This is a genomic window from Candidatus Neomarinimicrobiota bacterium (assembly GCA_021157965.1).
Classification (GTDB): Bacteria; Fidelibacterota; Fidelibacteria; order Fidelibacterales; family Fidelibacteraceae; genus Fidelibacter.
On record JAGGVO010000012.1, the window covers coordinates 115,343 to 173,013 of the forward strand.

The window sequence follows — 57,671 nt, forward strand, 5'->3', positions numbered from 1 at the left end:
CGAAATAGTGAACCACCCAAAAGTCATCTGTCCCCATTCAATAAAAAGGGATAAAAGTACCCCCAGTATAGACCCCGTTAATGAGATAATCAGTCCGTCCATCAGAAAAAGTTTCTTTATACGCCGGGATGCCATCCCCATAGATTTCAATACCGCAATCTCCTTTTCCTTCACCAGGACGATCATTACCAGAGTGGAAATGATATTCACAGCCGCCACCAGGGCAATTAATCCAAAGATCAGGATAATGGGGAGTTTTTGTGTTTCAAGCCATCTGAAAAGAGTATAGTGCCGGTCCTTCCAGCTGACACTGTAATAGGGATAGGGCAGTTTATCCACAATGGCATTACTGACCCATTCCGTAACCTTTGTATCATCCAGCAGTATCTGATAGCCGGAAATCCGACCGGGCACTGTCAGAAAAGACTGCCCTAAATCCAGTCCGCCGTAGGCCAGAGATTTATCATACTCAGAGATCCCCGTGGAAAAAATCCCGGTAACAAGCGCCGCTTGTATTCGTGCCGGATTTGTGGGGGAGGGCAATCCTTTGATGAGAAGCAGGTCCACAGTATCGCCGAGTGACACACCCAGGATATCCGAAACGCCTTTTCCAAGATAAATTCCGTCTCCGGAGAAATCGACACTCCCGGCCCATGGTTTTTTGGACGGCATGAGGATGCGGCGAAAATCTTCCTCTTCCATGCATTCGAATAAAATGCCCTCGGACCGGTCCTGATACCGGATGATAATTTCTTCATCCAGATAAGGTGCAACAATCTGTATATGTGGAATGGTTAAGAGATTTTGTGTGAGGGATGTATCACTCCGGAAAAAAGAATCACGGAGATTAGATATCCGCAGATGGGCATCAAATCCCGTAATTTTTTCAATCATGTTTTCTTCAAAACCATTGAGGATACCGGCCGTGATCGTAAGGGCCGCCGTACCGATTACCATCCCCGTAACCGCCAGGGTACGGATAAAGGGGATAAAGCGATTGCCCCGTGAACGAATAAGGCTTCGATACGCCAAAAAAAATTCAAATTTCAAATGGTTTATCCGTTTTGGTTTTTAGGGATTTTCCGGTCGCATGGCCGGAAAGAGAATGACATCCTTAATGGAGGTCTGGCCGGTCATGAGCATCACGAGCCTGTCCAGACCGATGCCCACTCCTCCGGTCGGAGGCATCCCTGTTTCGACAGCCTGCAGAAAATCTTCATCCACCACTTGTGCTTCCAGATCACCCAATTCCCTGAGTTTTGCTTGACTTTCCAGCCGTTCCCGCTGATCCTCCGGATCATTCAGCTCTGAAAAGGCGTTGGCATATTCGTATCCGCCGATATAGAGTTCAAAACGCTCCACAAACCGTGTATTCCCGTCACGCCTGGTTTTGGCCAAAGGTGAAATGGCTTTGGGATAATCAATCACAAAAGTGGGATTTATCAGCCGCGGTTCCACAAATTCACTGAATAATTCATCGATCAACTGCCCGTAATTCCAGGCCGGATCAAAGTCCACATCCCGTTCCTTACAGAGTACTTTCAGTTCGGGAACATCATAGTCACGAATATCCTGCCCGAGGGATTCTTCAAAGAGATCAAACATGGCTTTCCGGGCAAAGGGACGGCTGAAATCCAGAGTTTCATCACCATACTTTAGAGTCAATCTGCCGGATTTCTCTGCAATGGTCCGGATGTAATCCTCCACCAGATCCATCATATATTCATAGTCCACATACGCTTCATAAAATTCTATCGCCGTAAATTCCGGGTTATGGGTCCGGTCCATCCCCTCATTCCGGAAATTTTTAGCAATTTCATAGACCTTTTCAAAGCCACCGATAATTAAGCGTTTCAAATAGAGTTCGTCAGCAATTCTCAGGTAAAAATCCGTATCCAGTGCATTGTGGTGTGTTATAAAGGGGCGGGCGCTTGCTCCCCCGTAGATGGGCTGAAGAACCGGCGTTTCTACTTCCAGATAGCCCCGTGCGTCAAAAAACTCCCGGGTCCAACGCATGATATTTGCCCTCTGGATAAAAACCTCCCGGACCGCCGGATTGACAATCAGATCCAGATAGCGTTTCCGGTACCGGAGTTCCTTGTCACTGAAGGCATCGTGAAGCACACCGTCTTTTTCCTTCACAATGGGCAGGGGACGGATATTTTTACTTAAAAGCGTCAGGTTGTCCCCTTTAACCGTTACCTCTCCGGTCCGGGTTTTCATTACCACACCTTTCACACCGATAAAATCACCGATATCCAGCATTTTAAATACGGTATAGGATTCATCGCCGATGTCCCGTTGGGAGAGATAGAGTTGAATTTTCCCTTTGGCATCCATAATATGGGCAAAGCTGGCTTTTCCCATGATCCGGACAGACATAATCCGGCCGGCAACCGAGACTTGTTGATTCTCAAGGGATTCAAACTGTTCAACAATATCAGCTGATTTATGGCTTACGTCAAAGGCATAGGGATAGGGATTTACACCCATCTCCCGCAATTGACGGATTTTTTCTTTTCTCAGAGTTAAAATATCCTGGAGAGTGGAATGTTTTTTCTGATGCTCATTACTACTCATTTAAATTGCTCCTGTCTAATCATCCCGTTGACTGTGAGAATAGGCCAGCCAGGCATTGACAAACCCGTCCAGATCCCCGTCCATCACTGCCTGAATGTTCCCGGTTTCGTATTTGGTCCGGTTGTCTTTAACCAGGGTATAAGGCTGAAAAACATACGATCGAATCTGGCTGCCCCAGCCGATTTCCATTTTATCTTTTTCCAGATCGGCTTTTTTACTTTTCTCTTCCTCCTTTTTCAGTTGATACAGGCGGGATTTGAGGATTTTCATGGCCATTTCTTTGTTTTTATGCTGGGACCGTTCATTCTGGCAGGTTGAAACAATACCCGTGGGGATATGGGTAATCCGGATGGCCGAATCGGTTTTGTTCACATGCTGTCCGCCCGCACCGCTGGCGCGATAGGTGTCGATACGTAAATCTTTGGGATTGATGTCAACATCTATTTCGTCGTCCACTTCGGGGTAGACAAACACAGAAGCAAAACTTGTATGCCGCCGGGCATTGGAATCGAAGGGAGAAATACGGACCAATCTGTGCACTCCGGTTTCAGCAGAAAGATATCCATAGGCATAGGGACCCTTGACTTCTATTACCGCCTCTTTGATTCCGGCTTCGTCACCGGGCTGATAATTAAGAACCGTATATTCAAATCCCCGTTTTTCAAACCAGCGCGTATACATGCGAAACAGCATATCCGCCCAATCCTGAGACTCGGTCCCTCCCGCCCCGGGATGAATTACAAAAATGGCATTCTTTTTATCGTGTTCGCCCGACAGGAGTTTTTCGGTTTCCAGCGAGGTAATTTCATCCTCCAGTTTATCCAGGATTGCAGGGAGCTCCTCTAAAAGGTCCGGATCCTCGTCTGCCATCATGAAATGGAGATCCGCATCTTCCCGGAGTTCAAGGATGGTATTCCACCGTTTGATTTCGTATTCCAGGTCGGAAATTTCTTTGGTTATTTTTTGGGCTCTCAGGTTATCCTGCCAAAAATCCGGATCCATCGTTTTATCCCTGAGCTCTTTGATCCGCTCATTTTTTCTTTCCAGGTCGATATATCCGGCAACTTCCCCGATTTTATCCTTCAGTGTTTCAAAACGCTCTGAAAGCTGCTCCCGGGTTTGCATAATCTTTTTTTTATCCTCCTATATAAGAATGCTCAGGCAAGCTGAGCATCACACAGACAACAATACCTTGTAATATTTCCGACTCAGCGTGGAAATTTAAGGAAAAGTGATCATTCTGTAAAGCGTTTCGATACGATAGCTTCCGTATCCAGGGCTATGACCAGTTCTTCGTTTGTGGGTATCACAGTCACTTTCACGGGTGCATCGGGAGAATTGATTTCACCCTGCTTTCCCCGGATCATGGATTCATTCAGGGATTCATCCAGGCGAATACCCATGAATTCAAGTCCTTCCAGGGCTCCTTTCCGGGTAAGGGGACCGTTTTCACCGATACCTCCGGTAAAAATGATGCCGTCCACACCTCCCATGGCTCCGGCATAAGCAGCAATATACTTTTTTAGTCGGTAATTGTAAACATTCATCGCCAGGATTGCCCGTTCATCGCCTTTTTTCATAGCTTCTTCAATGTCGCGCATATCGCTTGACAAGCCGGAAATCCCCAGCATGCCGCCGTGCTTATTCAGCAGATTATTGAGATCACTGACATCCAGATCCTCTTTCGCGGCAATTTGCAGGATGACCCCCGGATCCACGTCACCGGAGCGGGTCCCCATTACAAGCCCTTCAAGGGGAGTAAAGCCCATGGATGTATCAATGGATTTACCGTATTGAACAGCCGCTACCGAGGCGCCGTTTCCCAGGTGACAGGAAATAAGCTTCAGGGATGAGATATCTTTATTGTACATCCGGGCAAATTCCTGGGATACGTAACGATGTGATGTCCCGTGAAAACCGTAACGGCGGATACCGTACCGCTTATAAAGTTCATAAGGGATCCCGTAAATATAGGCATAATCGGGCATCGTTGAATGAAAAGCCGTATCGAATACACCCACCATGGGCGTGTTCCCCAGGTGAGCCCTGGCTGCCAGGACACCCTTGATATTGGGGGGATTGTGAAGGGGGGCAAGATCGATGCACTCATTCAGAACATCCATCACCTCATCGGTGATAAGTATGCTGGCCTTGAAATGCTCACCACCGTGGACCAGCCGGTGTCCGACAGCATCAATTTCATCCAGGGATTTAATCACTCCGTGTTTTTCGCTGGTCAGAGCCGCCAGAATATATTCCAGCGCCTGAGAGTGTTCGAAAATCTCCCCGAAGAGATTAATTTTATGACCATCTTCGCGGCTTTGTTTTAATGAGCTGTTGCTCAGTCCGATCCGATCCACCAGTCCTTTGGCGAGAGATATACCAGCCTTTGTATCAATGAGCTGGTATTTAATGGAAGAACTTCCGGAGTTAATAACAAGTACTTTCATAAGAACTCTGCCTTTCAGAGTTTATTTTCTTTTATAAGTTTACCTGATTCGTCATAGACATAAAATCCTTTACCGGTTTTAAGTCCGTAATGACCTGCCCGTACCAGTTTTTTCAGGATGGGACAAGGCCGGAATTTCAAATCCCCCAATTCATGAAACAGAACATCCATACAGAAAAGAACGGAATCGAGTCCCATGCTATCGGCCAGTTCCAGGGGACCTTTACGGAGTTTATACCCCAGTTTTATGGCGGTATCTACACCCGTTATAGTGGCAACCCCTTCCATCACCACATGCATGGCTTCATTGATCATGGGCATGATAACCCGGGTGGTCACAAAACCGGGATATTCATAGACTTCCACAGCCGTTTTACCCAGCTGTTCCACAAAATCGTGAATTTTCTTGTATGTTGTATCCGAAGTGTGGAGCCCGCGTACTACTTCAGTAAGAGGAATTTTAGGTACAGGATTGACAAAATGGAGTCCCACCACCTTATCGGGACGTTTCGTAGCGTTGGCAAGTTCGGTAATCGACAACGTGGATGTACTGGTCACGAAAATGACTTTGGGGGATACATTGGAATCCAGTTTCTGAAAGATTTCCTGTTTCAGCTTGAGGTTTTCCGGAACGGCCTCAATGACGAGATCAACGGAAGACACCGCATCAAAATCACCGGTGAACTGTGTTCGGGACGTAATCGCTTTCTTTTCGCCTTCCGTCATACGCCAGCGGTTGATTTCGTCCCGCATTTCGGCAAACATCAATTCCCGGGCTTTATGAGCTTCCTCCTCATTTTTTTCCACGGCAAGCACACTAATGCCCTTGGAGGCAATGGCCCAGGTGAGTCCCCGACCGATAACGCCCTGACCGATAATTGCCACGGAATTAATCGAGTTTTTGTCTGATGAAGACATCTGATCCAGCTTATCCTGACTAATCAGTTCATCCAATTTCCCATTATTTGTCACAATTCCTCCTTGTCCGGCAGATTATTTTAACGACGAAGCAATCGATGAAAACAAAGAGTGGTTCTGCCTTTATCACTGTCCACAAGTATCATTAACATATCATTCAGCCGTCGTGATTTCACGCCAGTGAATATAAAAATGAGAAACGGGAAAACCAACGACATTGAAATAGGATCCATCGATCCGGGAAACAAGGGGGATGGAAATATTCTGAATGCCATAGGCGCCTGCCTTGTCAAAGGGTTTGTTTACATCGACATAGCGTATTATTTCATCCTCTGTCAGGTCCCGGAAGGTGACATCCGTCTTTTCATATCCGGTATATTCCCTCTTTTTCAGGGGATAAAAAATGGATAAACCTGTTATGACGGTATGGGTCTTTCCGCTGAGAGTTTTCAGCATGCGGATGGCTTCGTCCCGGTTGGCAGGTTTTCCCAACAGAAGTCCTTTGTATGTGACAACGGTATCGGCTGAGACGATCACTTCCTTAGGAAACCGGAGTGATACATCCTTTCCCTTGGCATAGGCAGCCGCCATGGCAAAACGGACCGGATTTTTTTCTTCCAGTATTTCCTCCCGGAAACCGGATGGAAAAACCCGGACGGAAAAACCCATCTCTTTTAAAATATCTTTTCGCCGGGGGGATGCGGACGCAAGGACAATGGCAGGCAATTTTGAAACACTCATGGTAAAATCACCAGTTTTCCCCGGCAGGAAGACTCTCCGGCATCATGTTTCAGGGACAGTGTATACATATAAATACCGGCAGCCGGCCACTCACCATAGCGATCCCGGCCATCCCAAGGAATCCGGTTAAACCCTTTCTCAACAAATCCTCCATGAAGAGATTGCAGCAGCGAACCGGACAGGGTGTAAATTTTTATCTCTGCCTCCCCGGCCTGCATATTGTGAAAGGTGAACTGGGTGGATTCCCTGAAAGGATTGGGAAAATTCATGACATCGGTGAGAATACTCTCACCGCTTGAAACAACCAGCAAATAAAATGTTTCACCGGAAAAATTATTAAAATTGTCAAAAGCTGAGATTTCGAGGGTCTGTTCACCTTCACTGAACCAGTCCCTTACCGGCAGGATAATGCTTCCCTCCTGCCAGGAATCTTTATCATAGATAAACTTTTGAGTCAGATTGGTTTCCGTTCCCTGCATCCGCATTAATATGGCATGTCCCGTCGCATCGGTAATATTGATACCGGAAGGATCTTTGATACGAATGATCAGATTCGCCGTATCGCTGACGAGGATTAAGGATGAAGCGAAACTTTCTCCCCGGGTCAGAAGAGTAATTTCCGGTCCGGCAAAGTCTGATGATACCGTATCGGAACAGCCGGCCAGAATCAGGCTATCGATAAAAGCGGCGCCTTCGATACGATAATCCGGAGATGCATAGCGCAGGCGGATTTTTCCGTTATTTCCCTCATACCGGATATCCTTGGGAATCATGAAACGCGCATTGAACTCCCCGTCTTCAATGCTAATGGCACCGGTGAAAAGCCGGAAACCGGGAAGTGTGTAATACAAGGTTCCGGTCCGGTAAGTCCCCCCGGATAAATACCGGTAATCCCGGGCAATCTGTTTATCCGAATCCACAAGTTCTATCCAGCCGGTTAACCCTTCATCAGTAATTTTCTCCTGCTGCAGGTCAAGGACAGATCCTTTCACGCTGACCAGGCTCAGTGCTTTCAATGTATCCTGGTTTTCCACGTGGATTTCCCCACCCATTTGGGGAATAGCCAGCATAAGGGCCGGATCTCCGAAATACTGGAATTTGGACACATTCAAATTACTCCAGGCCTGAATTTTACCCTGAAGATATGCATTTCCCACAGTGACACAGCGGGTACTGTTTTGGGCATCCGGAAAGAGAGCGTTGTACATTTTCCGGGTGAAATCCACATTATCCAGGTTTATTACACCGCGGGTGCTGGCGATTGCACCGATTGCTCCGTTATCTGTGAGGTTAACCATCTCTTCGGCCATACTCTGGATTCCAATGTAATCCGAACGGCCCCAGTCGCAAGTAGCTGCCACAATAAAGGGATACATGCCGTTTGTCCGTACCTGGTTCAGATCCCGGTCCTTCGTAAAAACATATTCCTGGGCCCAGACAAAGGGGGAACCATGCCCGATGTAATTCATGAGGACCGTTCCTTGTTGAAAAGCTTCCAGGATGGCTTCCCGGGCGCCTACCCGTCCCATAGACCCAATCGTGGGATCATAAAGTTCGGGGAATTCAGTCAGATAGATTTTGTGAAATTTCATGGCTTTCGGCAAAACAGGCAAAATCTTATACTCTGTATCTTTGATAAATTCCGGTTCGTTTGGCCAGGGATTGGTCGGATCATCAGCCACAAGGGTTGCCCGCATCTGCCATTCACCCGGCGTTTTCCGGGTTTCATAGTCTATGATTTTTTGGACGTAGTTTTGAGCCTCCTCCGGGGAATTCACCGGAATTCTACCGACAGCCATATCAGGACTTTCATCGGATACGCTGCTGAGGTAGACAAAGGGATCATCCGTATTCCGGGTATGAATGATTGATCCGGCGGATATGGCATATTGGGGAACGAATATTTTGGATTTGCCCGAAATATTCCTGTAATCATAATCCCCATCCCCCAAAAGAACCAGATAAAAGGGAGAAGGCTGAGGTGCTCTTTGAGTCATATCATAAAGCAGGTTCCGGATGGCATGGGGATCCTGATTCCCACCACTGTATCCGGCATAAATTTCATCCATGGTGTAAATACTTACAGAAAGGGGATACGTGGGATGGTTTTCCCGGTATTCTTTCAGTCGCTCCGCTGCCGGTAAAAAATCTTTGTGTGTAACAATCACCATATCCGTTTGTTCAAAAGATTCCGGAAGCAAAGGACTTATATCAGAAACACTCATAAAAAGGGGTTCTTTAAAGTGCGATTCGGAAAGCAGCAGATAATCGGCTTCCAGAGAGGTCCGTTCATGGGCTACTGTGAAAGAGGATTGATTTTTTATCTGATACCGGGGATTCAGGGGATCGGACACATCGAACACATACACCAGGTTTCCGGAGAACCCGGAAACGGAAAATTTCAATGGAGTATTGGCAACCGGATGCCAGATACGTAAAAAATCATCAGTGGCATCCAGCTTCATGGGATATATGATTTCTACAAAATCAAGAAATGCTTTGGTATTATCACCGTTGCCGGTGTACTCAATCAGCAGGGTATTGTTTTCCTGAAGTATGCCTGAATTTATCTGAAAAACCTTGGATGCATCATTATAATCGTAAGCCGTAATAACACCCCATATCACTTCATTGTTCAAAGTGAATTCAAAATCATGACGGTGTGTCGAAAAGCCTGTTTTTGATGCACCGGCGACGCCAATACGGATATAAGCATTTTCGCAGTATTCAGGAGCCGGATTGAACAGGGCGAGCTGTATTGTTCTCAGGGCGCCCGGACCGCTGAAGGATTCGCCATACCAGTCCGTTCCTCCCTGAATCAGATTGACTTCATCCTTTTCATAATGCATCCGTCCCCAGGCATAGGAAACATTGACGGCGTTCGAGCCGGTGTTTTCCTGAATCGGGGACATTCTTTCAGAATTTGGATCCGGTATATCGGCAATAAACAGCCAGTAATGATTCACCGTTTCATAAGGATTTGTTTCAAATGCAGCATACTGGGGACCGTCTTCAGACAGGGAATACCACCCGGAAACACTTTCCCCGAAAAAGAGAATTTTATCCTGTCGTTGCATGGGCTCTTCCGTATTTCCTGTGATGAGTAGAGGAATTTCACGGATATATGGGCTTTCAGGCAGGACAAGGGTATATGGACGGCCACGCGTGGCGCTGACATACATGTGAATTCTGTTTTTATCCAGTCCGGAGAGAACCAGGCCGTTTTCTTCCAGGTATTGACCGCTGATTTCATAAATCCCTGTTTCCCGGACTCCCAGCTGGTACCATGTTCCATTTTCTGCAAATCCCATTACTTTTTGAAGTTGTTGAGATACTTCAGGAAGTGTTATACGGACATCTTCCGGATTAATAACCACATTCCGGAAAAAAGCCTCTTCCTCCGGTGCCGGCGGACGGGTCTCCTTTTTTTCCGGAACCGGCTTCATGTCAAGAATCAGCCGGGCATCGGTAATAAATTCACCGGGACGGGCAAAAGGATCCACAATCAGGTCTGTCAGGGGAACGGTTCTGAAGATTCTCACCGGGGAAAAACGAACAAATTCACCGGGGGAATTTTGCCGGTTTTTTTCAAAAGGCACGGATTCCAAAACCTGAAAACTCACATCCGGCTTGCCTGTCCGTGTCAAGGCCAGGGGCAATCGAAGCACACGGGTCAGGCGGACAGAGTCATCCCGGGTTGCATTGGACTGGGAAAAAGTGAGCCGGTGTCTTTCCCGCCCTTCTATCCAAAGAGTCTCGTAATCAGGATTGGAAAAACTCAAATGAAGAATCAGTTGATTTTCCCCGGCGGTTTCCCGGACAATTCCATCAGGCAGTCCGGCCAGGATGAAAGCGGGGATCAACAGCAATAAGATGTATTTCAAGTGAATTTTCATTTTTCTCGGTGTTTTGGTATCATACTCCGGGGCGTTTATGAAGTTCCATCTCCAATCAGTTCCAGATCATATTCCGATACTTCAATACAGAGTGTATGCTGAATATGATCAATGTTCACATACATGCGGGATCTATTCTTGATATCTTTCACAATACCTTTCATCCCGATAAAAGGACCGGAAACAACCCGCACCTTATGGCCTGTCTTTATGACTTTATTCACCACCTCAAAGGTTTCAGGGCGTTCAAGCATCCTGTGGATAAAATCGATCTGGAAATCGGGGATATGGGCCATTTGTCCCTGAAAGGTGATAAAGCCCTGAACGCCCGGCACATCCAGAACATAGTATTTCAAGCGCTGGTCCATATTGATAAAGAGGTATCCTGAGAAAAGGGGCAATTCGATGATTTTGTAGCGATCCGACCAACGGCGTCTGCGTTTGACCATCGGCAGATAAACTTCGTAGCCCTGTTTCAGCAGTTCATCACGAATCGTCCGTTCATGTCTGGCTCTGACATGCACAGGAAACCAGAGCCGTTCTTCATTTTCCAGTTTTATCATGTTTCAACAGCTCATTCAGTTTCAGCAGTTCGGGATAATATTCATTTACTTTGGCAATAATTTCCTCATCCATCGTGATTTTATCCGGCCAGCGGCGTGTAAATCCTTCTTCCGGCATTTTTCGGGTTCCGTCAATTCCCATTTTACTGCCAAAGCCCGGCTGTGTGGATGCATGATCCAGATTATCCACCGGTCCCCGGGTAAAAAGAATATCCCGCCGGGGGTCAATATGGTTCAGAGCAGTCCACCAGGCTTCAGATGGATTCTGAACATTCACCTCTTCATCCAGAATCACAATTACTTTGGCCAGCATCATGAGTCCCAATCCCCACAATCCTTGCATCACTTTATAGGCATGTCCGGGATATTGTTTTTTTATGGAGACAAACACCAGATTATGAAATACCCCTTCCGGAGGCATGTGGTAATCCCGGATTTCAGGCATGATCATTTGGGCCAATGGCAGGAAAATCCGTTCGGTGGCATATCCCAGCCAATAATCTTCCATGGGAGGAACCCCGACAATTGTGGACGGGTAAACGGCATCTTTCCGGTGAGTGATTGCCGTGACATGAAAAACCGGGTATTCATCCTCCAGGGAATAAAATCCCGTATGATCCCCAAAGGGTCCTTCCGTGCGGAAAGGTTCCCGGGGATCCACATATCCTTCGAGGATGAAATCCGCATCTGCAGGAACCATCAGGTCAGATGTTATACTTTTCACCAGGTGAACAGGTTTTTTTTGCAGAAATCCGGCAAAAAGGTATTCATCAATATTTTCAGGTAAGGGGGCTGTAGAGACATAGGTCAGAACCGGTGGCCCTCCCAGAGCCACACAGACCGGCATTTTCTTACCCATTTTCCGGTATTTTTCGAAATGGGATGCCCCGTGTTTATGTTGTTGCCAGTGCATACCCGTTGTTGTGGCATCAAATTTCTGCATGCGGTACATACCTACATTCCGGATACCGGTCTCCGGATCTTCGGTAATTACCTGGGGAAGGGTGAAATAAGGGCCACCGTCCCGGGGCCAGCAGGTAATAACCGGCAGAGCATCAAGGCTGGCATCCTTTCCCGTCAGGATCACTTCCTGAACCGGTGCCTGTTTCACCTGTTTCGGCGGGAATTTAGCTGCTTCCAGCAACCGCGAAAAAAGAGATAGTTTATCCATAAATCCCCGGGGAGCCTTTTGCCGGATAATATCCCGGATGCGGTTGCCGATTTCATCAGGATGGGAAACACCCAATGCCAGGGAAATCCGGTCGGGAGATGCGAAAAGATTTTGAGTAACGGGAAAACCTGTCCCTTTAACCTGGTTAAAAAGGAGTGCGGGGCCACCATCTTTCACAAACCGATGGGATATTTCACTGATTTCCAGATACGGATCTACTTTCCGGTCAATTTCCAATAAATCGCCCCGTTGTTTCAGTTCGGCAATAAACTCTTTCATGGATGAAAAAAGCATCTAACCCTCCGGTTTACGGAGAAATTAAAAAATTATTTCAAGGGGAAAAAGAAAAGGTGTCGGCGACACCTTTTCCATTTTCAGTGTAATTATCCGTTTTACTCGGCAATTTCTTTATCTTTCCTGGATGTAACCAGAATGGTTACCACCATAATGATAAGCAAAACAAAGGTGGCATACCCATATTCTTTGCCGGAAAATTCAATCAGGTCTTTCAAGCGGCCAATAAGCAGCGAAATACGGCCCATGACGGCAAATCCGAAAGATGCGCCGAAAGTAATCATCAGAAAGTAGATTCCTACCCGGCTGATCTTCCCAAAAACGCCTTTGTGTTCCACAGAGAAAAAGAAGTAGAAGAGGCCGGAGACCACTCCGACAATAAGCACAATATTATTGATGCTTTCTCCGAGATTTCCGGTCCATAGGGGTAAGATGGTACCCTGAATCTGGGATAGGACATCCGAACTCAGGTATCCGTAGAGTCTGAGTCCGGCGGCCATACCAACCACATAGGCCAAGGACCAGCGACTGATCCAACCAATACTGGGGAAAAGACGCAGAAGCATAAAGATACCCAGAATCAGGGCAATCAGATACATAAAGCTTTGTTCCTGATTACCGGGAATACCATTTTCAGGGAAGACCGTATCGCTGATTAAGTTCAATCCCTTGTAGAGCTTATACCAGAACACATTGAAACCTGTGAGGGTTTCGGGATCCGCATGGGGCCAAAGCCGGCCGAAAAGATTCGGGCGGACCTGATTCCAGAAGGCAATCGTTGCCCAGTGTGCGGCGGAAACACCCACGTAAACATGTTCCGCCAATTTATAAAAGGGGTTGTCTTTATAGAGATAGCTGAAGATAGCCAATGTTAAAAAGACAGCAACCCAGGCGCCAAAAACATCATTATACATCGGTGCCTCCTAATACTTCTTTTGGGTTTTACGTTTCGCGTAATAAGCAATGTTTCCCAGGATAATAAAGAGGACAATCACCAGGTGGGCAATGGACTGTGCATCCATGGATTTTGCCGCTTCCCCACGGGTATTCCACAGCCCGTATTCCACCATGAGGGCTTCATACTCGGCGGCACCGGGCATACCGGCAACAACTCCCTTCATCTGTCCTGATTTTACATACGGCAGCAGTTGATTCACCTGAATGGAGGCATTTCCACTGCTGATTGGAATCTGGAGGGGATCTGAGGCATACAGAACCCATTCAATAGCGCCCGGATATCCGGCAGACAGGCTGAAAATAAAATCCACATCCGCCACGGTCCGGATATCTCTCATCAGGGGGATTTCCGAGATATCCGTCTGTTTGGAATCCACGGTAAAATTGGCGGCAAAACTTTTGGTAATTCCCTTGATCACCGCTTCATTACCGGGCCTGTATCCCAGATTCACATAATCCACGCCATACTCCAGATCGCGAAAACGTTCATCGTTCAACACCTCATCCAGAGCTTCCCGGGCCATAAACAGTCCGTCCGGCCACAGGCACATAACCACCACTTTATATCCACGGGCAAAGAAGTGCCGCAACACACTTATGGCCATGGGATGGATTTCCGGTTTGGTGGACGGCCCATATTCAAATGAAATGAGAACAGTCGCATCATCGGGAAGGTTATGGATTGTTTCAAAGGCATCCCGTGTGAGACCGGTAGGTTCAACCGGAAGGTTCAGGGGAACCAGAAGCGGGAATAGCACAGCCAGTCCGATAATGAGAAAGATAATGCGACGATCCAGTTTGTCCAGATTTTGCAGAAATGCATTAAATTTGCCACTCATATTACTTCTCCCCCATAAATGATTTTTCGATTCCCAGAATCACCCGGAGGGATGTACCCACAATACCGAGCCCGATACCGATCATAATCGCCCTGGCACCGGCAGCGTTGGGATACTGATAAATCCACTCCTGGAGTCTTGGCAGATGCAGCCACTGGAGCCAGGATGGCAGCCATCCGGTAAGATAGGCCCCCAGGGGAACCCGGCCGATCATGATAATGATACCTGCGGCGAGGAGAATGGTGGCTTCCAGGTTTCTGATCTTGAATGCCCTGTATGAGGCAGAAGCCACAAAAAAGGCCAGAAGGGCAAACATGGTGGATGTAAGGGGTGTAAAGATGGAATAGAAAATCCAGCTATAGAATGTTCCCCTTTCCTGAAGGTGACTTCCCCAGGGTAATTGTTTGATTTCCACAACCGCCCCTTTGCTGGAAAGTTCGTTGTACAGCTTCAAAGCACCACCATGTGTGTAAAAATTGCAGTTAATTGGTTTTCCCTTCCCGATTTTTGAAAAGGCTCTCTCCACGGCATCGATTTCTGTATGGGTGACTTCACTGACTCTTTGATTGAAGTATGGAGCATTGGGACCTACATCCTTTACCTCGAGGTAATATCCACCTTTAAAGAAAAAACCGAAGGTGAGGGTGAGAAAAAAACCAAGGACGGCGGCAAGACTGTAGAACCAGCCTTTTTGCCGGCGGATCACTTTTCTTCCCTGTAATTTTAACAGATTCAGAGCCCCCAGGATCATGGCAAAACTTGCAATGATATCGAACCACTGGGTTGCATGAATCTCCAGGTTGGCAAAGGGTTCATGAGGAATAAACCATGAAAGCAGCATGATCACGCCGACAATAAACACAATAGCCAATGGAACTTGTCGTTTTAGAAACATCGTTTACTCCTTTAGAGATTGAAAATATCTTTAAAAAATGTAAATCCCAGGGACTCAAAAATCACCCCCAGGAGAATGGTTATCATGATTGCCCCTTTGATGATATCCTGACCTTTGATGGAACCCAGTAATTTAGGGTCCTTTCCCAGGTAGGCACTGGCAGCAAAGAACTCTTCGCCGATCAAGGTATAATCACAGGCTGTTACAAAAAACGGGATCTGGGACGGCGAGCCGGTCCCGGCAATCTGAATGGCACCGATGGAGTTCCCGGTTTCAGCAAGAATCAGGGATTCGGCATAAAACTTTCCCTGGAGGAAAACGGCAGCAGGTTTTTCCCGGAGCATAATCCCATCCACAGCGGCGGCAAAGGCAAATTGATCATCGGTGTAGTAATGGACCATATCGGGGTTAAATAAATCGGGGCGTCCTTCACTCAAATAGGATTCATGCACAATCTCCCGGGAGGCTTCCATCACCAGGGAACGTGATACGGGAACGTTCAGGCTGGCTTCATACCGGGCGGTCATCTTGGCAACATGTCCCAAAATGATCACACCGGAAATGGTTTCAACCTGGTCAAGATCCATAATTCCCGGAACATAGAGAACCGATTTGCCCATTTCCGTTGCCCGGCCGACGGCTTCCTCAAAAGCTTTTAAACCAGCGATGGGACGCAGGTAAATCTCTTTCATCTGGCGGGCTTTCCGGATATAATATAAAATGATCCCGGAAAAGAGGATCATCGTGATAAAACGAACGATGCGTTTCGTATTGAACCACATTGCTTCGGTGATCACAGGTTCCGTAACAGCTTCTTCCAAAACGTTCAGATCCTTATCGATAGCTGCCACCTTAAAACGGGTTGGAACACCATTATCAATGTCAAAATGCATATCTTTGTCCAGATGTGCATAGCTGATAATGAAATTCCAGTCCTGTTCCTCTTCGGATTTTTGAAAAATATCATATCTGAAAGCCTGGTCCACCGGATTGGCGTTGAGTACAACAACCCGGCCTTCCGGGTCCCCTTCCTTAGGAACGGCAACAGGATCCAGAGCTCCCAGGAGGGGGGCCACTGTTCCAATCATCATGCCCAGGATCAGGAAAAATCCATTTCGTTTCATAGATCCTCCACTCTTCACATGTCGTCTGCCGACAGTTAATATATTATTTATTCTTTGTTTTCTTAAAAAAGCGCCTTTTCCGTTCTTTTTTTTCAGGTTCAGGTTCTTTTTCGCTTTCCAGTGCTTCAATGCGTTCCATGAGCCGTTCCACATTTTCCCTTTCTTCCATGAATTCTGCCAATCCATAGATGTCTGAACTGGGAAAAAAGGATTCCAAAACCGGACCGAAGAAAACCACTGCCTGAGAGCCGATAAAATTCATGGGTTTAAAGGTCTGTATAAAAAAGACAGCCGGCACGGACATTCTCCGGCGGACGATGGCCTGGGCAATTTTATCTGCCATGACCTGTTTTTTGTCTTTTTCCTCAGTCATTCGTCTATTCACCGGTTCCTATTTTCCGTGCCACGATAGCTTCAACCTCATCCCCTTTCTGACCGGTTCTGAGAAGCCAGGCCCGGTAATTATCAAGGCGGGAAGGCTTTTTCATGGTGTATAATTTAAGCGCATTTCCACTCCGTTCCCAGCGGCGGAATTCTTTCCAGTCCCGCTCTTTCGTCATCCACCCTGTGCGGATTCTGATGCCCTTTTCCGTCAATGTATAATACACGGGAACGAAATAGGGTAAAACATAACCTCCCAGTACAACAAGCGACAAAAAGAGGAAGATAAGGTTTCCACCGGCAATTCCTGCAAAAAAGGAGACCGTAAGTATGAAAATCAGAACGGCAATGCCTTTGCCGGGATTCTGCTTCACCATGTGAATCTTCCAGGTCATAATGGTGTCATCATTCATTGCTTATCGTTTATCCGGAAATATTTACCGGATTATTATAGGAAATATAAATCCTGAAAAAAAGGATAAACTCCGATGGGGTTCCGGAATTTGCATTCACAGGATTGTATTATTTTGTCTCATAAATCTCAAGATTGGCGCGGGGGAGCATAACTTCTTTATTTTGCTCATAGATCTTTACTTTAGCAACCCGGGCCATGGAGCCTGATTCCAGTTTTTGCAGGGCATGAGGCAATTCTGTTACTTCACCCAGCAGACCAAAATAGGGGGCCCGAATTACCCGGACAACCGTACCAACATCCATGCCTTTTACATCATCCGCTTTGACTTTATCATCAGCTTTTTCGTCGAGGCAGATAATGACTTCCGGACGAATCACACCGGCACGAATCTGGGTTGCCCCGTTGATAGACGCAATATCCCCTTCATGGTCTTTCAACAACTTGAATGTTTGTTCGGCCATACGGATTTTACCAAATCCTTCGGTTACAATCAGGGTAGTCTGAACCGGCTCTTCACCCGTAATGGCAACTCCGATATCATAGCCTACAATATCTTTAATGTCTTTATAATTGAAACCTCCCACAATGATACCTTCCACACCCAATTTTTCTGCTTTTTTGAAGGCATCCAGTGTCATAAAGGCTCCGGCAACCAGGACTTTCCCCTTACAGGAATCATCAATCAAATCAGCAGTCAGGGTACCCCCGGGATTTTCGGTAAGGATTTTTATGGCACCCCGGCGCTCTCCGCCGATACCGAAAATTCCCTGAACAAAAGCGGCTGTAGTCCGGATGACAACCCCTTCTTCCGGAATCACTTCATCAATAACCCCGTTAATATAGGCATTGATATTGACCGGAATCGGATCTTCCCGGATAATCGCCTGTCCCGTGACTGTGGAAAAGGAATCCAGTGTTCCGGCCACAGGGGACTTCACAGAACTTTTAAAAAGGCCGAAAATGCCTTTGGTTTCTGCCAGAATATCTCCTTTCTGAATAACATCCCCCTCTTTTTTTATCATAAAATCATTCAACTCAGAGGGATCCACATTCAGAAAATTGGCCACATTGACGGGAAAGACATTTCCCGGCAGATCGGTATGCGCCACGACATCCTCAGCTTTCACCAAATCCCCTTTTTTAACTTTCACATTCCCTTTCAGAGGAAGGCGTCGGGTTTTGGTAAGCTTTGTTTTCGCAAGGACTTTCAGTCCCGGTGTATATGCATGAGCCATAACTATCTCCGCTTAGCTTTCAAATTCTTTCACTGCCTGACTCCAGACCTGGAGTTTTTTAACCCTTTCTGCGAGATTGGCAGGAAGCATGAAGGGATTCCTGCCCCGGGCATCAATGATGATACCCACCAATCCGCCATAAACTGTAGTTCGAATGGCATTTCCCGGACCATCGCCCACATCCACGCCCCGGACCGGAATAATTTCAGCTTTAACGGGCGTGTACGGTGCTTCAATCAAAATCATATCACCAAAGGGAATTGCCTGATTGAAAACTTTCCCTTCCGGGAGTTCCAGTTTTACCGTCACAAAATCCTTACCCGGTTTTACCGAACCGACGGGAGCAATGCAGGTCCCCAGGCGCAGGAGACAATCTTTATTAAAGACTTCTGTCGCCGCTTTTTCATGAACACTGGCCAAAACACCCAATTGAGGCATCATAAAAATACTGTCCACGGCCAACTGTGTGATCCCTTCGGGGAGAAAAGCATCGATCATCATCCGGGCGGATTGATGGCGCCGGGGTGCATGGGATAAAACACCGCCGCTGCCGACCAGCAGATCCAGATCCATCATATTCACCAGTGTTTCCCCCGTGGAGGACTGGTCAAAGGTATCTGAAATCGTCCTTTCTTTCTGGACCCCCTTCAGTCCCACGGCAAAGGATTTATGCTGCACAAAAGAAAGCCTTAGGGCTTCCCGGGCAATTGCCTGCTCAATTTTCAATTCTTCCAGACTCTGGGGGATAGTGGTCGGTCGGATCATTTTATTGCCAATCCGGTTCCGTAAATCTGTTTCGTTGATATCAAAGGGAACCCAGCGCAGAATATTCTCAAGCTTAGCTTCGGCAAGCACATTGGAAATGGAATAACTCATCCCCAGATTGGCACTGACCGTCCGGTTGAAAACCGGTTTGCCGGAATCCGGGTCTTTGAAAACGGAGAAAACATCTGTCGTTGCTCCGCCGATATCCACACCTACAACAGAAATGTCCTCATTCCGGGCAATGACCTGAATAATGGATCCCACAGCTCCCGGTGTGGGCATGATGGGTGCATTGGTCATATCCATGAGCTTCTTATATCCCGGAGCCTGAGCCATCACATGCTCCATAAACAGGTCATGAATTTTATCCCGTGCCGGCCCCAGATTTTCCCGTTCCAAAACCGGTCTCAGATTAGGTACGACACTCAGATCCGTCACCTCACTTAAATTCTTTTCAATTTCCGGTGCTGCCTTTTTATTCCCCGCGTAAATCACGGGAAGACGATAATTTATACCGAGCCGGGGTTTGGGGTTGGATGCACGCAATAATTCGGCCATTTCCACCACATGACTGATGGTACCTCCATCTACTCCTCCGGAGAGAAGGATCATGTCCGGACGCAGATGTCGGATACGGGATATTTTTTCATGGGGCATCCGGCTGTCATTGGAGGCCAAAACATCCATGACAATGGCTCCAGCTCCCAGGGCAGCACGCTCTGCCGATTCAGCACTCATAGCCTTTACCACACCGGCCACCAGCATCTGGAGACCTCCGCCGGCAGAACTGGTGGAGATGTAGATATCCACACCTGTATCCCCCTTTTGCGGACTTATAATCTTGTCGTCATCCAGGATAGTCCGTCCCCGAAGCTCTTCCACTTCCTTTACAGCGTTCAACACACCTTTTGTTACATCCTCAAAAGGTGCTTCCACAGTTGTCGGAGCTTCACCCCGCGTCACAAGTCGGTATTCATCTCCCCGTTTTTCAATCAGAATTGCTTTTGTTGTAGTACTTCCGCAATCTGTTGCAAGGATTGATTGAATATTTTCAGGTTTCACAGTCAGTTCTTCCATGCTTCCACCTTATTTAAACAAAACGGATTAACAAATAAAAATAGACAATCGGACCTGTAAAAGCCAGACTATCCAAACGGTCCAGGGCTCCCCCGTGATCCAATAACAACCGGGAGGTGTCTTTTACGCCGATATGACGCTTCAGAGCAGATTCCACCAGATCACCCAATTGACCAAAAATCCCGGCTATTAATAACAGCACCAGATAATCCCACCAGGTAAAGCTCTTGATCCAACCATAGCGGGCTGCCACGAGACCGACAACCAGGCTCCCAATAAAACCGGCAATCGCTCCTTCCCAGGTCTTGTTCGGGCTAATGGTGGGGCTCAATTTCACCGTACCGTAAGCGGAGCCCAGAAAATAGGCCAGGGTATCACAAATCCAGATCATTGCCAGCATAATATAGAGAATTCTTGCCCCTTCAAAGGAATCCCACCCTGTTTGCAGGGATATCCCCCGTATCAGGGCCAGACTTGTCAGGGCAAGGGTCGGGTAAATCATGGACGCACCGGCATACAATACCGTGTTAAATTCCGACAAAGGTCTTCGGAACATCATCAGCAAAACAGTTACAGACCATGCCCCCAAAAGAGCCGGATAAACCCACATCATTCCCCCGTAATATGCCAGATAAACCAGTCCGGCATTGAAGAGGGATAAAAAGAAAATCCCCGTTCTTCCAGGGATTTTCAACAGTGTCAGGAATTCGTATGAGCACAAAAGGACGGCGATGGCAATAAAGGATACAAACCATACACCCCCTGCAGCAATCAGGGCCAAAATAACCGGAATACCAATCACGGATATCAGTACACGGTTGAACAGGGATGTATTCGATTTATGTCTCATCATATAGCTTGCGAAATTAAATGTTTCATTGCGAATTCGCAAACTTAAAACGTTTAACGGTTGAGACATCCCACCTACATCCGGTCGGCGAATTTGTGTTTCTGGAAAAATGAGAAAAGGACCGGCACAAAAAAGAGTGTCAGGAGAGTGGAGACGAATAAACCGCCGATAACGGCTCTGGCCATGGGTGTCCAGATTTCGGCACCTGAACCCAGTTCCAGGGCCAGGGGCATCATGGAGAGAATGGTTGTCATAGCCGTCATCAAAATAGGACGGAGCCTGGTTTTGGCACCGACAATAATAGCATCATTGAGTTTCATGTCTGTTCTGTTCAAAATCTGATTGATATAATCGATAAGCACAATCCCATTATTCACCACAATACCCACCAGGAGCATCCCTCCGATCAACACCGTGACTCCGATGTCGGTCCCGGTGATCAGCAGAGCCCAGATTACCCCTATAAAAGCCAGGGGAACGGTAAACAAAATAATGAAAGGATCGAGGAGCGATTCAAACTGGGAAGCCATCACCATGTACACAAGGGCAATTGAAACAAGAATAGCAATAAACAGATAGAAAAAAGATTCCTGCTGCTCTTCTGCAGTCCCGCCTATTTCATACCTTACATCCGGAGGGAATGGGACTGTTTTCAGTTGCCTTTCCAGATCGAGGCGAATACTTTGAAGGTCCCGGCCGCTGGTACTGGCATTCACGGAAACAAAACGGCTTTGATCCTCACGATTGATCTCCGTGGGACCGTCATGCACACCCACTTTCACCAGGTTTGAGAGGGGAACCTGTTTACCGGTCGCAGTCGGGACGAGAATCTGCAGGATATCCTCCTTATTCAAACGGTATTTCCTGTCAAAACGAACGGTCACGTTATACTCTTCTCCCCTTTCCCTGTACAGGGAGACAATCGACCCTTTGATGGCCGTATTGATGGTATTGGCTATCTGGGGAACCGATAATCCCAAGGCACTAACCCGTTCGCGGTCTATAAAAATCCGGTATTCCGGCTTCGGTTTGGTATATGAATAATTAATATCCACAAGGCCGGGCATATCTTCCATAATTTTCCGAATATCGACAGACAATTGTTTTATTTCATCCATATCCTGGCCAAAAATCTTGACACTTAAGTCGCCTTCAGCCCCGGTTATGTGGCCACCCCTTTGAAAGGCAAGTTCAATACCGGGAACCTTTGAAAGCCTTTCACGGAGATCATCCTCGATGTCAAACTGGCTGCGCTCCCTTTCATGCTTAGGCAGGAGAGAGATAAACACAGACGCGTTATTATTGGAACCACCAAAGAGAGCGGTAAAACCTTCGCCTGTCCCGAAATTTACATACAGATTGGTCATCTCCGGGACTTCTTCAGTAATGATCTCTTCTACTTCAGCCATGATCCGGTTCATTTCCGGCAGCGAAATCCCCACTTCAGCCGTCACATTGAAAGAAATCATATCCTCATCGGTCCTGGGGATAAATTCACCACCGATATTGCCGGCTAAAATCATCGAAATCACGGCAATACCGATTACACTAAGCACAAAGAGTTTTTTATGGGCTAAAACCCATTTCAGGGATTTCTGATAGAGATCCGAAAGCTTTTCGAGGAATCTTTGGATGAAGGTATCAAACCAGCGGGTCAGTTTGAAATGGTGTTCCTGCTGTTTGAGAGAGAGGAATCGCGAAGATAAAAGGGGAATCAGTGTCAAAGCGACAAAGAGAGAGGTCAACAGGGAGACAACAATGGTCAGGGCCATGTCTTTAAAAAGCACGCCAGATATTCCCGGCAGAAAAAGAATCGGTACAAAGACAGAAATCGTTGTGAGAGTTGAAGCCGTAATGGCCATGGAAATCTCTTTTGAACCAATTTCTGCGGCTTTTTTAATAGGTTCATTCAGCTCATGGTTTCGTCTGAAAATATTTTCAAGGACCACAATGGAGTTATCCACCAAAAGGCCGATTGCCAGTGCCAGTCCCGCCATGGAAATAATGTTCAGAGTAATCCCGAGCTGACTCATGATGAAAAAGGTAAGGAGGATTGAGATAGGAATTGAGACAGCTACAATGAGGGAACTGACAATATGCCTGAGGAAGAAGAAAAGAACCAGAGCAGACAGGATAAAAGCAAGAACGGCTGTTGAGGAGAGGTTCTGAACCGATTTTTCAATAAACTCTGCCTGATTAAAAATGATATTGAACGATACATTATTTCCGATTTGTTCTTCCAGGATCGGCAAATAATTAATGATATTATTACATGTATTGACAGTATTGGCATCAGACTGCTTGGACGCCACAATCACAATACTGTTTTCACGGTTATTGCGAATGACTTGTGTTACTTCCTTGTAGCCGTCCACAACTTCGGCCACATTTTTCAGATAGACCGGTTTACCCGTCGGTGAATAGCCGACTGTTACATTCCGAATATCCTCCACATTGCTGAACCGGGTTTCCGTAATGACTGAAAACTCCTTCCGCCCCTCTTCAAGGAGTCCGCCGGGAATATCCAGGTTTGCCATACTCACGGCTGATTTAATCTGATCCATACTCAGTCTATTTGCAGCCAGACGGTACGGATCAATCAGGATCTGAATCTCCCGCTCAGTCCCACCGGCAATGTTAACCGATGCCACCCCTTCCAGCCGTTCCAACCTGGGCTGGGCTTGTTCGGTCAGCACCTGCTTTAATTCAACTTCTCCCAGTTTGTCAGATGTTACATTAAAAATCAGAATCGGCTGCATGGACGGATTGAATGCAAAGGTAATGGGTTCACTGGCATCTGTTGGCAAATAATCCCTGACCATATCAATGCTTTTCCGGATATCATTTTCCCCTACATTGATGTCCGTCCCCCAGGAAAATTCCACAAAAATCACGGAGATCCCGGTCCGGGAAGTCGAACTCACATGTTTCACCCCTTCCACAGAAATCACAGCCTCTTCAAGGGGACGGGTAAGAACATTTTCGATATCCTCAGGCCCAACCCCTTCATAGGTTGTAAAAATGGCTACAAAGGGGAGGTCCATATCGGGATACAAATCGATTTTCAGTTGAGACAATCCGAACAACCCTGCACCTACAATCAGGATATAGATCATAAAAAAAGTAATGCCTCTGCGAATACTGACTTCAGATATATTCATATATTTGTCCTATCCTTACGAATTCACCTTCACAATATTGACCATGGTGGAATCCCGAAGATTTGCCCGGCCTACTGATACAACCCGGTCTCCTTCTTCCAGTCCGGAAACAACCTCCAGAAATAAACCGGAACGTATGCCGATTTCAATTTCTTTTTCCAAAGCGAGGCTGTCTTCAACAACAAATACGGAAAAAATCTGTTCAATTTCCGTATCCCGGATGGAACCACCGTTAAGGTGGCGGGAAGTTCTGACATCCACATTATTCCGGTTTACCAGCAGAACGTTATCTTTTGACTGAACAATAATTTCAAGCCGTGCAAACATCCCGGGGGTCAGGGAATTATCGGGGTTATTCAACAGGATTTCCACCTGGCTGGTCCGGGTTGCCGCATTTACAACCGGTGAAATCCGTACAACCCGTCCCTCGAAAACCCGGCCCGGAAAGACATCCACATAAACATTGACTTTTTGTCCCTTTCTCACCAGCCGAATGTCTTTTTCAATCACATCAACCGTAATTTTCAAAGGATCTTTTTGAGTTATGGTTACAATCGGCATCTGTCCTGCCGCCATATCACCCACATTGAGCATCTTGCCAGAAACGTATCCGTCTATGGGAGCTTTAATAACTGCATCCTCCAGCTGCTCTCTGGCCATCTTATAACCGGCTTCAGCCTGAGCCACCCCGTTTTTGGCCACCTCCAACTGGGTTTTCAGCTGCTCATACTGACTTTCACTCACAGCCTCTTCCTTGTAGAGTTGTTCGATTCGGGCATACTCCAGTTTCAAATTTTCAAGCTGTGATTTTGCACTGGCCAGGGCTGCTTCTGCCTGATAAACCGATTGTTTTAACTTAGAATCTTCCACGCGGGCAATAACTGTTCCCTTGCGAATATAATCCCCGTTATTGACAGGAAAATCTACGATACGGTCCGGAATTTTTGCAAAAATCCGGGCAGAAGTTTCCGCCTGGATATCCCCCAAATATGTCAGTTTGTTTTGAATACATCCATACCCAACAGTTTCAACCTCGACAGGAACAATGACCAGGTCGTCACTCCGTTTATTCATGGCATTGGAACGATCGATGACCAACTGCATTTCTGCGATCATGCGCCGGGCCGACTGATTATCTTCCTTGTTGTCAAATTGAGAGACAATATTCCGGATATCTGCGGCAAGTTCCCTGTAATCTTCTGCCGTTTGCTGTGATTTACGGAAAACTATCACAACTGCTATGATAATCATCAATACAATAAGTGCAATGATCCAACGTTTTTTCATGAGCTTATACCTTATAATTTATTTACTGCCTGTTTCAATTGAAGAATCGCTGTATTGTATTCAAACACAGCGCTCAAATAGGAACTTCGGGCTCCCAGTGCCCCGCTTTCGGCATTCAGGACTTCCACCTGGGTGGCTCCGCCGTTTTCATACATGATTTTCACCATTCTCAGGGCTTCATCAGCCTGTTCCACAAGTGTTGCATTGGATTCTACCTTTTCACGGGATTCAAAGACTTTAAAATATGCCTTTTCCACGTCTGAAAGAATGAAATCAATCGTCTGTTCCACCTGGAGTTCATGCTTCTTCAATTCTATATTTGCCTGTTGTACAGATGCCAAATGTTTACCACCGCTCAGGAGTGGTATTGACACACTTACAGAAACATTTTTACTGCGATAATACTCCATGTCGTCTTGCGAATCTGCCTGGGCCTGATGACGCACATCGGCGCTGAGGGATACTTTCGGAAGGGCTCCGCTGGCTGCCAGCAACCGCCGGGATTTGAGCATCTTTTCCTGATATTTCAGCAATACCAATTCATAACGGTTGGCCAGGGCTTCCTGTTTGATTTCTTCAAGGGCTGATTCCCGAAACGGATTGTCCATCAGCGTCAATTCACCGCTTAATTCTATTTCTTCATCCGTTTCAAGATTTAAAAATGTTATCAGATTTGTCATCAGGTTCTTTTTCCGGTTTTTCAATGAAAGCAGGCGGGGACTGATTTCCCTGTACTTTACTTCAGCCTGCAGGACCTCAAACTGGTTAGCTTTTCCGGCAGCTTTCATCTTCCTGACCATTTCAAGGTTGGCCAAAGCAGAGCGTTCTGCTTCTTCCGTGGCCCGAATCAGGGATTCCATCAGGAGAATTTGTTGATACAGGGTGCGAACCGTGAGAATAACATTGTTTTTCTCTTGTTCTTTCTGAATTTCCGCCATCTCCTCTCCTGTTTTCGCTAACCGAACGGATGAAAACAGAGCACCGCTTGTGAAGAGAGTTTGGGAAACGGAAATGCCACCGGTAGAATTATAGGTGGATCCCATTGTAATAGGCTGAGGACCGGCACCGGGAATATCAATTACGACAACAGGAAGTTCAAAGTTTTTTGTATACTGTCCATAAACACTGAATTGAGGCAATAAACCTCCAACAGCCTCACGAAATCCGGCTTCCGCCTTTTTCAGAGATGCTTCCGCCATTTTCAACCGGATATTTTTTTCCAGGGCAATCTGTTCTGCCTTTTCAAGGGTCAGTTCTTCCCCCTGAACAGGAAGAACGGATACACAAAATATGATCAATAAACTGAATAATCCTCTATTTCTTTGTTTCATGTGACGCTATACCTCCTTCAAGTATCCCGAGAACCATTGATTTCATTTGATTGTCCTCAATTTTTATGTTTTCACGGTAAATCACGGAAAATTGGCCGTGTAAAATCCCAAAAACAGCTCCGGTCAGCATTGGGATGTCGATATCATTCCGAATCCCCCCCTCCTTTACTCCTTTTTCCAGGATTTTTGAAAGGCAATCAAAGTTTATTTTCCAAAAACGGTTGAACTCCATAAAAATCCTGTCCTTGATGGCGCCGCTGGAAAATTTGTTGATAATCATCCAGTGATCTTTTTTAAACTCAGAAAAATAGATCATCTTTTCAACCCATTCAGACAAAACATCCCAAACCGGCTGATCACTTTCTGAAAGCTGCTGACTGATCCGGGTCAAATCGGCAAAAGAATCCTTTATAATATCAAAAAACAGTTCTTCTTTACTTTCGTAATGATAGTATAATGCAGCTTTCGTTACTCCCACCTCTTTGGCAATTTCCCGCATGGATGTGGCATTATAGCCTTTTAATGCATAGAGGTGTGCTGCTGTTTCCTTTATTTTCTCCCGCATAAGCCTCCCTACTTACCGACCGGTAAGTTAGAGGTTTTTTCCATGAGTCCCAAGGAATTTTTTGTGCCACTTTGATGAAAATCACGTTTTAAATTCAGTTATACATTTAAGGAGGTTTTATGAAATTACGTTTTTGTGCGATTACAGTCCTGTTACTCACGGCTCTTACAGCCTTTTCTTTCGCGGAAGAATACCAGGCAACATTTATACACTGGAATGATTTTCACAGCCGGAATATGCCGTGGAAACCCGGCAATTACAATCCGGATGGGCACATGGCAGGCGGGTACGCCTATCTGGCGGGACTTGTAGATTCCCTGAGAGAGGTCTATCCAAAAGCTTTGGCCGTCCATGCCGGTGATGATTTTCAGGGGACGCCCATCAGCAGCATCACCCGGGGATTGTCTCAGATTTCCATCCTGAATGAAATCAAACCGGATTTTTTCACAGTGGGAAACCATGAATTTGACTACGGTTTAACCCGGTTGCTGGCCTTGCAGGATTCTGCGAAATTTGACATGTACGCAGCCAATGTACGACGGGACAAAAAAGGGCCGAGACTGTTTAAGTCCCTGATGATTCCGGATAAATTTCCCTTCAAAGCCGCATTGATTGGTCTGACCACAGATGATTTATACACCCTGTGTCTGCCCACAAACCTGGAAGGAATTTATGTGGAAGATCCGGCAGAAACGGCCCGGTATCTGATTGATTCCCTGAAAAATGAGGGGGTTGAATTCATTGTGGCCGTCACCCACCAGGGAATTGGTGAAGATATCAAACTGGCACAGGAGATTCCGGATATCGACCTGATTATCGGGGGGCACTCCCACACTTATATGAGCAAACCCCGGATCGAGGGTAACACATATATTGTACAGGCATCCAGCAGTGGTCGTTATGTGGGGGAAATCCATCTGAAAACAGATGGAAAAACTATTCAGGATTTTGATTTTAAGATTCTTGAAGTCCGTCCTGACAAATTAAAACCCTCACCGGAAGTCGCCAGGATTGTGGAATACTATGAAGCACAAGCAGGAAAAGCACTGGATGAAGTCATTGGAGAATTGAAAACGGACTGGTCCCGTAAAGGTGTGGAATCCAATCTGGGCAACTGGTTGACTGATGCCATGCGGGCTTACACCGGGGCTGATATCGGGATACAGAACAACGGCGGCATTCGAAAAGATCTGCCGGCAGGTCCCATTCGTGTCCGGGATATCTGGGAAATCTCACCCTTCAGCAATAAAATTATTACTTTCACTGTCACCGGCAAAGAAGTCCAAAAAATGTTGGATTTTCAGGTAAAACGTGGCATTTCCCTCCAGTTTTCCGGAGTCACCTTCGTTGCGGATACAACAAAAGAAATAGCAAGGAAAGTCCGGATAGACGGGAAATGGGTTATTCCCTGGAAAAAGTATACCGTCGCCACAAATAATTATGTAGGTGAACAGCTTGAAAAATATTTGGGACTTTCAGACAGGGACATTAAAAATCTGGAGATTTTAGACCGGGATTTGTTTTTGAAAGCAGTCAGAGACCAAAAAATCATCAATTCAAAAGTTGAAGGGCGTATCAGGATTCAGTAGGCACCGGTTCATAGATTAACGGGCGGGGTTTTTCACCTTGCCACTCCAGATGGTGAAGAGCTTCCCCGTCCCAAACAGCATAGCTGGCATGCTTCATCCAATCTCCCAGTACCATGGCTTCCTTCCCATTTTCTGTCCGCCTTGAGGGATAATGGACATGTCCCATCATAGCAATATCATACCCCTCACGGTTTTTATTCTGCAGGTAATCCAGCATTTCATTCGCCATGGCGTTGAGATTTGACCATTTTTTAGAGGTGTATTCACGGCTTGTGTGACTGATTTTCCGGGCCGTGGCATAAATCCCCTCAATACGGAAACGATTCAGTGCCCAAATGGCTAAAGGGAAACGAAGCAAACGCTTCATCCAACGGTAGCCTGTGTCATCTTTTAATAAACCATCTCCATGGGTGAGATAAAACCGTATTCCCCGATGAAAAAAATCCATGTGATCGTCATAAAAGGTGATATTCAGAGATGGACAAAGAAATTTATAGAGCCAGAAATCATGATTACCGCCAATGAGGTGGATGGGAATTCCTGCATTCCTCAATGCTTTCAGTTTAGTGTATACATCCTGCAACTGACTTGGGATATAGTCATTCTGATCCCACCAGAAATCAAAAAAATCACCGAGAATAAAGAGGGTTCCCCCGCCTTTTTTCACATCCTCAAGAAGGGCAAAGACCTTTTTACGTTTTGCCAGTTCCCGGTTGGTCAGTTCGGTTGTAAAGTGAACATCCGATATAAAGGTAAAAGGAAGGGGAAGGTCTGCTTTCTTCCCCTTCATCAGATGATTCGGTGTAATTTTTGTTTTGACTCTGAAAATTGACAGGATGAACCTACTTTCCCAGGGTGGCCACCATAACCGCTTTTATCGTATGGACCCGGTTTTCTGCCTGGTCCCAGACACGGCTGGCCGAAGACAGTATCACATCATCGGTAACTTCCATAGCTTCAAGGCCGTGCTTCCGGTAAATTTCTTCACCGATAAGGGTATTCCGGTCGTGAAAAGCGGGTAGACAGTGAAGAAAGATTGTTTCGGCATGACCGGTGCTTTCCAAAAGCTTTTTATTCACCTGATAGGGTTTCAGAAGTTTGATCCGGGCTTCAAATTCCGACTCTTCACCCATGGAGACCCACACATCGGTATAAATGACATCGGCATGAGCCACAGCTTCATAAGGATCTTCCGTCAGGAGGATTTTTCCGCCGGTTTTCTTTGAAACATCCAGCATCTCATCAACCAGCGTTTTTTCGGGGAAAAGGGAAGCCGGCGCACCAATTCTGAAATCCATTCCCATCTTTGCAGCACCAATCATGAGTGAGTTGGCCATATTATTCCGGCCGTCCCCCACGTAGGCAAAGCGGATTCCTTTCAGGCGACCCAACTGTTCCTGCACGGTCAGAAGATCCGCCAGAACCTGTGTGGGATGGTATTTGTCCGTCAGTCCGTTCCAAACAGGCACCCCCGCATATTCCGCCAGCGTTTCCACGGTGGAATGGGCAAAGCCCCGGAATTGGATACCGTCAAACATGCGCCCTAAAACCCGGGCTGTATCTGCCACAGACTCTTTTTTCCCCAGTTGAATGTCATTTTTACCCAGAAATTCAGGATGGGCACCTTCATCCACGGCCGCCACCACAAAAGCACAGCGGGTCCGGGTGGATGTTTTTTCAAAAATCAAGGCAATATTTTTGTGTTTCAGGTTTTCCGCAAAAATTCCGGCGTATTTATCCGCTTTCAGCTTTTCCGCCAGTTTCACCAGGAAACGGATTTCCTCCGGAGAATAATCCTTCAGTGTCAGTAAATGTCGACCTTTCAAATTGAATGACATAGGGCTCCTTTCAAATGCTGAATTCTGAATTTTAGTTTTAAGATTTAAGTATTGTATGAATTAAGAATAGAGATTGGAAAATTGGGACTGGAAAAAGAAGCATTTCCATCAAACTCAAAACTCTTAACTCCAACTCATCACTCCTACAATATATATCTGCTCATATCCTCGTCCGTCACGATATCATCGATATTCTCGTGGACGGTTTTTGCATCGAGAATGAATTTTTTGGGTGTATCAGGGGCATTAAACATCACATCGTCCAAAATGCGGGTCAGGATGGTATGAAGGCGGCGGGCACCGATATTCTCGGTCCGGTCGTTTACCTCCGTCGCTTTTTCCGCAATGACTTTCAGGGCTTCCTCTTTCACAACCAGTTCAACCCCTTCAGCTTTGAGAAGAGCCTGATACTGTTTAATCAGGGCATTCCGGGGATGAGTCAGGATTTTAATGAAATCCTCGGTCGTCAGGCTGTCCAGTTCCACCCGAATGGGAAAACGCCCCTGCAGCTCAGGAATCAGATCAGAAGGTTTACTGGTATGAAAAGCACCGGCAGCAATGAAAAGGATATGGTCTGTCCGCACAACCCCGTATCGGGTATTGACGGTGGATCCTTCCACAATCGGCAGCAAATCCCGTTGCACACCTTGCCGGCTTACATCGGCACTCCGCTCTGAATTGGAACTGGTGGCAATTTTATCAATTTCATCCAGGAAAATAATACCATCATTTTCAACGCGGCTCAGGGCTTCCTGCTGGATTTTGGCTTTATCTACCAATTTATCCGCTTCCTGTTCCGTGAGAATTTTTTTAGCCTCGCTGACCTTCACTTTCTTCTTTTTTTTCTTTTTTCCAAAAAGATTGCTCATGGCACTGTTCAGAAATTCAGAGGCTTCATCTATGCCGCTGCCTCCCATGGGACCCATAATAGATATACCGCCAACACCCAGAGAATCCTGCAATTCCACTTCAATATACCGGTCGTCAAATTGACCGTTTTTATACATTTCTTTCAGTTTTTCACGGGTTTTCCCAACCCGTTCCTGTTCAATTTCATCTTCCAGTTCTTTCTTTTCCACGGGGAAAAGGATATCCAGAATCCGTTCTTCGGCAATTTTTTCCGCCATTTCCCAGACCAGGGCTTCATGTTCCTGTTCCACCATGTGAACGGCAATGGCCACCAGGTCACGGATCATGGATTCCACATCACGGCCCACATACCCCACTTCGGTAAATTTTGTGGCTTCCACTTTCAGGAAAGGCACATTGCCCAGATAGGCCAACCGGCGCGCGATTTCCGTCTTCCCTACACCGGTGGGGCCAATCATGATGATATTATTCGGAAGGATTTCTTCCTTCAGATTATCCGGCACCTGTTGCCGGCGCCAGCGGTTCCGAAGCGCAATGGCTACAGCCCGTTTTGCTTTTTGCTGTCCTACAATATATAAATCGAGGGCTTCGACAATTTCTTTTGGTTTCAAAGGCATATTACAACTCCATTACCGTAATATTTTCATTGGTATAAATACAAATAGATGCCGCAATTTTCAGGGATATTTCTGCAATCTCCCTGGCGGATAAATCGGTGTAAGCCACCAGGGCCCGTGCAGCTGCCTGAGCGTACGGACCGCCGGAGCCGATGGCATATATTCCGTCGTCGGCATCCACCACATCCCCTGTACCACTGAGAATATACCCAGCTTCTTTATTCAGAACAATCAGAAGGGCTTCCAAACGACGCAGGTATTTATCACTCCGCCACTCTTTTGCCAATTCGACAGATGCACGGGTAATGTTCCCTTTATAGTTTTGCAGTTTTTCCTCAAATTTTTCGAAAAGAGTAAAGGCATCGGCTGTGGCTCCGGCAAAGCCGGCCAATATCTGATCATGATAAAGGGAGCGTACCTTCACAGCTCCGGCTTTCATGATCGTTTGCCCCATGGTCACCTGACCGTCTCCGGCAATAGCCACTTTTCCGTTTCGCCGAATACCCAGAATGGTTGTTCCATGTATTTGATTCATTTTTATGTCCTCTTTTTAATGATAAATGCTTTGTGCGATTCCTTGTTCCAATGTTATAATTCACGTCTTAATCTGGCAACGGGAATTCCCATTTGTTCACGATATTTTGCCACGGTTCGCCGGGCGATATTGAATCCCCGTTCTTTCAAGGCCCGGACCATTTTTTCATCATTGAGGGGATGCCGTTTATCCTCACGGTCCACAATTTCTTTCAGTGCCTGTTTAATCAGGCGCGTGGATACATCGTCGCCGTCCACATCTTTCATCCCCTCGGAAAAAAAATATTTTAACTCATATAACCCCACGGGTGTCTGGACATACTTGCCGTTGGTAACCCGTGAGATAGTGGAAATATCCATGCCCACTTCTTCAGCAATATCTTTTAAAATCATGGGTTTCAAACTATCCGGCCGTCCTTCAAAAAAGTGCCGTTGCCTTTTAATGATGGCTTTCATCACCCGGATCATGGTGTCACGGCGCTGATACACAGACTGAATGAACCAGCGGGCGGAATCAATCTTTTTTTTCAGATAATCGCGGGTTTCCTTATCCAATTTCTTCTTTTGAGACGCCAGCTCCAGATAAGTAGATGAAATTTTAAGTTCCGGGATGGATCCGTCATTCACCGTGACCTGAAAGGTGCCGTCCTCTTCAGTCACAATCAGATCGGGAACCACCACATAATTGGCAAAGGACGAATCATCTGACGCCGGTTTGGGGTTCAGGCGGCCGATAATTTTCCGTGCTTTATTCAAATCCTCCCGGGAAATTCCCAGTTGACGGATAATTTGCTCGTAACGGTGATTGGCAAAATCGTTAAAATGGTCTTTTACAATATTTACCACATAGTCCGGGACATCCATTTCTCTTAATTGGCTTAAGAGACATTCCCGTAAATCCCGTGAACCGATACCCGGCGGATCCATCTGCTGAATGAGTTTAAGCACTCCCTCCACTTTTTCCGGTGCAACATTCAAACGGTAGGCGATATTTTCAACCGCCACTTTCAGATAACCATCGGAGTCTGTATTCCAGATAATCTGTTCGGCAATCATCATGTCTTCTTCACTAAGACCGCTGGTGCGGATCTGCTGTAAAATTTTCTCAAAAAATCCGGGGGTATCGGGTTGTGGAAGGTCCGGTAACTCTTCCTGTCCTCCGTATGAGAGTCCGGCCGACCGGTTCGCCCGGCTGAACAGCGATTCCCAGTCATATTCCGGATCATCATAGGTTTTATGACTCTCCCGGTTTTCATCCCCCTGTTTCCGTTCCAGTTTTCGGAGTGTTGCCTTTTCGTCAATTTCCAGTGCAGGATTTTTTTCCAGTTCTTCATCAATGGCCTGTTCCAGATTTTGGATGGGCAATTGTAACAGAGCAGAGAGTTGAATCTGCTGAGGTGTAAGTTTTAGAAGTTGTTCCTGAGACAGGTGTAATTTGAGGGTCATAGGAATTTTATCGGTCAAGTTTGAATTTTTCGCCCAAATAGAGTTTTTTCGCATCGGGATCTTCAGCCAGGAAGTGGGCTGTGCCTTCCTTCAGGATTTGTCCTTCGAACAACAGGTAAGACCGGTCCGTAATACTCAGGGTTTCGTGGACATTATGGTCTGTAATGACCACACCGATATTTCTTTTTTTCAAATCCAGGATAATGGACTGGATATCCTCAACGGCGATGGGATCAATACCGGCAAAGGGCTCATCCAGGAGAATAAAATCCGGGTGAGAGGCCAATGCACGGGCAATTTCAATTCGACGTCGTTCTCCGCCACTCAGAGTAAAAGCTTTGTTTTTCCGGATATGCTGAATGTGGAATTCATCAAGTAAGCGGTCAATTTCCTTTAAAATCTCTTCTTTGCGCAAACCCATCATTTCCAGAACCAGGCGGAGATTATCTTCTACGGAAAGTTTTCTGAAAACGGAAGCTTCCTGGGAAAGATAACCGATTCCCAATCTGGCCCGTTTATACATGGGAAGCTGTGTTATTTCCCTATCATCCAAAAAAATCCGGCCGGCATCGGGGCGGATCATGCCGGTAATCATGTAAAAAGTCGTTGTTTTTCCTGCACCGTTTGGACCCAGGAGTCCCACAATTTCCCCTTTTTCGGCATGGACGGATACATGATCCACCACTTTTCGTTTCCCGTATATTTTTACAAGATTTTTCGCTTTCAGAATTTTCATGGCATATCCGCTTAATCTTCCACGTCATATTCCCGGCGGGTGCTGCCCCGGGGTTTGTCTATCGTCCAGTTTTCAAGCCTTACATCACTTCTGAAACCCGTCCCATAGAGCGTATCCTTTTCAGAAAAGAGTTCAATATCCCCGTCTGTGTAGACCAGGTTACTGTCATTCAGCCAGAAAAGCGTTTGGGAATACATCACATATCCCGTATCGGACCGGAACTCCACATTGCCAATGGCAATAAGGTTTTGCTTTCTTTCATTGATAATCCCGCTGTCTGATTTCAGGAAAGAGGTATGCCTGCCTTCATCATTGTAAAAATCCACACGCATACTGTCCCCAATATATACTTCACCGGTCTCGTTAAATTGTTTCATCCTGCCGGCATAGACCCGGGCACTGAGTTTTTCATTCCGACTCATGGTTAAAACGGCATTCCAGCTTTCCTGGTCAGGGGCTGTCCATTCTTTTTCAAGTTCTTTTTCATCCAGTCGGGAACAGGCCGGACACAAAATGAACAAAGCGGTGCTTATAATAATCAGCCATATCAATCTCTTGAAAAATGTGTTTTTCATCCTGCCTATACAATCCCGGATTTAAGAATATCATGGATATGAATCAGTCCGATAGGTTTCAGGCTGCTGTTATTCTGGACTACAAAGACGGAGGTAATGCTATATTTCTCCATCTGGTGAAGTGCACTCACCGCCAGGCGTCCCGGTGTAACTTTTTTGGGATTCCGGGTCATGATATCTATCGGTTTGCACTTAAAAATATTCTCATACTTTTCTACAGCCCGTCTTAAATCCCCGTCTGTCACCACACCGATAAGTTCCCCTTTGTCATTCAAAACCCCCACAATTCCGAGGTTTTTTGCTGTCATTTCCATAACAAGGTTTTTCACTGATGTATCTACCCTTACCACGGGCAACTCTTCATTCCGGTGCATCAGGTCGCGGACCGTGAGGAGGAGTTTTTTCCCCAGCATACCGCCCGGGTGGCGGATTGCAAAATCCCGTTTGTTGAACTGCCGTTGTTTCAGCAGGGCAATTGCCAGGGCATCACCCATAACCAGTGTGGCCGTACTGCTGGAAGTAGGGGCAAGGTTCATGGGGCAGGCTTCTTTTGCCACACTGACATCCAGGAGGTAATCACATCGCTGGGCCAGGGTAGAATTCTGATTTCCGATAAAACCCACGATTTTGAGCCCCATACGCCGTATGGATGGCATAATCTTGATTATTTCATCCGATTCTCCGCTGTTAGAGATAATGAGCAGGATATCCTCGGGAGAAATCATCCCCAAATCACCGTGTTGCGCTTCAGCCGGATGGAGAAAGAAGGCAGGAGTACCTGTACTGGAGAGTGTTGACGCAATTTTACGGCCGATGTGTCCCGATTTTCCAATTCCCGTTACAATAACCCGTCCCTGGCAACTCAGAATCATATTCACCGATTTTGAAAAATCACCGTTCAGCCGGGGAATAAGGTTTTTCAGGGCATTAATTTCATCATCAATAACTTTTTCCGCATCTTTGATTGGATTACTCATGATTTTCAACCTGTGTATAAAGCATTCTCATTTTATACAATGCCGATTCAAAGCGTTCCTGTGTTTTCAAAATAAGTTCAATAATTTCCCGGACGGCTCCGTGACCTCCTTCTGCCGTAGTCACATAATCCACAATCTGCCGGATTTCTTCCCGGGCATTGGCAACAGAAAAGGAAACACCTGTTCGCCTTAAAACCGGTTCATCAATAAAATCGTCACCCACATACGCCACATCCTCATCGGACATTTTAAATTTTTCCAAAAGTATTTCATAAGGAATTGTTTTATTCATATACCCCTCATACACCAGATCAGGAGATATTCGGAGTTCTTTAATCCGTTGCCGGGTTGCTTCCGATGACCGCCCCGATATAATGGCTATGGGAAGTTCGGCATACCGGGCCAGCACGATAGCCGCGCCGTCTGTTGCGTGAAACCGCTTCATTTCACCCATGGCCCCAACATAAAATGAACCGTCGGTATGTACACCATCCAGATCAGTAATCAGCAATTTAATTTTTCGAATCCGTTTTTTTAAATCATCTGTCATAAACACTTCAACTCCGTATAATGGATGCCAGGATTTTCAGTTCAGAAATCAGTTCAAACGTTTTATCCAAAGGCCACTGGGTAGCACTGTCGCTCAGGGCATGTTCCGGGTCATGATGAATTTCCATAAAAATCCCGTCCGCTCCGGCGGCAACCGCCGATTTCGCCAGGGTGGGGACATATTCCCGCATGCCGCCGGTCTCATGCCCCCGCCCCCCGGGAAGCTGGGCGCTGTGCGTTGCATCAAAGACAACCGGGACATCCAGTTTTTGCATTTCAGGAATAGCCCGCATATCGGCTACCAGATTGTTATAACCGAAACAGCTTCCCCTTTCGGTGAGCATTACCTGCTGATTCCCAGACTCGAAACACTTGTTGATCGCCTCTTTCATGTCCCAGGGCGCTAAAAATTGTCCCTTTTTAATATTGACCACCTTCCCGGTTTCTGCTGCAGCCGCCAGCAGGTCGGTCTGCCGGGACAAAAATGCCGGGATCTGTAAAATATCCACAATTTCTGCAACGGTTTTTGCCTGGCCGGAGTCATGGATATCCGTAAGGACCGGCATGTGGAAGGTTTCACGGACCTCACGTAAAATGGCCAGGCCTTCCTCCAGTCCCGGGCCCCGAAATCCATGAATGGACGTCCTGTTTGCCTTATCAAAAGAAGCCTTAAAAACAAAAGGAATGCTCAGTTCATTGGCCATCTTCGTCAGCATTTCCGCCATGTACAGGGTATGGCGTCGACTTTCGATGACACAGGGACCCAAAATAAAAAAGAGGGGTTTTCCTTTTCCGGCATGAAAGGGAGGAATATGTAAGGGATTCATCATGTGCTCAACTTCTATTTTTTTTGTATTGATAAGAGGCTCTGACCAGCTCACGGAAAAGGGGATGGGCTTTGGTAACCCGGGATTTCAGTTCCGGGTGAAACTGAACCCCCACAAACCAGGGATGTTCCCGCAATTCAATGGCTTCAACCAAATCGAGAGCCGGGTTAATCCCGGAAAAGATCAGTCCCTTTTTGGATAAAACGTTCCGGTAGGCATTATTTACCTCATACCGGTGCCGGTGCCTTTCTGAAATCCTGGTGTCAACATAGGCCTTTTGGATAAGGGTTCCCGGGGTCAGTTTACACTCGTAGGTCCCAAGGCGCATCGTACCTCCCTTTTTCTGAACACCTTTCTGTTCTTTCATCAGATCGATGACAGGATGCGGGGTTTGAGCATCAAATTCCGTACTGTTCGCCTGATCGAGTCCAGCCAGATTCCGTGAGAATTCAATGACCGCTACCTGGAGTCCCAGGCATATCCCCAGAAAAGGGACACCCTTTTCCCGGGAATACCGGACAGCAGAGATTTTCCCTTCGATCCCCCGGTCACCAAATCCGCCCGGTACCAGGATACCATCGGCATCTTTCAACTGATCCCGGATGTGATCTTCAGATGAAGATTCCAGATTTTCCGATTCCACCCAAAGGATATTAACTTTTACATCATTCTCAGCCCCGGCATGAACAAAGGCTTCACAAATGCTCTTGTAGGCATCTGCAAGTCCCGTATATTTTCCAACCACGGCAATATTCACCTGATCGGCAGGGTTTTTAATCCGGTAAACAATATCCCTGAGCCGTTCTGTATTGACTTCCTTTTTATAAGTCACATTCAGGTATTTCTGAATCACATCCAGAAACTGCTGTCGGTAGAGCAGAAGAGGAACTTCATAAATCGTGAAAGCATCGTGAAGTTCCTGGACACTTTCTCTCCGGACATTACAAAAGAGGGCGATTTTATCCCGGGTGGCTATATCCATCATCGGCCGCTCGGTTCTGCAAAGAATAATATCCGGATAAATTCCGATTTCCCGTAATTTATTCACAGAATGCTGGGTGGGTTTTGTTTTGATCTCGCCGGACGTTTTGATAAAGGGCATGTATGTCACGTGGACATTGGCATATTGCCCCGGTTCAAGGCTTAATTCAAACTGCCGGATAGCTTCCAGAAAGGGAAGACCTTCAATATCGCCGACGGTTCCTCCCACCTCGGTAATTATCACATCGTAATCATTTTTCGCCAGGATTGTGGTAAACCGCTCCTGAATAGCATTGGTCACATGGGGGATGACCTGAACCGTAGCGCCCAGATAATCTCCCCTCCGTTCTTTTTCCAAAACGGCATTGTAAATCTGTCCCGACGTGCACGAATTCTCCCGGTACATATTCTGATCCAGAAACCTTTCATAATGACCTAAGTCAAGGTCGGTTTCGGTCCCGTCTTCCGTTACATACACTTCCCCGTGCTGGAAAGGGCTCATAGTTCCCGGATCAACATTCAGGTAGGGATCAAACTTTTGAATCGTGACCCGAAGTCCGCTCTCTTTCAAAAGGTAGGCAATTGATGCAGCAGAAATGCCTTTTCCCAGACCTGAAATGACTCCGCCTGTGACAAAAATGAATTTTGTATTTTTCGGTATGTTCATACCCCCCTCAATTTATTCAAACCCATTCTGGCGCATCCATTGCTCCAGTTGTTTCACATCTTCGGGGACATCCACAGATGGCGAATCATAGTTTGCGAGTGTCACACCGAAATGAAACCCTGCCATCAGCAGTCTCAGCTGCTCCAGGGATTCCTCTTTTTCTACAGGATGGACAGGCAAATCACCAAATGCCCGCAATACTCCCTTCCGATAGACATAGAGACCCAAATGTCGGTAAACATTCGGGGGAAGGGCGCCGGTTTGTGACCGGGGAATAGGCATACGGGTAAAACAGAGGACATTCATAGCATCATCGCACAGGACCTTAACCCGGTTAGGATTATGCCATTCATCCCGTGAAGTAAAAAGCGCAGCAGTTGTGGCCACATCCAGACCCGGATGATTTATCAAGAGGGAAACGGCTTTATCAATTGTATCCGGATCGATGAAGGGTTCATCCCCCTGGATATTCACATAAATATCCGCCGTTACTTTTTCGGCCACCTCCAACAGTCTGTCTGAGCCACTGACATGATCAGGTGATGTTAAAGCAACCTCATATCCCCCGGCGCAGACTGTTTCAGCGATTCTTTCATCGTCTGTGGCAACAATGACACGATCCAGCAGTTTCGCCTTCAGGGCTTGCCGGACAACCCGGTTGATCATGGGTATTCCCCCAATGGGGGCCAGAGGCTTTCCCGGGAATCGTGTAGAACCATAACGTGCCGGAATAATACCGAGGACTGACATTGCGGGTTTGTTCACTCTGTCTCCAACACACGGGGAACTTTAAAGAATTCTCCGTCATGTTCAGGAGCATTATTGAGGACATCCTCCCGGGAAAGAGAGGGAAGATTTTTATCCTCCCGCAGGACATTGACCATATCCAAAACATGCTTCATCGGCTCCACAGCCTCGACATCCAGTTCATTGAGCTTTTGTACATAATTCAGGATATCACCCAACTGATAGGTATACAACGTTATCTCTTCATCCGAGAGACTCAGACGGGCCAGTTTTGCGATACGTAACACTTCTTCACGGGAGATGGACATATTTCCTCCTTGCATAAAGCATGCCTGGGTTAAATTTAGACCTTCCTTAAGAGAGATACAACGGAGAATGAGAGAGGAGGGCAGGGGGACGAAGAAAGGGATTGGAGGGTTGGGAAATTGTAAAGCCGGATAGCAGGAAATCAATATTGTATGTTCATAGTATAAACAACAGATTGAATGGATAGTAAATTTTCGTTCGAGAGCCTTTTTTACCGGTAGAAATCAGATATATTAGATATAAGGATTCGATAATGTGATCGCCCCCCACCCCGGGGGTAAAATACACTGAATTCCAGCTTATTGCAAGATAATATTACTTATCATATATATATCTGAATGAATATTATATTGGCCCAATCCACAGGCATTTAGATTTCAGTACCACATATTGGTGTTCCATTTGGTGTTCCATCGCCTTTGGTGTTCAGACATCTCGTGCTTACTGTGCGCTATTCAAAAATACACATAAATATTGATCACTTTATTTATCGATCTTCCAAAAAACTCATTCATCATGAATAAATTCAATTTATTCCCACAAGCAGGGATGATTTCGGAATTCAAGAAACGTTTTCATTCAGCCATCGCTCAGCATCAATTGCTGCGGCACAGCCCGATCCGGCAGCCGTAACAGCCTGGCGATAGATTTTATCCTGAACATCTCCACAGGCAAAAACACCTTCAACACTGGTATAGGTCGATCCGGCTTTGGTTTTGATGTAACCGATTTCATCCACTTCCAGCTGTCCTTTAAAAGGATCGGAGTTCGGTCTATGGCCAATTGCCAGGAAAAAACCTGAGCAGGGGATATCTTCCGTTTTTCCCGTCTTTACATTCTTTATACGAACCCCTGTAACACCGGCCTGGTTTTGTACACCTAAAACTTCCTTGACAATACTATCCCACTTGACTTCGATTTTAGGATGTTTGATCACCCGCTCGGCCATAATCTTTGAAGCTCTGAATTCATCTCTGCGGTGAATGATAGTCACTTTCTTACCAAAGCGTGTCAGAAACAGCGCCTCTTCCATGGCTGTATCTCCCCCACCAACCACGACAATATCTTTATCCTTGTAAAAAAAGCCGTCACAAGTAGCACAGGCGCTCACACCATAACCTCGAAGCTTCTGTTCCGATTCAAGTCCTAAATATTTTGCCGAGGCACCGGTAGCAATGATAACGGCCTCAGCCTGAAAAGAGGTATCATCATCCGTCCATACGGTAAAGGGGCGTTTTGAAAAATCAACACGGTTAACGACCTTAAAATGGGGTTCAGCACCAAATTTCACAGCCTGTTTTCGAAACAGATCCATCATTTCAGGACCGGTCGTTCCTTCCGGGAATCCGGGATAATTTTCAACTTCAGTTGTCGTCATCAACTGTCCTCCAGGTTCCATCCCTTCCAGAACAAGGGGTTTCAAACCGGCACGTGCAGTATAAATAGCGGCTGTCAGTCCGGCAGGTCCCGAACCGATAATAATTACTTTGCGAATATCTTCACTCATGCTTTTTTCTCCATTTCAATAATTTTCTGCCTTAGGATTTTTCTTTTCAAAATAAGTTACAAAGGAGTGGAGAGTTGGAGTGTTGGAGTGTTGAGTATAGTTGGAAGGAAAGGTGAGATTGAATTTATAAGCTATTGATGACTATGTTAAAATAAAACAAGAAGATATATTTTATTAAATAAGGCTCATGTCGGATATTTAACCAAATCCTAATCGGGTCTTTTCCCCTAAAAAAGAGCAAAAAAGGCAACTCACTACTCTCTACTCTCCACTCACAACTCCTTATCGCATTCCTGAGCAATCATATCCTGTACGGATTGCCGTTTACGGAGGAGTTTTATTTTTTCGTCACAAGTAATCAGGACTTCAGGGACTTGGGGGAAGGAATTATAATTTGTCAGGGACATCGAAGCACAATAAGCACCGGCAACGCCGAATGCCAGCAGATCGCCCACATGAACTTCCGGAAATTCCAGGGGCTGAATCCCTTCAGGGTCTCCGGGGACAGGCGTAAAAATATCCCCGCTTTCACAGCAGTGCCCCACAATAACAACCTTTTCTTTTTTTTCGCGTCTTGCCTTGCCGGCCGGATAGATCTTCATCGGATGGAGAGATCCGTAGAGTGTGGTCCGGGTCAGGTCGTTCATCCCCGTATCCAGCTTTAAAAAGGTATATCCTTCTTTCCCCGTGGAGATTTTATCCATAACCTCTGCCAGTAAAATACCTGATGCGGCCACAAAATAGGCCCCCGGTTCGATTTCCAGATCCAGTTTTCTTCCGGTATTTTTGTAAAATATTTCAAAGGCTTCTTTGACAGACTGTCCGATAACTTGTAAATCTGTTGTTTTTTCTCCCGGGGTCCGTGCCACCTTATATCCTCCACCCAGATTCAGGGTTTTCACATCAGGGAACTCCCGGACCACCTGCAAACTCATGTCAACAACCCGTTGCCATGTTTTTGGGTCGCTGCCCGACCCGATATGGGTATGCAATTTCGTGATTTTTAATCCGTATTTCTCTGCAATGGCGCGAACTTCGGGTATCCATTCATGCCAGATACCGAAACTACTGGAAGCCCCCCCGACATTGGTCCGGTTGTTGTGCCCCGACCCGATACCCGGATTGATACGGACACTCACGGCACTTCCGGGAAATTCCCGGCCGTAACGTTCAAGCTGCCGGCAGGAAGAAGCATTGAACAGGATACCTTTTTTTATTAAATCTTTCAGATTCACCGGATACTCCTGGGCTGTTATCTGAATTTTTTCCGCATCAATTCCGGCAAGGAGTGCCCGTTCAGCCTCATACCCCGAACTGGCATCAAAATGGATTCCAAGGGCATCAAAAAGCCGCAAAATATAAGCATTGGAATTGGCTTTCATGGCATAGCGGGCCCTGTAGCCAAAGGCATGGGGAAAATGAAGCACATCTTCCGCTGCATGGCGCAACCCGGTCTCATCATAAACATATACCGGCGTACCTACTGTATCCTTAATCTGAAATGCCCGCTCTTTTGTCAAGAAATCAAATACTTTAATCATGGTCTCCCTGTTGTTTCGACGTGGAATATACTATGATTTTCCCATGAATCCGAATGTTGCAGACATTTCCGTGGAACTCCTCTTTTACCGGTCGTATATTTCTTCATGCCCTCAAAAAAAAAAACATATCTGATCATTCGCCTGTCCTCGATGGGAGATGTTGCCTTTACTATGCCTGTTCTGGACAAGCTGCTGGCACATGAGGGTCCTTCATGTACGGACTTTATCACAAAAAATGCCTTTAAACCACTTATTGAACATCATCCGGCAATTAATAAAGTTTACAGTCTGAACAATGAGCTGCCTCTGAGAAAACTCAGAAAAATCATCCGGAAAAATCGATATACCACAATTATTGACCTGCATAAAAATTTGCGAAGTTATATCCTGACCCTTGGTTTCAGGCATGTAAAACGAATCAAAAAGGACATTTTTAAACGGTTTCTCCTTTCCAAATATAAGATATACAGGCCGCCCTATTTACATGTGACAGAAAAATATCTGAGAACGCTGGGTATTCAGAGTAATACAATCCCTTCATCTTCCCTTTATCTGCCTTCAGAAGAGGAAATCCGGCCTGAAAATTCTGCCTTATACCAGCAGTGGGTATCAGGAACCCGCAATTTAATCCTGGCCCCCGGTGCCAGCAAAGCATCCAAAATGCTCCCTCTCGAAACCTGGGAGAAAGTCCTGAATGAAATATCAAAAGATTGGGACAATATTCTGATCATCGGAAACGGAAAAGCAGAATCTTCCTGGGCTGAAAAGATATCCCGGGGAGAAAAATCCGTCATTAATCTAACCAACCGGTTGACATTAAGTGAGCTTATGCTCTTCATCGCCCGTGGCTCAATTTTTGCCGGCAACGATTCGGGGCCGGCCCATCTGGCGGCATTATGCGGTATAAAAACTGTTGTCATCTTCGGTCAAACCGTTCCGGAGTATGGTTTTGTTCCCCTGAATTCCCCAAGCCTTATCGAACCTCCCATTCACCTTGTCTGCAGGCCCTGCAGTCATCTGGGATTTGACCACTGTCCTGAAAAACATCATTTATGCATGCAAAGCATCGACGCCCGGACTATCATCAATGAAATCCGTTACCTCCTCCATGAAAAATCTCTATGAATACACAATTGTGAAAATCATGTGTATTAATCTCCTTTGTTTTTTATATTTCGTCATGAATCCTCAACAGAAAATAATGACTCACCATGCTCTTTATCTATAATATCCTCCTTTTGCTGGCAGCACCAGGCCTCTATATCGCCGGACTCTTTTCCCCGAAAATATGGCAGGGCATTGTGGGACGGAAAAACGTGCTGAGAGACATTGACCGCTGGCGGAAGACCATCACCGATCAACATACCGTTATTTTAATTAATTGTGCTTCTCTGGGTGAATATGAACAAGCCAAACCTCTCATCGAAAAAATCCGGAAACACAGTGCCAAAACCCGTGTTGCTCTCACCTTTGTTTCACCCAGCGGATTTATGAATTTTAAAGACAAAAATTTGGTGGATATCGTCTTTTACCTTCCTTTTGATTTACCCTGGGGCATCCGCCGGTTTCTGGATATCCTTCGCCCCAGCGCTATCATCAATACCAGTTACGATATGTGGGGCAATCTCATGATCCAGGCGGACAGGCGACAAATTCCCCAGTATCTCATTTCCGCCCGGGTAAAAACTTCCAGCAGCAAACTCCAGTTTTATACCATTCGTTTTTACCGGAAACTCTATAAAATCTATAAACGGATTTTTGCCGTTTCCATGGAAGATTACAACAACCTTCGCAAGCTTCTGTCCAACATGGAAAATGTGATCATTACCGGAGACACCCGATACGACCGGGTTGAGGAACGGCACCGTAAATTCAATAATAAACATCTGCTGCCGGTTGCATGGAAAAACAAACCGGTTTTTATCCTGGGTTCTCTTCACCGGGAGGATTTACAGGTGGTTTTTCCTGCCATGCAAAAACTGGAAAACAAATATCCTGACCTTCATATTGTGATTGCTCCCCATGAACCTGTAAATGGCAATTACGAAGAAACCTGTCAATACTTTCCCGATACAGTGCTTTATAGTCAGTTGATGCCTAAAACAAACCCAAAAAACATTTTTTTAGATACTATCGGAGATTTGGCCTCCCTCTATTTTTCATCCTCCCTGGCGTATGTTGGAGGAGGATTCGGCAGGAGTGGACTTCATAATGTCATGGAACCGGCTGTAGCCGGATTACCCACCTTTGTCGGTCCTCATAACGAAAATTCCCTTGAAGCCCAGGCCCTGATTCATGAAGGCGGCGCTTTCATTGTGAGAAATTCCGATGAACTCTATGGTATTGCCTCCTCCCTGCTGGCAGATCAGGATCAATATTCAAAAATTTCGCAAATTGCCAGGGCTTATATCACCCGTTCACTGGGTGCCTCTGATAAAATCATCACTATTCTGAAAAATGATCAGATTATCTGAGCTCCGGCTTCATATTTCCGACTCAGTTTCCCTGTTTATTCCCCCTCTCGACTTGCACAAAGGAGTCGTATATCTCCTGCTGGGTGATTCCGGATGCGGTAAAACAAGCTTATTAAAAGCCCTTGCCGGATTTATTCCGGATGATAAAATCGAAGGAACTATCCCCGCTGTCCGCACTTCCCTCCTGCTGCAAAATCCCATGCACCAAATGATTACATCCACTGTAGAATCGGAATTGAAATTCCCCCTGATACAGCACGGATTCCCTGATGACGCAATTGAACAAAAAAGCAGGGAAATTGCCGCGTATTTTAATTTGGAATCTCTGATGAAAATTAAATTATATGACTTGTCCTTTGGTGAATTGCAGAGTGTTATGCTTGCCGCGACCCTTCTGATTCCAGCGGATCTTATTCTTTTGGATGAGCCAACAAGCCATCTGGATTACCCTGCTGTAGAGAAAATGTACCGGTGGATACGAAAACACAAGCAGAACGCCTCCTGCCTGATCGCATCACAATTTCCGGATGAATACCGTTTTGCAGATCAGATTTATCATTTTCAAGGACACCGGCTCATTCATTCTATTCCGGCAGACGATTATCCCCGTTTTGCCAGGGAGAAAAACAGTGCATCAGGCCTTGCCGCAGAAGAAATCGCCACTTATATAAAAGCCCATAAAGCATGATTATCCAGCCCTTTAAATATACGATTTGTGAAGGGAAAATCCTGATCAATGAAAAAACAGTGGACCTCAGTCCATATCGTGTAACCGGACTCTGCGGACCCATGGGAAGTGGTAAATCCACCTGTGTGAAACTCCTTGTGGATTATCGTTTCAAAGGGTTGAACATTTTCAGCACCTATGGTTTTTCCGCTTACCTTTCACAGGATCTTACCCGATTATTCACCGGAAATACCGTACAATCCATTATCGATATGTACAAGGATACCCGATTCGAAGTCGGCCGTCATTTTCAGGAATCGGCTTTTAATCATTATCTGAATCTGTTCGAATTCCCCGGCGATTTAAGGCGGGAGGATTATCTTACAGATTTTTCAGAGGGGGAAAGACAACGACTGGCCATTGCCCTCACGGCCGCCACAACAGCTGAAACAGCTGTGTATGATGAGCCTACAACCGCTTTAAACCAGAAATACAGGCAACAATTCTATTCCATCATCCGTCAACAGGCTGCACGTTCCCGGATTTTCATCATTTCCCACCGGATAACGGATATCCTGGCAACTTGTGACTCTGTGATATATTTTAAAGACCTTCATATACACAGCCATGGATCCCTTCGGGATATGATCCGGACCCGGGAAATTCAGGAGATGCTCAGGCCTTATGTATAGCGAATGAGCCGACTTTTCCTGAAAACCAGAAATCTAAAACCGTTGTGAATATACCTTGTAATTGCTACTTTTTGTCTTCATCAAGGAGATTTTATGGCAGACACTCTGAAAGTAAAAAAAGAAACTATCAGGAAAAAACTCGGGACCGATAAGGTAAAGCCCCACTACTTTTTCACACTGGCCAACATCATCAGCCTGAGCCGGGCGTTTATGTCCCTCCCCATTGCCCATGCCCTGAGCAGTGGAAATACCCGGGGTGCGATTATCTGGCTCTCTCTGGCAGTTATTTCTGACTGGATGGATGGATATGCTGCCCGAAGAAACAACGATGTTTCGGATTACGGAAAAGTTTTGGATCCCCTTGCCGATAAAATCGTGGGATTTACCGTATTGTTAATGATGGTGGATAAACTGGATTTCCCCCTGTGGTTTTTATATACCCTGGCAATCCGTGACTTTACCATCGCCCTTTTGGCCATGCATCTCCACAATGCTAAAAATGTCATAACCGGTGCCAATATACCCGGAAAAATTTTTATAACCGTTGCCGCACTCAGTCTTTTCCTGTGGATCCTGCCTGCAAGGAGGGAATGGGCACAGGCCATGCTTCACATTGCCACTGGTCTGATGCTTTACAGCTGGGTTGTCTATGTTTACGAATTGGTCAAACTGATAAAATCCACCCCTGATCATCCGGGGAACGCTTCATAAAAACAGGACAAGTATGATATTTTTCAAAAAAAAAGCTCCCGTAGCAAGTAAGGACGGAGCCGGGTTACTCCGGCCGAAAGAAGATAAATTTGACACCGGATTAAAACGTTCCAGAAACCGGTTCAGAGAAGGTCTTTTTTCTCTGGTTGGGAAGGATATTAAAATTGATACCGCGTTTATGGACGAGATTGAGGCTTTCCTGTATCAATCCGATTTTGGCCCCCGGGTCACGGAATCCCTGTTACAAAAGATAGAAGAGAGTTCACGAAAATCACCCGTCACGAATTACGAACATATCAGGGATATTATCCGGGAAGCCTTCAGGAATCGATTTGCCGGAAACAATGCAGAAATTCCGGTAGACAGCCACCATCCTTTTGTTCTTCTGGTTGCCGGTGTCAACGGATCCGGTAAAACAACCACCCTGGGTAAACTGGCTTACTACTTTGCCCAACAGGGGAAAAAATCCCTGATTATTGCCGGTGATACGTACAGGGCTGCAGCAGCCGAACAATTGGAAACCTGGGCTCAACGGGCCGGAGCAGAATTCATAAAAAACCCCGGTGCGAAAAATCCGTCCGGTATTATATATGACGGCATCAAAAAGGGGCTCCATAATCAAAATGATCTGGTTCTTATCGATACAGCCGGCAGACTTCATAATAAAGCCCATCTTATGGAAGAGCTGAGCAAAATCATCCGGGTAATTCAAAAACTGATACCCGATGCACCTCATGAAAACCTTTTAGTACTGGATGGCACCGTAGGACAGAACGGACTCATCCAGGCTCGTGAATTTGGCAAGATCCTTCCCATATCCGGCCTTGTGGTAACAAAACTGGACGGGACGGCCAAGGGTGGTGTGCTTGCCGCGATTCATGAAGAAATGGGAGTACCCGTAAAATTTGTGGGATTGGGTGAAAAAATCGACGATCTCCTTCCTTTTGATACAGATCTTTATGTCGATTCCCTTTTTGGGAACAGGAATTGAGCAATTTCCGCCATAATACATCAAGACAAGACCGGTAGTTGGCCGGTGGCATTGAATATTTTGAGAAAGGTTTCACATGCGAATCTATCTTATTACCATGGGGTGTTCAAAAAATCTGGTAGACAGCGAAGTGTTGAAAGGCGGTCTGGAAAAGGCCGGTCTGGAACTCACACCGGATCCTCTTGAAGCAGATACCATCATTATCAATACCTGTGGCTTCATCGAAGAAGCACGGGAAGAAAACATCGATGTCACCCTTGCTGCCGCAGAATTAAAAAAAACGGGGAAACTCCAAAAACTGATTCTCATCGGATGTCTTCCACAGATTTATGAACGGGAGCTTCGGGAAGCCATTCCGGAAGTCGATGCCTTCTTTTGTGTGGATAAAATGCAGGAAGTTATCCGTTACCTTTCGGGAGACCCTTCGTACACCTATGATCCGGTTGCCGTTCGTTCCCTCATGACACCCCGCCATTATGCCTACCTGAAAATCTCTGAAGGATGTAATAACCGCTGTTCATTCTGTTCCATACCCGTTATCCGCGGTCCACAAAAAAGCCGAACGGTGGACACAATCCTCCGGGAATCCCATCACCTCATTCAAATGGGAGTGAAAGAGATCATTCTCATTGCCCAGGATTCCACCATGTATGGAAAAGATTTAACCCCCCGTGTGACGCTGACGGATCTGCTGAAAGAGATGGATACACTGGATGTACCATGGATACGCCTGCATTACGGACATCCTGCACATATCCCGTCGGGGCTCTTTGAACTGATGGCCCGCTCAGAGCGGATCGTACCCTACCTGGACCTTCCAATCCAGCATATCAATTCACGAATACTGAAACTGATGCAGCGGGGACAAAGTGGTGAAGGTATCCGGAAAGTGTTGGAAAAAGCGCGGAATACCATCCCCAATGTCACCATGCGCACCACCCTGATCACAGGATATCCAACAGAAACTAAAGCAGAATTTGAAGAAATGCTGGATTTTATCCGCTCATTCCGCTTTGACAGGCTTGGTGTATTCAAATACAGCCGGGAGGATTACACACCGGCGGCTCATATCCCCGATGACATCCCGGACTATGTAAAATCCACCCGATTTGACGCCCTTCTCTCACTGCAACAGGAAATTTCCCTGATGAAAAACCGGGAAAAAATCGGAACGACTCAAAAGGTGCTGATAGATACCGTGGATCAAGCGAATCATATCTCGTTTGGACGCACAGCGGGAGATTCTCCGGATATTGACAATCAGGTCATCATTGATTCCCCGTTGACTGAGGGATGCTTCTATGATGTCACGATTACGGATGCCTCTGAATACGATCTGACCGGAAAATTAGGATAAAATTAAAAACAGGTTTTCCTTAGAAAACCTGCCCTTAATCATTTTTTGATGAAAAATTTATTCGGGAAGTTTTACTCCCAGTACTTCATCAATAGCTTTAACCAGGGATTCTCTGGGTAAAGCACCAACGGCCATTTGTGGCTGTGCATCCTTCGGAATGAATAGCATGGATGGTATGCTCCGGATGCCAAAGACCGCTGCCAATTCCTGTTCCTGTTCTGTATTCACTTTGTAAATATGCAGTTTATCACCATATTCATTGCTCAACTCCTCCAGAATGGGTGCTACCATTTTACAGGGCTGACACCAGTCTGCATAAAAATCAATCACAGCCGGTACATCCCCTTCATACTTCCATTCGGGGTTGGTTTCGTAGTTGAATACTTTTTCCAGAAAATCCTGTTTTGTCAAATGTTTTGTCACGTGTCCTCCAATTTTTTTTACTGTCTGATACAGGAGCTGAGCTTTGGTTACAAATGGAAAATTGGAAGGACGGATGGGCGGTCCCGGACTTTATTCCGGGGGATTGGGAGATTTAGGTTCAAAGAACAGGGAAACAATCCTGTTGCTAACTAAGCGTTAAAAATTCCTTCTAAAATTTCCACAATCCGTCCGGCAGTCTGACCGTCCCAGAATTTTGGGGTGTTACCGGATTTTCCTTTTCCTTTTAATATAAGGCGAACCTCTTTTTCAATATCATCCACTGTAATCAGTTTATTCGAGCCTTCCCAGATGGTTACCGGTCTTTCTGTTGAAGGACGGATGGTCAAACAGGGAATGTTCAGAGCTGTCGTTTCTTCCTGAATACCACCGGAATCCGTCAGGGCAAAAGCCGAATGACGGATAAAATAAATAAATTCAAGATAACCAACAGGTTCAGTTAAATAAATGGAATTATAGGATGCCAAAATATCATAAAGACCGAATTTTTTTAAGTTTTTAACGGTCCGGGGATGAATGGGGAAAAGAAGGGGAACTTCCCGCGAAATAATTCCCCAGCCGTTGACAAGTTTTGCCAGGGTTTCGGGTTCATCTACATTGGAAGGCCGGTGGAATGTCATGATACCGTATCCCCCGTCCGGAATGGTTTTGCCCAACCGGACAGTCTTTTTTCCATCCAGAGTTTGTATGGCATGGTTCATGGATTCAGCCTTTTTTAGATGCTCATAAAGGGAATCAATCATCAGATTTCCCACCATATATATTTTCTGTTGGGAAATCCCTTCATTGATGAGGTTCTCATCGGCATCTACGGAGGTAGTGAAAAAATAATCGGATATGGCATCGGTAACCAGACGGTTGATCTCTTCCGGCATGGAACGGTCCCGACTTCTTAAACCTGCTTCATAATGTGCAGTGGGTATGTGAAGTTTAGCCGCCACCAGTGTACACGCCACCGTACTGTTGACATCTCCGACAACCATCACCATGTGGGGTTTTACATCCAAACACACCTTTTCAAACCGTTCCATAATCAAGGCTGTCTGAACGGCATGAGACGCCGAGCCTACCTCAAGATTGATATCCGGTTCCGGAATATCCAATTGCCGAAAAAAAAGATCAGACATTTTTTCATCGTAATGCTGCCCTGTATGCACGAGATACGGTTTAATCTTTTGATGATTCCGCAGCGCATGCATCAAAGGCGCTATTTTCATGAAATTCGGACGGGCGCCTGCAACCAGTATTAATCTGTATTCTTCCATACTTTCTCCTTTAACCGGCGAAAATCTAACCACTCGCCTTCAAAAATAAAAGCAGTATTATGGATATTACATTCTTAGAATATAGTAAAAGTAATATTATTTTTGATTTATTCTTGAGTCGTATTAATTTTTCTGGAAAAAATGGAGTGTTTTATGTTATCAAAAGTCTACTCGGCAGGATTGGAAGGTGTCCACGCATTTGAAATCACCATTGAGACTCACCATATTCCCAGTACTCCCCGGCATATCATGGTGGGTCTGGCGGAAGGGGCGGTAAAAGAGAGTTTTTCACGGATTGTTTCTGCTGTCAAATCTTCAGGATATGCTTTCCCGGGGGGGAAGATCACACAAAATCTTGCACCTGCCGATTTAAGAAAAGAGGGGAGTTCATTTGATTTGCCTTTGGCTACAGGAATTTTAGCCTGTGACAGGGTAATTCGTTCTGAACGGCTTAAAGATTTCATTATTCTGGGTGAACTGGCTCTGGATGGGCATGTACGGAGTATCAGAGGGGCTTTGCCGATCGCCATGGGTATGCCGGACTTCCATAAATCGGATATCATCGTCCCAAAAGAAAACGCCATAGAAGCAGCCATTCCCGGGACAGCCAGAGTCTGGGGAATCCACACACTCAGAGAAGCCATTGACGTACTAAATGGTGAGACGGACTTATCCCCGGTAACTGTTAATGTAGAATCCCTGTTTCAAAAGAATCGACATTATCCTTTTGATTTTTCTGAAGTTAAGGGACAGGAACATGTAAAGCGGGCTTTGGAGATAGCTGCTGCCGGTGGTCACAATGTTATTATGATCGGTCCGCCGGGATCAGGAAAATCCATGCTGGCTAAACGCTTTCCATCCATTTTACCGGATCCGACTCTTGATGAAGCCCTTGAAACCACGAAGATTCATTCCATTGCCGGGCTTCTGCCGGGACATTGCGGTCTGCTGGCGACCCGTCCTTTCCGTTCACCTCACCATACCATTTCCGACTCCGCCCTTGTCGGCGGAGGCCGCTATCCGAAACCCGGGGAAGTGAGTCTTGCCCACAATGGTGTCTTGTTTTTAGATGAATTTCCGGAATTCAAAAAGAATGTTCTGGAAGTGATGCGTCAACCCCTTGAGGATGGAGAAGTAACCATCAGTCGGGCCCTCACGAGTCTCACATATCCCGCAAAATTCATGCTGGTTGCCGCTATGAATCCCTGTCCCTGCGGATATCACACCGATCCGGGACACACGTGCACCTGCAGTGAAGGACAAATTCAAAATTATCTTGGACGGATATCGGGACCCCTTATGGACCGGATAGATATCCATGTAGATGTTCCCGCTGTTTCTTTCAAAGAACTCCAGAATAAGCAAAACGGGGAAAGTTCGGAAATCATCCGGAAACGGGTACAAAAAGCACGTCATCGTCAGACAAAACGGTTTGAAAAATATAGGGATTGTCACTGCAATGCTCACATGACAACACGGATGATCCGGGAATTTGCTCCTCTGGATGAAACCTGCAATCTGCTTCTGGAACAGGCCAGTCTTCAGTTGGGACTCAGCGCCAGAGCTTTCAGCCGGATTCAGAAAGTGGCGTTAACCATTGCCGATCTTGCCGAATCCGAAACCATCCTGCCAGAACACGTGAGCGAAGCAATTCAATACAGGAGCCTGGATAAAACACTGGTATTTTAAGAGAGAGTTTCCCATCTCCCACAAGACGCCGCCGGATATCCACCAAAGGTATACCAGAGTTTACCGTTGTCAGGACAGTAAAGATTGGAATAGACGGTACCGTAATCCGATTGGCATTTTTCAACACCTCTGTCGGCAAGGACGGCTTTCAGAGTTTCAAAACAGGCGATTTGTTCACCCGTACAAAAAGCGTTGAGCAGAGTTTCAAGACGCCGGTAGCGAAAAAGGGAATCGGCACGGTCAGGATCGGCACAGTTCTCATAAGGAGTTTGTGTATAATGATTGGTCCCCACCAGAAAACAGTATTCTCTCTCTCCTTGCAACGGTCGATAAACCACATCATGACAGGTGCATTCAAAAATTCCATGTTTCTGTCTACCGGCATCCGATATAAAAAGCATCATGCCATCCGGACGGTGATGACTCTCAAGAAAACATGAAACGTCCTCATGGCTATCACAGGTCTCCAACATTTCCACAAGCTGAAGGTAACAAGGCTGAGTCAATGCGGAATTATCATCCTGGTCCGGCGCCTTCAAATAATTATAATGAAGCCATATGCCGGCCTGATTATATCCCGTGGCCGAAAAGACATCCCCTGCCAGACCAAATGTCGTTATTGGAATCCGGTCAGTCACTTCCCGTTTCAGAACATATCCCCAAAGATGGGGACTCCACAAATCATTGTTCCTCCCGATCCATGTTTTTCCACCTGTTTTTAACAGGAAACCGCTGCAACGGGCAGACATACAGGCTTCAGCGGAGACCCATTCCGCCACCTTTTTCAGGGAGATGCCGGCACCCCGGGCAAGTCCTTCCAACTCCTGCCGGAAGCGTTCGGGATAAGATGTAAAAATGGCCAGGGATTCTTCCTGATGACGTTGACGGTCAAAGTGGGGGCAAAGAAAGGGACCGGCCGACAGATACTGATTAATATACGCAGCTAAATCCGGCCCCAACTGCCGACCGGTTTGAACACCCGTCTCAAAGGGCGGTCCGGCAGACCGGATGATCCGCGGAAACTGAGGAAAGGAGGTTTTCATGCGTTATTCCCGGTCCGGAATGATTTTGATGTGGACCGTTCGTTTGCGCGGCCCGTCAAATTCACAAAAATAAAGTCCCTGCCACACACCAAGCAGCAGTTTCCCTTCATGGATGATAAGTGATTCTGATACCCCTGTTAAAGTGGATAAAACATGACTATGGCTGTTCCCCTCAGCATGGAGGTATTCAATCTCATCCGGCGGAACCAGATCCCTGAACTTCCAGATCAGATCATCAAGGACATGGGGATCGGCATTTTCATTAATGGTAATCCCTGCTGTGGTGTGGGGAGTAAAAACCACAGCAATCCCGTTCCGGCAGCCGGACTCACGGACAATGTGGCGTACTTTAGAGGTAATATCCGTGAAACAAAGGGAACGGCTTGTGGATAGTTGAAATGTGTGTACCATGAAACACTTCCTTCAAAACATGAGTTAATATGTATTTTCAGGAAAACTTTCCTGAAAGATACATTTTTCAATGCACTTTGTCCTTGTGTTTCTTAACATTTTCCCATGAGCCGATTACCCCATTTTCTCTGTGTCAATCCGTGGATACACGATTTTGCGGCATATGACCTTTTCTACAGGCCATTGGGATTGCTATCGCTGGCAGAATCTTTGGCAAAAGGACCTGCTGATATCACTGTCATCGATTTGCTTGACCGTTTCAATCCATTATGGTCTGAAATGTGCCCTCATGACCGGGACACCGATGCCGGGACGGGTCATTTTCACCGGGAGATTATTAAAAAACCTGCTGTCTTGGAAAATATCCCCCGTTATTTCAGCCGGTATGGTGTACCACGAAAAAAAGCGGAAACTCTTTTCCAATCCCTGAGCCCCAAACCAGATGCCGTTTTTATCACTACCCACATGACCTATTGGTATTCTGGAGTCCTGGAAACAGTAAAAGTGGTAAGACAATGTTTCCCCGCTATTCCTGTCGTTCTGGGAGGCATTTATGCCACACTCCTGCCAAACCATGCCCAAAGAGTTATTCAGCCGGATTTCCTGGTCCGGGGAAATGATTTTACCAAACTTCAACAATGGTTGAAAAAACGGTTTGATCTTTCCATACCCCGATTACTCCCCTATCATCTGAGAAAAGTCTGGGATCATTTTCCAGTACTCAGACACTACCCGCTTTTCACCTCTTGGGGATGTCCATACCATTGTGCTTTCTGTGCCGGCCCCGTCCTGAACCCGGTTTTTTCACAATTTCCGGTTGAATCAATTCTTGAGGATGTGGCTTTTGCTCATGATAAACGAGGACTCACAGACTTCGTATTTTACGATGATGCTCTGTTTGTCAACCGGGAAACCCATATTAAACCTCTGCTGAAAAATATCCTTCAACGCCGGGACAGTTTAACATTTCACAGTCCGAACGGACTCTTTGCCCGTTTTATCGATGAAGAGCTGGCTGAACTTATGGCTGCCGTAAATTTTTACGAACCCCGTTTGAGTCTGGAAACTGTTTCACCCGCTTACCAGGATCTGATCAGTCATAAGGTAAACCGCAAAACCTATTTGAAAGCCGTACGGCATTTACAGAAAGCGGGGTATGGCCAAGGGGATATCATTACATATATTATGATGGGACTTCCGGATCAAACGCCCAAAGAAGTTGAAGAAACAGCACAAGTTGCCCTGGATGCCGGAAGCCGTGTGAGTCTTTCCGCCTTTTCCCCGGTGCCCGGCACGCAACTTTGGGCAAAATCGGGTCTTTGTGATACAGATGACCCTCTTTTACAAAACAATACTGTATATTGGTATTATATGGAAAATACTCAGGACTGGGAATCTCTCAGACTCCGGGTTAAAGAACAAAACGCCCGACTGAAGGAATAAAATGATGAAACACTTATCCAAACCGCCGTCTGCTCTGCTCTTTACGGCGATTACCTACCCACCGGAGCAAAAATATATCCAATCGTGGAAGCTTATCCTTGATAAACTGATTAAATCGGATTGGAATCTGGTGGGCCCTTTGCCATTCAGTAACATTACCAGCTATTACGAGGAAGAAATGGGTAAAGACCTGGATAAAATATATGCCGTTTGCCTGAAACCCGTTTCTCTGGAAAATGCCGCCGGATTTAAACTAAAATCCAATCTGATAGAAGATGATTACCGGGTTGACGGCAAGCGGACATTCAATATTGATCCCGGTTTTCTCACACATTTCAACTTCAGCCTGCTCACGACCAAAGGGTATGCCCACAGGCTCTATCTGGGACAAGGCATCTGGTCCGAACTCACCCTCATCTATCAGGACAAACACTATCATCCTTTGCCATGGACCTATCCGGACTTTAAAAATCCCCGTATTATTGAATTTTTAGAACAAGAGAGAAAAAGATTTAAACGTTTAAACGTTTAGGGTTGAGAGATTCAATGTCAGGGTATATGTTGTACCCGTTTTTTCCGAAATAATCTTTATGCCGGCATTTAACTGATCAGATAAGGCATGAATTAATCGCATACCCAAGGCGTGATCTTTTTCAACCGGAGCAGAAGGATCAATTCCTATACCG

Annotated in this window: 53 protein-coding genes (2 of these 53 running past the window's edge); 11 read left to right on the plus strand and 42 right to left on the minus strand. The window is 46.1% G+C overall.

Annotation, left to right across the window (positions count from 1 at the left end):
- The 22 genes from J7K63_01640 to J7K63_01745 all read right to left on the minus strand — a co-directional run.
- On the minus strand, positions 1 to 1,050 hold the 5' portion of the coding sequence (locus J7K63_01640; protein ID MCD6233727.1) for an ABC transporter permease. 159 nt of this gene lie to the left of the window's left edge; only the first 1,050 of its 1,209 coding nucleotides appear in the window; its start codon is at positions 1,048 to 1,050; its stop codon lies off the left edge, out of view.
- Between the two features lie 21 nt (positions 1,051 to 1,071).
- Positions 1,072 to 2,580 carry a lysine--tRNA ligase gene (lysS, locus tag J7K63_01645; GenBank protein MCD6233728.1) on the minus strand — a complete coding sequence of 503 codons (1,509 nt, stop codon included), beginning with the start codon at positions 2,578 to 2,580 and terminating at the stop codon, positions 1,072 to 1,074.
- Positions 2,581 to 2,595: 15 nt separating this feature from the next.
- On the minus strand, positions 2,596 to 3,705 hold the full coding sequence (gene prfB / locus J7K63_01650) for a peptide chain release factor 2 (GenBank protein MCD6233729.1): 1,110 nt from the start codon (positions 3,703 to 3,705) through the stop codon (positions 2,596 to 2,598).
- A 110-nt stretch (positions 3,706 to 3,815) separates the two neighbouring features.
- Positions 3,816 to 5,030, minus strand: a complete 1,215-nt coding sequence (locus J7K63_01655) for an acetate kinase (protein MCD6233730.1) — start codon at positions 5,028 to 5,030, stop codon at positions 3,816 to 3,818.
- A 14-nt stretch (positions 5,031 to 5,044) separates the two neighbouring features.
- Positions 5,045 to 5,947: a 3-hydroxybutyryl-CoA dehydrogenase gene (locus J7K63_01660; GenBank protein ID MCD6233731.1), complete on the minus strand. Its 903-nt coding sequence runs from the start codon at positions 5,945 to 5,947 to the stop codon at positions 5,045 to 5,047.
- 153 nt (positions 5,948 to 6,100) lie between these two features.
- Complete coding sequence (gene maf, locus J7K63_01665; protein MCD6233732.1) at positions 6,101 to 6,688, minus strand: septum formation protein Maf; 588 nt, start codon at positions 6,686 to 6,688, stop codon at positions 6,101 to 6,103.
- The gene (gene porU, locus J7K63_01670; GenBank protein ID MCD6233733.1) at positions 6,685 to 10,572 is read right to left on the minus strand and encodes a type IX secretion system sortase PorU; all 3,888 of its coding nucleotides are present in this window, start codon (positions 10,570 to 10,572) and stop codon (positions 6,685 to 6,687) included. The genes maf and porU overlap by 4 nt, the downstream gene beginning before the upstream one ends.
- 47 nt (positions 10,573 to 10,619) lie before the next feature.
- A complete protein-coding gene (locus J7K63_01675) occupies positions 10,620 to 11,147 on the minus strand; it encodes a UpxY family transcription antiterminator (GenBank protein MCD6233734.1) in 528 nt (175 codons plus the stop codon).
- A complete protein-coding gene (locus J7K63_01680; protein MCD6233735.1) occupies positions 11,128 to 12,612 on the minus strand; it encodes a menaquinone biosynthesis decarboxylase in 1,485 nt (494 codons plus the stop codon). The genes J7K63_01675 and J7K63_01680 overlap by 20 nt, the downstream gene beginning before the upstream one ends.
- 98 nt (positions 12,613 to 12,710) lie before the next feature.
- The gene (locus tag J7K63_01685; GenBank protein MCD6233736.1) at positions 12,711 to 13,526 is read right to left on the minus strand and encodes a hypothetical protein; all 816 of its coding nucleotides are present in this window, start codon (positions 13,524 to 13,526) and stop codon (positions 12,711 to 12,713) included.
- A 9-nt stretch (positions 13,527 to 13,535) separates the two neighbouring features.
- Positions 13,536 to 14,408: a hypothetical protein gene (locus tag J7K63_01690; protein ID MCD6233737.1), complete on the minus strand. Its 873-nt coding sequence runs from the start codon at positions 14,406 to 14,408 to the stop codon at positions 13,536 to 13,538.
- Position 14,409: 1 nt separating this feature from the next.
- Positions 14,410 to 15,303, minus strand: a complete 894-nt coding sequence (locus J7K63_01695) for a hypothetical protein (protein MCD6233738.1) — start codon at positions 15,301 to 15,303, stop codon at positions 14,410 to 14,412.
- A gap of 11 nt (positions 15,304 to 15,314) precedes the next feature.
- Positions 15,315 to 16,085, minus strand: coding sequence for a hypothetical protein (locus tag J7K63_01700; GenBank protein MCD6233739.1), 771 nt, complete (start codon positions 16,083 to 16,085; stop codon positions 15,315 to 15,317).
- A gap of 385 nt (positions 16,086 to 16,470) precedes the next feature.
- Positions 16,471 to 16,800, minus strand: coding sequence for a hypothetical protein (locus tag J7K63_01705; GenBank protein MCD6233740.1), 330 nt, complete (start codon positions 16,798 to 16,800; stop codon positions 16,471 to 16,473).
- Positions 16,801 to 16,804: 4 nt separating this feature from the next.
- Positions 16,805 to 17,221 carry a hypothetical protein gene (locus tag J7K63_01710; GenBank protein MCD6233741.1) on the minus strand — a complete coding sequence of 139 codons (417 nt, stop codon included), beginning with the start codon at positions 17,219 to 17,221 and terminating at the stop codon, positions 16,805 to 16,807.
- A 109-nt stretch (positions 17,222 to 17,330) separates the two neighbouring features.
- Positions 17,331 to 18,458 carry a hypothetical protein gene (locus J7K63_01715; protein ID MCD6233742.1) on the minus strand — a complete coding sequence of 376 codons (1,128 nt, stop codon included), beginning with the start codon at positions 18,456 to 18,458 and terminating at the stop codon, positions 17,331 to 17,333.
- 12 nt (positions 18,459 to 18,470) lie between these two features.
- Positions 18,471 to 20,300, minus strand: a complete 1,830-nt coding sequence (locus J7K63_01720) for a glutamate mutase L (GenBank protein ID MCD6233743.1) — start codon at positions 20,298 to 20,300, stop codon at positions 18,471 to 18,473.
- A gap of 13 nt (positions 20,301 to 20,313) precedes the next feature.
- Positions 20,314 to 21,153: a phosphatidate cytidylyltransferase gene (locus J7K63_01725; GenBank protein MCD6233744.1), complete on the minus strand. Its 840-nt coding sequence runs from the start codon at positions 21,151 to 21,153 to the stop codon at positions 20,314 to 20,316.
- Positions 21,154 to 21,224: 71 nt separating this feature from the next.
- Positions 21,225 to 24,311, minus strand: a complete 3,087-nt coding sequence (locus J7K63_01730) for an efflux RND transporter permease subunit (GenBank protein MCD6233745.1) — start codon at positions 24,309 to 24,311, stop codon at positions 21,225 to 21,227.
- 15 nt (positions 24,312 to 24,326) lie between these two features.
- Entirely contained in the window at positions 24,327 to 25,598 is a 1,272-nt protein-coding gene (locus J7K63_01735) for an efflux RND transporter periplasmic adaptor subunit (GenBank protein ID MCD6233746.1), read from the minus strand.
- 11 nt (positions 25,599 to 25,609) lie between these two features.
- On the minus strand, positions 25,610 to 26,929 hold the full coding sequence (locus tag J7K63_01740) for a TolC family protein (GenBank protein MCD6233747.1): 1,320 nt from the start codon (positions 26,927 to 26,929) through the stop codon (positions 25,610 to 25,612).
- The gene (locus J7K63_01745) at positions 26,913 to 27,494 is read right to left on the minus strand and encodes a TetR/AcrR family transcriptional regulator (GenBank protein MCD6233748.1); all 582 of its coding nucleotides are present in this window, start codon (positions 27,492 to 27,494) and stop codon (positions 26,913 to 26,915) included. The genes J7K63_01740 and J7K63_01745 overlap by 17 nt, the downstream gene beginning before the upstream one ends.
- Before the next feature lie 119 nt (positions 27,495 to 27,613).
- On the opposite strand from J7K63_01745, the gene J7K63_01750 reads away from it, so the two are divergent.
- Entirely contained in the window at positions 27,614 to 29,083 is a 1,470-nt protein-coding gene (locus J7K63_01750) for a bifunctional metallophosphatase/5'-nucleotidase (protein MCD6233749.1), read from the plus strand.
- Here the strand turns inward: J7K63_01750 and J7K63_01755 are convergent.
- The 15 genes from J7K63_01755 to J7K63_01825 form a co-directional block, all read right to left on the minus strand.
- Positions 29,070 to 29,873 (minus strand): UDP-2,3-diacylglucosamine diphosphatase, encoded by an 804-nt coding sequence (locus J7K63_01755; protein MCD6233750.1) that lies wholly within the window; start codon positions 29,871 to 29,873, stop codon positions 29,070 to 29,072. The two genes, J7K63_01750 and J7K63_01755, sit on opposite strands and share 14 nt — an antisense overlap.
- 52 nt (positions 29,874 to 29,925) lie before the next feature.
- A complete protein-coding gene (gene argF, locus J7K63_01760) occupies positions 29,926 to 30,921 on the minus strand; it encodes an ornithine carbamoyltransferase (GenBank protein MCD6233751.1) in 996 nt (331 codons plus the stop codon).
- Between the two features lie 143 nt (positions 30,922 to 31,064).
- Positions 31,065 to 32,408, minus strand: a complete 1,344-nt coding sequence (gene hslU / locus J7K63_01765; GenBank protein MCD6233752.1) for an ATP-dependent protease ATPase subunit HslU — start codon at positions 32,406 to 32,408, stop codon at positions 31,065 to 31,067.
- A gap of 1 nt (position 32,409) precedes the next feature.
- The gene (gene hslV, locus J7K63_01770; GenBank protein MCD6233753.1) at positions 32,410 to 32,943 is read right to left on the minus strand and encodes an ATP-dependent protease subunit HslV; all 534 of its coding nucleotides are present in this window, start codon (positions 32,941 to 32,943) and stop codon (positions 32,410 to 32,412) included.
- Positions 32,944 to 32,996: 53 nt separating this feature from the next.
- Positions 32,997 to 34,388, minus strand: coding sequence for an RNA polymerase factor sigma-54 (rpoN, locus tag J7K63_01775; protein MCD6233754.1), 1,392 nt, complete (start codon positions 34,386 to 34,388; stop codon positions 32,997 to 32,999).
- A gap of 7 nt (positions 34,389 to 34,395) precedes the next feature.
- The gene (gene lptB / locus J7K63_01780; protein MCD6233755.1) at positions 34,396 to 35,124 is read right to left on the minus strand and encodes an LPS export ABC transporter ATP-binding protein; all 729 of its coding nucleotides are present in this window, start codon (positions 35,122 to 35,124) and stop codon (positions 34,396 to 34,398) included.
- An 11-nt stretch (positions 35,125 to 35,135) separates the two neighbouring features.
- Positions 35,136 to 35,699 (minus strand): LPS export ABC transporter periplasmic protein LptC, encoded by a 564-nt coding sequence (gene lptC / locus J7K63_01785; protein MCD6233756.1) that lies wholly within the window; start codon positions 35,697 to 35,699, stop codon positions 35,136 to 35,138.
- A gap of 5 nt (positions 35,700 to 35,704) precedes the next feature.
- A complete protein-coding gene (locus tag J7K63_01790) occupies positions 35,705 to 36,676 on the minus strand; it encodes a KpsF/GutQ family sugar-phosphate isomerase (GenBank protein MCD6233757.1) in 972 nt (323 codons plus the stop codon).
- A complete protein-coding gene (locus tag J7K63_01795; protein MCD6233758.1) occupies positions 36,669 to 37,226 on the minus strand; it encodes an HAD hydrolase family protein in 558 nt (185 codons plus the stop codon). Before J7K63_01795 ends, J7K63_01790 begins: the two co-directional genes overlap by 8 nt.
- A gap of 7 nt (positions 37,227 to 37,233) precedes the next feature.
- Entirely contained in the window at positions 37,234 to 38,052 is an 819-nt protein-coding gene (gene kdsA / locus J7K63_01800; GenBank protein MCD6233759.1) for a 3-deoxy-8-phosphooctulonate synthase, read from the minus strand.
- 7 nt (positions 38,053 to 38,059) lie between these two features.
- Positions 38,060 to 39,700 carry a CTP synthase gene (locus J7K63_01805; protein ID MCD6233760.1) on the minus strand — a complete coding sequence of 547 codons (1,641 nt, stop codon included), beginning with the start codon at positions 39,698 to 39,700 and terminating at the stop codon, positions 38,060 to 38,062.
- A 12-nt stretch (positions 39,701 to 39,712) separates the two neighbouring features.
- A complete protein-coding gene (kdsB, locus tag J7K63_01810; GenBank protein ID MCD6233761.1) occupies positions 39,713 to 40,465 on the minus strand; it encodes a 3-deoxy-manno-octulosonate cytidylyltransferase in 753 nt (250 codons plus the stop codon).
- Positions 40,462 to 40,755, minus strand: coding sequence for an Asp-tRNA(Asn)/Glu-tRNA(Gln) amidotransferase subunit GatC (gene gatC / locus J7K63_01815; GenBank protein MCD6233762.1), 294 nt, complete (start codon positions 40,753 to 40,755; stop codon positions 40,462 to 40,464). Before gatC ends, kdsB begins: the two co-directional genes overlap by 4 nt.
- A 560-nt stretch (positions 40,756 to 41,315) precedes the next feature.
- Positions 41,316 to 42,260, minus strand: a complete 945-nt coding sequence (gene trxB, locus J7K63_01820) for a thioredoxin-disulfide reductase (GenBank protein MCD6233763.1) — start codon at positions 42,258 to 42,260, stop codon at positions 41,316 to 41,318.
- A gap of 272 nt (positions 42,261 to 42,532) precedes the next feature.
- A complete protein-coding gene (locus J7K63_01825) occupies positions 42,533 to 43,801 on the minus strand; it encodes a diaminopimelate decarboxylase (GenBank protein MCD6233764.1) in 1,269 nt (422 codons plus the stop codon).
- 105 nt (positions 43,802 to 43,906) lie between these two features.
- Between J7K63_01825 and J7K63_01830 the strand changes: the two genes are divergently transcribed.
- The 7 genes from J7K63_01830 (at position 43,907) to rimO (ending at position 50,693) form a co-directional block, all read left to right on the plus strand.
- Positions 43,907 to 44,926 (plus strand): glycosyltransferase family 9 protein, encoded by a 1,020-nt coding sequence (locus J7K63_01830; GenBank protein ID MCD6233765.1) that lies wholly within the window; start codon positions 43,907 to 43,909, stop codon positions 44,924 to 44,926.
- A gap of 86 nt (positions 44,927 to 45,012) precedes the next feature.
- Positions 45,013 to 46,275 carry a hypothetical protein gene (locus J7K63_01835; GenBank protein ID MCD6233766.1) on the plus strand — a complete coding sequence of 421 codons (1,263 nt, stop codon included), beginning with the start codon at positions 45,013 to 45,015 and terminating at the stop codon, positions 46,273 to 46,275.
- The gene (locus J7K63_01840) at positions 46,259 to 46,963 is read left to right on the plus strand and encodes an ATP-binding cassette domain-containing protein (protein ID MCD6233767.1); all 705 of its coding nucleotides are present in this window, start codon (positions 46,259 to 46,261) and stop codon (positions 46,961 to 46,963) included. The genes J7K63_01835 and J7K63_01840 overlap by 17 nt, the downstream gene beginning before the upstream one ends.
- Positions 46,960 to 47,634 carry an ATP-binding cassette domain-containing protein gene (locus J7K63_01845; GenBank protein ID MCD6233768.1) on the plus strand — a complete coding sequence of 225 codons (675 nt, stop codon included), beginning with the start codon at positions 46,960 to 46,962 and terminating at the stop codon, positions 47,632 to 47,634. The genes J7K63_01840 and J7K63_01845 overlap by 4 nt, the downstream gene beginning before the upstream one ends.
- A gap of 93 nt (positions 47,635 to 47,727) precedes the next feature.
- Positions 47,728 to 48,345 (plus strand): CDP-alcohol phosphatidyltransferase family protein, encoded by a 618-nt coding sequence (locus J7K63_01850; GenBank protein MCD6233769.1) that lies wholly within the window; start codon positions 47,728 to 47,730, stop codon positions 48,343 to 48,345.
- A gap of 13 nt (positions 48,346 to 48,358) precedes the next feature.
- Positions 48,359 to 49,336: a signal recognition particle-docking protein FtsY gene (ftsY, locus tag J7K63_01855; protein MCD6233770.1), complete on the plus strand. Its 978-nt coding sequence runs from the start codon at positions 48,359 to 48,361 to the stop codon at positions 49,334 to 49,336.
- 76 nt (positions 49,337 to 49,412) lie between these two features.
- Positions 49,413 to 50,693 (plus strand): 30S ribosomal protein S12 methylthiotransferase RimO, encoded by a 1,281-nt coding sequence (gene rimO, locus J7K63_01860; GenBank protein MCD6233771.1) that lies wholly within the window; start codon positions 49,413 to 49,415, stop codon positions 50,691 to 50,693.
- Positions 50,694 to 50,750: 57 nt separating this feature from the next.
- On the opposite strand, the gene trxA is transcribed toward rimO, so the two are convergent.
- Positions 50,751 to 51,116 (minus strand): thioredoxin, encoded by a 366-nt coding sequence (gene trxA, locus J7K63_01865; protein ID MCD6233772.1) that lies wholly within the window; start codon positions 51,114 to 51,116, stop codon positions 50,751 to 50,753.
- Between the two features lie 149 nt (positions 51,117 to 51,265).
- On the minus strand, positions 51,266 to 52,399 hold the full coding sequence (wecB, locus tag J7K63_01870) for a UDP-N-acetylglucosamine 2-epimerase (non-hydrolyzing) (GenBank protein MCD6233773.1): 1,134 nt from the start codon (positions 52,397 to 52,399) through the stop codon (positions 51,266 to 51,268).
- A gap of 153 nt (positions 52,400 to 52,552) precedes the next feature.
- Between wecB and J7K63_01875 the strand changes: the two genes are divergently transcribed.
- Complete coding sequence (locus J7K63_01875; GenBank protein MCD6233774.1) at positions 52,553 to 54,088, plus strand: YifB family Mg chelatase-like AAA ATPase; 1,536 nt, start codon at positions 52,553 to 52,555, stop codon at positions 54,086 to 54,088.
- On the opposite strand, the gene J7K63_01880 is transcribed toward J7K63_01875, so the two are convergent.
- Together J7K63_01880 and J7K63_01885 are read right to left on the minus strand one after the other, a co-directional pair.
- Positions 54,085 to 55,131: a hypothetical protein gene (locus tag J7K63_01880; protein MCD6233775.1), complete on the minus strand. Its 1,047-nt coding sequence runs from the start codon at positions 55,129 to 55,131 to the stop codon at positions 54,085 to 54,087. The two genes, J7K63_01875 and J7K63_01880, sit on opposite strands and share 4 nt — an antisense overlap.
- Before the next feature lie 3 nt (positions 55,132 to 55,134).
- Positions 55,135 to 55,542: a YjbQ family protein gene (locus tag J7K63_01885; protein MCD6233776.1), complete on the minus strand. Its 408-nt coding sequence runs from the start codon at positions 55,540 to 55,542 to the stop codon at positions 55,135 to 55,137.
- 105 nt (positions 55,543 to 55,647) lie between these two features.
- Between J7K63_01885 and J7K63_01890 the strand changes: the two genes are divergently transcribed.
- Positions 55,648 to 56,985: a radical SAM protein gene (locus tag J7K63_01890; GenBank protein ID MCD6233777.1), complete on the plus strand. Its 1,338-nt coding sequence runs from the start codon at positions 55,648 to 55,650 to the stop codon at positions 56,983 to 56,985.
- Between the two features lie 4 nt (positions 56,986 to 56,989).
- Positions 56,990 to 57,517: a DUF4416 family protein gene (locus tag J7K63_01895; GenBank protein MCD6233778.1), complete on the plus strand. Its 528-nt coding sequence runs from the start codon at positions 56,990 to 56,992 to the stop codon at positions 57,515 to 57,517.
- Here J7K63_01895 and J7K63_01900 read toward each other — a convergent pair.
- Positions 57,506 to 57,671, minus strand: partial view of a sensor histidine kinase gene (locus J7K63_01900; GenBank protein ID MCD6233779.1) — the final stretch only. The gene runs 629 nt beyond the window's last position; the window shows 166 of its 795 coding nt (coding positions 630–795); its start codon lies off the right edge, out of view — the gene reads right to left on this strand; it ends in the stop codon at positions 57,506 to 57,508. The genes J7K63_01895 and J7K63_01900 overlap by 12 nt on opposite strands.

Coding starts and splice junctions, on each gene's coding strand:
- lysS (MCD6233728.1), bottom strand. CDS start 2,580: ATGAGTAGTAATGAGCATCAGAAAAAACATTCCACTCTCCAGGATATT.
- prfB (MCD6233729.1), bottom strand. CDS start 3,705: ATGCAAACCCGGGAGCAGCTTTCAGAGCGTTTTGAAACACTGAAGGAT.
- J7K63_01655 (MCD6233730.1), bottom strand. CDS start 5,030: ATGAAAGTACTTGTTATTAACTCCGGAAGTTCTTCCATTAAATACCAG.
- J7K63_01660 (MCD6233731.1), bottom strand. CDS start 5,947: ATGTCTTCATCAGACAAAAACTCGATTAATTCCGTGGCAATTATCGGT.
- maf (MCD6233732.1), bottom strand. CDS start 6,688: ATGAGTGTTTCAAAATTGCCTGCCATTGTCCTTGCGTCCGCATCCCCC.
- J7K63_01675 (MCD6233734.1), bottom strand. CDS start 11,147: ATGATAAAACTGGAAAATGAAGAACGGCTCTGGTTTCCTGTGCATGTC.
- J7K63_01680 (MCD6233735.1), bottom strand. CDS start 12,612: ATGCTTTTTTCATCCATGAAAGAGTTTATTGCCGAACTGAAACAACGG.
- J7K63_01685 (MCD6233736.1), bottom strand. CDS start 13,526: ATGTATAATGATGTTTTTGGCGCCTGGGTTGCTGTCTTTTTAACATTG.
- J7K63_01690 (MCD6233737.1), bottom strand. CDS start 14,408: ATGAGTGGCAAATTTAATGCATTTCTGCAAAATCTGGACAAACTGGAT.
- J7K63_01695 (MCD6233738.1), bottom strand. CDS start 15,303: ATGTTTCTAAAACGACAAGTTCCATTGGCTATTGTGTTTATTGTCGGC.
- J7K63_01700 (MCD6233739.1), bottom strand. CDS start 16,085: ATGTGGTTCAATACGAAACGCATCGTTCGTTTTATCACGATGATCCTC.
- J7K63_01705 (MCD6233740.1), bottom strand. CDS start 16,800: ATGACTGAGGAAAAAGACAAAAAACAGGTCATGGCAGATAAAATTGCC.
- J7K63_01710 (MCD6233741.1), bottom strand. CDS start 17,221: ATGAATGATGACACCATTATGACCTGGAAGATTCACATGGTGAAGCAG.
- J7K63_01715 (MCD6233742.1), bottom strand. CDS start 18,458: ATGGCTCATGCATATACACCGGGACTGAAAGTCCTTGCGAAAACAAAG.
- J7K63_01720 (MCD6233743.1), bottom strand. CDS start 20,300: ATGGAAGAACTGACTGTGAAACCTGAAAATATTCAATCAATCCTTGCA.
- J7K63_01725 (MCD6233744.1), bottom strand. CDS start 21,153: ATGATGAGACATAAATCGAATACATCCCTGTTCAACCGTGTACTGATA.
- J7K63_01730 (MCD6233745.1), bottom strand. CDS start 24,311: ATGAATATATCTGAAGTCAGTATTCGCAGAGGCATTACTTTTTTTATG.
- J7K63_01735 (MCD6233746.1), bottom strand. CDS start 25,598: ATGAAAAAACGTTGGATCATTGCACTTATTGTATTGATGATTATCATA.
- J7K63_01740 (MCD6233747.1), bottom strand. CDS start 26,929: ATGAAACAAAGAAATAGAGGATTATTCAGTTTATTGATCATATTTTGT.
- J7K63_01745 (MCD6233748.1), bottom strand. CDS start 27,494: ATGCGGGAGAAAATAAAGGAAACAGCAGCACACCTCTATGCATTAAAA.
- J7K63_01750 (MCD6233749.1), top strand. CDS start 27,614: ATGAAATTACGTTTTTGTGCGATTACAGTCCTGTTACTCACGGCTCTT.
- J7K63_01755 (MCD6233750.1), bottom strand. CDS start 29,873: ATGAAGGGGAAGAAAGCAGACCTTCCCCTTCCTTTTACCTTTATATCG.
- argF (MCD6233751.1), bottom strand. CDS start 30,921: ATGTCATTCAATTTGAAAGGTCGACATTTACTGACACTGAAGGATTAT.
- hslU (MCD6233752.1), bottom strand. CDS start 32,408: ATGCCTTTGAAACCAAAAGAAATTGTCGAAGCCCTCGATTTATATATT.
- hslV (MCD6233753.1), bottom strand. CDS start 32,943: ATGAATCAAATACATGGAACAACCATTCTGGGTATTCGGCGAAACGGA.
- rpoN (MCD6233754.1), bottom strand. CDS start 34,388: ATGACCCTCAAATTACACCTGTCTCAGGAACAACTTCTAAAACTTACA.
- lptB (MCD6233755.1), bottom strand. CDS start 35,124: ATGAAAATTCTGAAAGCGAAAAATCTTGTAAAAATATACGGGAAACGA.
- lptC (MCD6233756.1), bottom strand. CDS start 35,699: ATGAAAAACACATTTTTCAAGAGATTGATATGGCTGATTATTATAAGC.
- J7K63_01790 (MCD6233757.1), bottom strand. CDS start 36,676: ATGAGTAATCCAATCAAAGATGCGGAAAAAGTTATTGATGATGAAATT.
- J7K63_01795 (MCD6233758.1), bottom strand. CDS start 37,226: ATGACAGATGATTTAAAAAAACGGATTCGAAAAATTAAATTGCTGATT.
- kdsA (MCD6233759.1), bottom strand. CDS start 38,052: ATGAATCCCTTACATATTCCTCCCTTTCATGCCGGAAAAGGAAAACCC.
- J7K63_01805 (MCD6233760.1), bottom strand. CDS start 39,700: ATGAACATACCGAAAAATACAAAATTCATTTTTGTCACAGGCGGAGTC.
- gatC (MCD6233762.1), bottom strand. CDS start 40,755: ATGTCCATCTCCCGTGAAGAAGTGTTACGTATCGCAAAACTGGCCCGT.
- trxB (MCD6233763.1), bottom strand. CDS start 42,260: ATGAGTGAAGATATTCGCAAAGTAATTATTATCGGTTCGGGACCTGCC.
- J7K63_01825 (MCD6233764.1), bottom strand. CDS start 43,801: ATGATTAAAGTATTTGATTTCTTGACAAAAGAGCGGGCATTTCAGATT.
- J7K63_01830 (MCD6233765.1), top strand. CDS start 43,907: ATGCCCTCAAAAAAAAAAACATATCTGATCATTCGCCTGTCCTCGATG.
- J7K63_01835 (MCD6233766.1), top strand. CDS start 45,013: ATGCTCTTTATCTATAATATCCTCCTTTTGCTGGCAGCACCAGGCCTC.
- J7K63_01840 (MCD6233767.1), top strand. CDS start 46,259: ATGATCAGATTATCTGAGCTCCGGCTTCATATTTCCGACTCAGTTTCC.
- J7K63_01845 (MCD6233768.1), top strand. CDS start 46,960: ATGATTATCCAGCCCTTTAAATATACGATTTGTGAAGGGAAAATCCTG.
- J7K63_01850 (MCD6233769.1), top strand. CDS start 47,728: ATGGCAGACACTCTGAAAGTAAAAAAAGAAACTATCAGGAAAAAACTC.
- ftsY (MCD6233770.1), top strand. CDS start 48,359: ATGATATTTTTCAAAAAAAAAGCTCCCGTAGCAAGTAAGGACGGAGCC.
- rimO (MCD6233771.1), top strand. CDS start 49,413: ATGCGAATCTATCTTATTACCATGGGGTGTTCAAAAAATCTGGTAGAC.
- wecB (MCD6233773.1), bottom strand. CDS start 52,399: ATGGAAGAATACAGATTAATACTGGTTGCAGGCGCCCGTCCGAATTTC.
- J7K63_01875 (MCD6233774.1), top strand. CDS start 52,553: ATGTTATCAAAAGTCTACTCGGCAGGATTGGAAGGTGTCCACGCATTT.
- J7K63_01880 (MCD6233775.1), bottom strand. CDS start 55,131: ATGAAAACCTCCTTTCCTCAGTTTCCGCGGATCATCCGGTCTGCCGGA.
- J7K63_01885 (MCD6233776.1), bottom strand. CDS start 55,542: ATGGTACACACATTTCAACTATCCACAAGCCGTTCCCTTTGTTTCACG.
- J7K63_01890 (MCD6233777.1), top strand. CDS start 55,648: ATGAGCCGATTACCCCATTTTCTCTGTGTCAATCCGTGGATACACGAT.
- J7K63_01895 (MCD6233778.1), top strand. CDS start 56,990: ATGAAACACTTATCCAAACCGCCGTCTGCTCTGCTCTTTACGGCGATT.